General features: G+C 38.9%; 58 protein-coding genes and 5 tRNA genes (1 of these 63 running past the window's edge). 42 read left to right on the top strand and 21 right to left on the bottom strand.

The window, feature by feature from the left end; translation table 11 throughout:
• Position 1: 1 nt before the first annotated feature.
• From H561_RS0114605 to H561_RS0114615, 3 genes are all read right to left on the bottom strand, one after another.
• A tRNA-Arg gene (locus H561_RS0114605) sits at positions 2-75 on the bottom strand.
• A 32-nt stretch (positions 76-107) separates the two neighbouring features.
• Positions 108-182 (bottom strand) — tRNA-Pro (locus H561_RS0114610).
• Positions 183-205: 23 nt separating this feature from the next.
• Positions 206-290 (bottom strand) — tRNA-Ser (locus tag H561_RS0114615).
• A gap of 135 nt (positions 291-425) precedes the next feature.
• Here H561_RS0114615 and H561_RS0114620 point away from each other — a divergent pair.
• The 4 genes from H561_RS0114620 (at position 426) to H561_RS0114635 (ending at position 5,025) form a co-directional block, all read left to right on the top strand.
• The gene (locus tag H561_RS0114620; protein WP_027387693.1) at positions 426-1,451 is read left to right on the top strand and encodes an N-acetylmuramoyl-L-alanine amidase; all 1,026 of its coding nucleotides are present in this window, start codon (positions 426-428) and stop codon (positions 1,449-1,451) included.
• Positions 1,452-1,557: 106 nt separating this feature from the next.
• Entirely contained in the window at positions 1,558-2,958 is a 1,401-nt protein-coding gene (gene aspA, locus H561_RS0114625) for an aspartate ammonia-lyase (protein ID WP_027387694.1), read from the top strand.
• A gap of 90 nt (positions 2,959-3,048) precedes the next feature.
• Positions 3,049-3,903 carry a glycosyltransferase gene (locus H561_RS0114630; protein WP_027387695.1) on the top strand — a complete coding sequence of 285 codons (855 nt, stop codon included), beginning with the start codon at positions 3,049-3,051 and terminating at the stop codon, positions 3,901-3,903.
• A 75-nt stretch (positions 3,904-3,978) separates the two neighbouring features.
• Positions 3,979-5,025 carry a hypothetical protein gene (locus H561_RS0114635; protein ID WP_027387696.1) on the top strand — a complete coding sequence of 349 codons (1,047 nt, stop codon included), beginning with the start codon at positions 3,979-3,981 and terminating at the stop codon, positions 5,023-5,025.
• Here the strand turns inward: H561_RS0114635 and H561_RS0114640 are convergent.
• The 3 genes from H561_RS0114640 to H561_RS0114650 all read right to left on the bottom strand — a co-directional run bounded on the left by H561_RS0114640 (position 5,018) and on the right by H561_RS0114650 (position 8,094).
• The gene (locus H561_RS0114640) at positions 5,018-6,496 is read right to left on the bottom strand and encodes a lipopolysaccharide biosynthesis protein (RefSeq protein ID WP_027387697.1); all 1,479 of its coding nucleotides are present in this window, start codon (positions 6,494-6,496) and stop codon (positions 5,018-5,020) included. The genes H561_RS0114635 and H561_RS0114640 overlap by 8 nt on opposite strands.
• A 4-nt stretch (positions 6,497-6,500) precedes the next feature.
• Positions 6,501-7,295, bottom strand: coding sequence for an FkbM family methyltransferase (locus H561_RS0114645; protein ID WP_027387698.1), 795 nt, complete (start codon positions 7,293-7,295; stop codon positions 6,501-6,503).
• A gap of 127 nt (positions 7,296-7,422) precedes the next feature.
• Positions 7,423-8,094 (bottom strand): DUF2461 domain-containing protein, encoded by a 672-nt coding sequence (locus H561_RS0114650; RefSeq protein ID WP_027387699.1) that lies wholly within the window; start codon positions 8,092-8,094, stop codon positions 7,423-7,425.
• A gap of 254 nt (positions 8,095-8,348) precedes the next feature.
• On the opposite strand from H561_RS0114650, the gene H561_RS0114655 reads away from it, so the two are divergent.
• The 7 genes from H561_RS0114655 (at position 8,349) to H561_RS0114685 (ending at position 15,383) form a co-directional block, all read left to right on the top strand.
• A complete protein-coding gene (locus H561_RS0114655) occupies positions 8,349-10,055 on the top strand; it encodes a DEAD/DEAH box helicase (protein ID WP_027387700.1) in 1,707 nt (568 codons plus the stop codon).
• Between the two features lie 149 nt (positions 10,056-10,204).
• Positions 10,205-10,843 carry a DUF47 domain-containing protein gene (locus H561_RS0114660; protein WP_027387701.1) on the top strand — a complete coding sequence of 213 codons (639 nt, stop codon included), beginning with the start codon at positions 10,205-10,207 and terminating at the stop codon, positions 10,841-10,843.
• Between the two features lie 20 nt (positions 10,844-10,863).
• A complete protein-coding gene (locus H561_RS0114665; RefSeq protein WP_027387702.1) occupies positions 10,864-12,006 on the top strand; it encodes an inorganic phosphate transporter in 1,143 nt (380 codons plus the stop codon).
• A 101-nt stretch (positions 12,007-12,107) separates the two neighbouring features.
• The gene (locus tag H561_RS0114670) at positions 12,108-13,079 is read left to right on the top strand and encodes a polyprenyl synthetase family protein (RefSeq protein ID WP_027387703.1); all 972 of its coding nucleotides are present in this window, start codon (positions 12,108-12,110) and stop codon (positions 13,077-13,079) included.
• A 70-nt stretch (positions 13,080-13,149) separates the two neighbouring features.
• Positions 13,150-14,109, top strand: coding sequence for a GSCFA domain-containing protein (locus H561_RS0114675; protein ID WP_027387704.1), 960 nt, complete (start codon positions 13,150-13,152; stop codon positions 14,107-14,109).
• Entirely contained in the window at positions 14,102-14,617 is a 516-nt protein-coding gene (locus H561_RS0114680; protein WP_027387705.1) for a DUF4269 domain-containing protein, read from the top strand. The genes H561_RS0114675 and H561_RS0114680 overlap by 8 nt, the downstream gene beginning before the upstream one ends.
• A gap of 4 nt (positions 14,618-14,621) precedes the next feature.
• Complete coding sequence (locus H561_RS0114685; RefSeq protein WP_027387706.1) at positions 14,622-15,383, top strand: TatD family hydrolase; 762 nt, start codon at positions 14,622-14,624, stop codon at positions 15,381-15,383.
• Positions 15,384-15,423: 40 nt separating this feature from the next.
• On the opposite strand, the gene H561_RS0114690 is transcribed toward H561_RS0114685, so the two are convergent.
• Both H561_RS0114690 and H561_RS0114695 read right to left on the bottom strand, forming a co-directional pair.
• Positions 15,424-16,680 (bottom strand): DEAD/DEAH box helicase, encoded by a 1,257-nt coding sequence (locus tag H561_RS0114690; RefSeq protein WP_027387707.1) that lies wholly within the window; start codon positions 16,678-16,680, stop codon positions 15,424-15,426.
• A 162-nt stretch (positions 16,681-16,842) separates the two neighbouring features.
• Positions 16,843-17,331 (bottom strand): DUF6438 domain-containing protein, encoded by a 489-nt coding sequence (locus H561_RS0114695; RefSeq protein WP_027387708.1) that lies wholly within the window; start codon positions 17,329-17,331, stop codon positions 16,843-16,845.
• A gap of 141 nt (positions 17,332-17,472) precedes the next feature.
• On the opposite strand from H561_RS0114695, the gene H561_RS0114705 reads away from it, so the two are divergent.
• Positions 17,473-18,204 (top strand): class I SAM-dependent methyltransferase, encoded by a 732-nt coding sequence (locus H561_RS0114705; RefSeq protein WP_027387709.1) that lies wholly within the window; start codon positions 17,473-17,475, stop codon positions 18,202-18,204.
• Between the two features lie 115 nt (positions 18,205-18,319).
• Here H561_RS0114705 and H561_RS0114710 read toward each other — a convergent pair whose 3' ends face one another.
• The 4 genes from H561_RS0114710 to hpt form a co-directional block, all read right to left on the bottom strand.
• Positions 18,320-18,976 carry a porin family protein gene (locus H561_RS0114710; RefSeq protein WP_027387710.1) on the bottom strand — a complete coding sequence of 219 codons (657 nt, stop codon included), beginning with the start codon at positions 18,974-18,976 and terminating at the stop codon, positions 18,320-18,322.
• A 96-nt stretch (positions 18,977-19,072) separates the two neighbouring features.
• A complete protein-coding gene (gene obgE / locus H561_RS0114715; protein ID WP_027387711.1) occupies positions 19,073-20,056 on the bottom strand; it encodes a GTPase ObgE in 984 nt (327 codons plus the stop codon).
• An 81-nt stretch (positions 20,057-20,137) separates the two neighbouring features.
• Positions 20,138-20,716 (bottom strand): adenylate kinase, encoded by a 579-nt coding sequence (locus tag H561_RS0114720; protein ID WP_027387712.1) that lies wholly within the window; start codon positions 20,714-20,716, stop codon positions 20,138-20,140.
• A 128-nt stretch (positions 20,717-20,844) separates the two neighbouring features.
• On the bottom strand, positions 20,845-21,399 hold the full coding sequence (hpt, locus tag H561_RS0114725; protein WP_027387713.1) for a hypoxanthine phosphoribosyltransferase: 555 nt from the start codon (positions 21,397-21,399) through the stop codon (positions 20,845-20,847).
• Positions 21,400-21,983: 584 nt separating this feature from the next.
• Between hpt and H561_RS0114735 the strand changes: the two genes are divergently transcribed.
• Positions 21,984-23,576 (top strand): ABC-F family ATP-binding cassette domain-containing protein, encoded by a 1,593-nt coding sequence (locus tag H561_RS0114735; RefSeq protein ID WP_027387714.1) that lies wholly within the window; start codon positions 21,984-21,986, stop codon positions 23,574-23,576.
• Between the two features lie 169 nt (positions 23,577-23,745).
• Here H561_RS0114735 and H561_RS0114740 read toward each other — a convergent pair whose 3' ends face one another.
• Both H561_RS0114740 and H561_RS0114745 read right to left on the bottom strand, forming a co-directional pair.
• A complete protein-coding gene (locus H561_RS0114740) occupies positions 23,746-24,039 on the bottom strand; it encodes a hypothetical protein (protein ID WP_027387715.1) in 294 nt (97 codons plus the stop codon).
• Complete coding sequence (locus tag H561_RS0114745) at positions 24,008-24,430, bottom strand: SMI1/KNR4 family protein (protein ID WP_027387716.1); 423 nt, start codon at positions 24,428-24,430, stop codon at positions 24,008-24,010. The genes H561_RS0114740 and H561_RS0114745 overlap by 32 nt, the downstream gene beginning before the upstream one ends.
• Before the next feature lie 521 nt (positions 24,431-24,951).
• Between H561_RS0114745 and H561_RS0114755 the strand changes: the two genes are divergently transcribed.
• From H561_RS0114755 to H561_RS0114850, 20 genes are all read left to right on the top strand, one after another.
• On the top strand, positions 24,952-26,238 hold the full coding sequence (locus H561_RS0114755) for an adenylosuccinate synthase (protein WP_027387717.1): 1,287 nt from the start codon (positions 24,952-24,954) through the stop codon (positions 26,236-26,238).
• 308 nt (positions 26,239-26,546) lie between these two features.
• Positions 26,547-27,380 (top strand): energy transducer TonB, encoded by an 834-nt coding sequence (locus tag H561_RS0114760; RefSeq protein WP_027387718.1) that lies wholly within the window; start codon positions 26,547-26,549, stop codon positions 27,378-27,380.
• A gap of 161 nt (positions 27,381-27,541) precedes the next feature.
• Positions 27,542-28,315 carry a ParA family protein gene (locus H561_RS0114765; protein WP_027387719.1) on the top strand — a complete coding sequence of 258 codons (774 nt, stop codon included), beginning with the start codon at positions 27,542-27,544 and terminating at the stop codon, positions 28,313-28,315.
• 35 nt (positions 28,316-28,350) lie between these two features.
• On the top strand, positions 28,351-29,241 hold the full coding sequence (locus H561_RS0114770; RefSeq protein WP_027387720.1) for a ParB/RepB/Spo0J family partition protein: 891 nt from the start codon (positions 28,351-28,353) through the stop codon (positions 29,239-29,241).
• A complete protein-coding gene (locus tag H561_RS0114775; RefSeq protein WP_027387721.1) occupies positions 29,242-29,883 on the top strand; it encodes a DUF5683 domain-containing protein in 642 nt (213 codons plus the stop codon).
• Between the two features lie 42 nt (positions 29,884-29,925).
• On the top strand, positions 29,926-30,654 hold the full coding sequence (gene dapB / locus H561_RS0114780; RefSeq protein ID WP_081411668.1) for a 4-hydroxy-tetrahydrodipicolinate reductase: 729 nt from the start codon (positions 29,926-29,928) through the stop codon (positions 30,652-30,654).
• A gap of 110 nt (positions 30,655-30,764) precedes the next feature.
• On the top strand, positions 30,765-32,420 hold the full coding sequence (gene lepB, locus H561_RS0114785) for a signal peptidase I (RefSeq protein ID WP_027387723.1): 1,656 nt from the start codon (positions 30,765-30,767) through the stop codon (positions 32,418-32,420).
• 6 nt (positions 32,421-32,426) lie between these two features.
• On the top strand, positions 32,427-33,104 hold the full coding sequence (gene lepB, locus H561_RS0114790) for a signal peptidase I (RefSeq protein WP_027387724.1): 678 nt from the start codon (positions 32,427-32,429) through the stop codon (positions 33,102-33,104).
• A gap of 7 nt (positions 33,105-33,111) precedes the next feature.
• Positions 33,112-33,729 (top strand): WbqC family protein, encoded by a 618-nt coding sequence (locus H561_RS0114795; protein WP_027387725.1) that lies wholly within the window; start codon positions 33,112-33,114, stop codon positions 33,727-33,729.
• Positions 33,730-33,810: 81 nt separating this feature from the next.
• Positions 33,811-35,487 (top strand): S8 family serine peptidase, encoded by a 1,677-nt coding sequence (locus H561_RS0114800; protein WP_027387726.1) that lies wholly within the window; start codon positions 33,811-33,813, stop codon positions 35,485-35,487.
• Positions 35,488-35,608: 121 nt separating this feature from the next.
• Positions 35,609-36,103 carry a lipocalin family protein gene (locus H561_RS0114805; RefSeq protein WP_027387727.1) on the top strand — a complete coding sequence of 165 codons (495 nt, stop codon included), beginning with the start codon at positions 35,609-35,611 and terminating at the stop codon, positions 36,101-36,103.
• A 21-nt stretch (positions 36,104-36,124) separates the two neighbouring features.
• Complete coding sequence (locus tag H561_RS0114810) at positions 36,125-36,814, top strand: OmpA family protein (protein WP_027387728.1); 690 nt, start codon at positions 36,125-36,127, stop codon at positions 36,812-36,814.
• Between the two features lie 106 nt (positions 36,815-36,920).
• Entirely contained in the window at positions 36,921-37,808 is an 888-nt protein-coding gene (locus tag H561_RS0114815; protein ID WP_027387729.1) for a decaprenyl-phosphate phosphoribosyltransferase, read from the top strand.
• Entirely contained in the window at positions 37,805-39,121 is a 1,317-nt protein-coding gene (locus H561_RS0114820) for an FAD-binding oxidoreductase (RefSeq protein ID WP_027387730.1), read from the top strand. The genes H561_RS0114815 and H561_RS0114820 overlap by 4 nt, the downstream gene beginning before the upstream one ends.
• 5 nt (positions 39,122-39,126) lie before the next feature.
• Entirely contained in the window at positions 39,127-39,852 is a 726-nt protein-coding gene (locus H561_RS0114825) for an SDR family NAD(P)-dependent oxidoreductase (protein WP_027387731.1), read from the top strand.
• 116 nt (positions 39,853-39,968) lie between these two features.
• Complete coding sequence (locus H561_RS0114830; protein ID WP_027387732.1) at positions 39,969-40,556, top strand: HAD family hydrolase; 588 nt, start codon at positions 39,969-39,971, stop codon at positions 40,554-40,556.
• A 105-nt stretch (positions 40,557-40,661) separates the two neighbouring features.
• Positions 40,662-41,837 (top strand): cysteine desulfurase family protein, encoded by a 1,176-nt coding sequence (locus H561_RS0114835; RefSeq protein ID WP_027387733.1) that lies wholly within the window; start codon positions 40,662-40,664, stop codon positions 41,835-41,837.
• A gap of 80 nt (positions 41,838-41,917) precedes the next feature.
• Positions 41,918-42,235: a thioredoxin gene (gene trxA, locus H561_RS0114840; RefSeq protein ID WP_027387734.1), complete on the top strand. Its 318-nt coding sequence runs from the start codon at positions 41,918-41,920 to the stop codon at positions 42,233-42,235.
• 145 nt (positions 42,236-42,380) lie between these two features.
• Positions 42,381-42,454: transfer RNA gene (locus H561_RS0114845), tRNA-Asp, on the top strand.
• Positions 42,455-42,484: 30 nt separating this feature from the next.
• Positions 42,485-42,558: transfer RNA gene (locus tag H561_RS0114850), tRNA-Asp, on the top strand.
• A 414-nt stretch (positions 42,559-42,972) separates the two neighbouring features.
• Here the strand turns inward: H561_RS0114850 and H561_RS0114855 are convergent.
• Together H561_RS0114855 and H561_RS0114860 are read right to left on the bottom strand one after the other, a co-directional pair.
• Positions 42,973-43,386, bottom strand: a complete 414-nt coding sequence (locus H561_RS0114855; RefSeq protein WP_027387735.1) for a hypothetical protein — start codon at positions 43,384-43,386, stop codon at positions 42,973-42,975.
• Positions 43,373-43,918, bottom strand: coding sequence for an RNA polymerase sigma factor (locus H561_RS0114860; protein WP_027387736.1), 546 nt, complete (start codon positions 43,916-43,918; stop codon positions 43,373-43,375). Before H561_RS0114860 ends, H561_RS0114855 begins: the two co-directional genes overlap by 14 nt.
• Positions 43,919-44,022: 104 nt before the next feature.
• Between H561_RS0114860 and H561_RS0114865 the strand changes: the two genes are divergently transcribed.
• The 5 genes from H561_RS0114865 (at position 44,023) to H561_RS22570 (ending at position 50,279) form a co-directional block, all read left to right on the top strand.
• Positions 44,023-44,355 carry a DUF6249 domain-containing protein gene (locus H561_RS0114865; protein WP_034762381.1) on the top strand — a complete coding sequence of 111 codons (333 nt, stop codon included), beginning with the start codon at positions 44,023-44,025 and terminating at the stop codon, positions 44,353-44,355.
• 95 nt (positions 44,356-44,450) lie between these two features.
• Positions 44,451-46,595, top strand: coding sequence for an outer membrane beta-barrel family protein (locus H561_RS22565; protein WP_051349400.1), 2,145 nt, complete (start codon positions 44,451-44,453; stop codon positions 46,593-46,595).
• Between the two features lie 249 nt (positions 46,596-46,844).
• Entirely contained in the window at positions 46,845-47,774 is a 930-nt protein-coding gene (locus H561_RS0114875; RefSeq protein WP_027387738.1) for a LytR/AlgR family response regulator transcription factor, read from the top strand.
• Positions 47,775-47,849: 75 nt separating this feature from the next.
• Positions 47,850-49,001, top strand: coding sequence for an acyltransferase family protein (locus H561_RS0114885; protein ID WP_027387739.1), 1,152 nt, complete (start codon positions 47,850-47,852; stop codon positions 48,999-49,001).
• Positions 49,002-49,250: 249 nt separating this feature from the next.
• On the top strand, positions 49,251-50,279 hold the full coding sequence (locus H561_RS22570) for a L,D-transpeptidase (protein ID WP_034762382.1): 1,029 nt from the start codon (positions 49,251-49,253) through the stop codon (positions 50,277-50,279).
• Here the strand turns inward: H561_RS22570 and H561_RS0114895 are convergent, their stop codons facing one another.
• The 3 genes from H561_RS0114895 to H561_RS0114905 all read right to left on the bottom strand — a co-directional run bounded on the left by H561_RS0114895 (position 50,280) and on the right by H561_RS0114905 (position 52,920).
• Positions 50,280-50,804: a hypothetical protein gene (locus H561_RS0114895; protein ID WP_027387740.1), complete on the bottom strand. Its 525-nt coding sequence runs from the start codon at positions 50,802-50,804 to the stop codon at positions 50,280-50,282.
• Positions 50,805-50,810: 6 nt separating this feature from the next.
• Complete coding sequence (locus H561_RS0114900) at positions 50,811-52,136, bottom strand: PDZ domain-containing protein (protein ID WP_027387741.1); 1,326 nt, start codon at positions 52,134-52,136, stop codon at positions 50,811-50,813.
• 145 nt (positions 52,137-52,281) lie between these two features.
• Positions 52,282-52,920, bottom strand: a complete 639-nt coding sequence (locus H561_RS0114905; RefSeq protein WP_027387742.1) for an alpha/beta hydrolase — start codon at positions 52,918-52,920, stop codon at positions 52,282-52,284.
• A 232-nt stretch (positions 52,921-53,152) separates the two neighbouring features.
• Here H561_RS0114905 and H561_RS0114910 point away from each other — a divergent pair, with 232 nt between their 5' ends.
• Entirely contained in the window at positions 53,153-53,608 is a 456-nt protein-coding gene (locus H561_RS0114910) for a hypothetical protein (RefSeq protein ID WP_027387743.1), read from the top strand.
• Positions 53,609-53,719: 111 nt separating this feature from the next.
• Here H561_RS0114910 and tyrS read toward each other — a convergent pair whose 3' ends face one another.
• On the bottom strand, positions 53,720-55,015 hold the full coding sequence (tyrS, locus tag H561_RS0114915) for a tyrosine--tRNA ligase (RefSeq protein ID WP_027387744.1): 1,296 nt from the start codon (positions 55,013-55,015) through the stop codon (positions 53,720-53,722).
• A gap of 113 nt (positions 55,016-55,128) precedes the next feature.
• On the opposite strand from tyrS, the gene H561_RS0114920 reads away from it, so the two are divergent.
• Positions 55,129-55,689: an RNA polymerase sigma factor gene (locus H561_RS0114920; protein WP_027387745.1), complete on the top strand. Its 561-nt coding sequence runs from the start codon at positions 55,129-55,131 to the stop codon at positions 55,687-55,689.
• 87 nt (positions 55,690-55,776) lie between these two features.
• On the opposite strand, the gene H561_RS0114925 is transcribed toward H561_RS0114920, so the two are convergent.
• The gene (locus H561_RS0114925) at positions 55,777-56,409 is read right to left on the bottom strand and encodes a hypothetical protein (protein ID WP_027387746.1); all 633 of its coding nucleotides are present in this window, start codon (positions 56,407-56,409) and stop codon (positions 55,777-55,779) included.
• Positions 56,410-56,516: 107 nt separating this feature from the next.
• Between H561_RS0114925 and lipA the strand changes: the two genes are divergently transcribed.
• Positions 56,517-57,383, top strand: a complete 867-nt coding sequence (gene lipA, locus H561_RS0114930) for a lipoyl synthase (protein ID WP_027387747.1) — start codon at positions 56,517-56,519, stop codon at positions 57,381-57,383.
• Positions 57,384-57,556: 173 nt separating this feature from the next.
• On the top strand, positions 57,557-57,671 hold the 5' portion of the coding sequence (locus H561_RS0114935) for an MFS transporter (RefSeq protein ID WP_027387748.1). 1,079 nt of this gene lie beyond the right edge of the window; 115 of the gene's 1,194 nt are visible here — the first part of the coding sequence; the start codon lies at positions 57,557-57,559; its stop codon lies off the right edge, out of view.

Below are 57,671 nucleotides of genomic sequence, written 5' to 3' on the forward strand. Positions count from 1 at the left end.
GTGAGCGCGAAAGGATTCGAACCTTTGACCGTCTGCTTAGAAGGCAGATGCTCTATCCAGCTGAGCTACGCACCCATTAAATAATTTTGAGAAAACTATTAAAACAGTCGGGGCGGCAGGATTCGAACCTGCGACCTCCTGGTCCCAAACCAGGCGCGATGACCGGACTACGCTACGCCCCGAATATGTTGTAAGAAAAAGAATGCGGAGGGTAAGGGATTCGAACCCTTGCGACACTTTCGCGTCGACAGTTTAGCAAACTGCTCCATTAACCACTCTGGCAACCCTCCTTTATCTTTAATTTTTAATGATCGTTGTTCCGTTATTGCGAGTGCAAATATAGAATAGATTTCGTTATATACCAAATATTTTTCAAGAAAAATTTGCGTATTTTTGAGGTGATAAACGACCAGAAAAATAAACAAATGCGTAAAACATTATATATCATCGGATTAAGTACCTTTGTTTTTTCGTGTACTTCCCAGCAGAGTGCCCGTAAAAAACAATACATTCCCAGAACCCCTTCGGTACAGCCAAAAACGGCGGTGAAAACCCCGGCCGAAAAGCCGAAACCTAAGGTTACGACGGAACACGGAGTAGAATTTTTCACGACCAATATTGCAGATATTGCAAAGAATGACAATACGGCCAGTTATGGTTCCATTGTTTCTGCAAAGCCTGCCGGCTATAAAGTCGTGAAAACCTATTTTCCTGCCGTTGCGCAGAACTTCAGGCAGCGGTATCTTATTCTGCATTACACGGCATTGCCGGACGATAAATCAATTACTGTTCTTTCACAGCAGGCGGTAAGTGCCCATTATCTGGTTAACAATACCGGAGATAATGAGATTTACCAGCTGGTGGATGAAAATAAAAGGGCTTATCATGCCGGAGTCAGTGCCTGGAGGGCTGATAAAAACCTTAATGATACCTCCATAGGAATTGAAATTGTAAATATGGGTTATACCGCTGACGCTTCTGGGAAAAAGATTTTTGTTCCTTTTGATGAGGCCCAGGTAATAAAAGTAGCCGCTTTGGTAAAAGATATTGCCACACGGTACCAGATCCCGGCCACCAATATCCTGGCCCATTCAGATATTGCCCCGACCAGGAAACAGGATCCGGGTCCTTTGTTCCCGTGGAAAAAACTGTATGATGAATACCAGATCGGGATGTGGTATGATGAATCCATCAGACAAGGGTATTATGATCTGGCGACCTCCACGGATTTCCAGGCGAAATATATTGATCCTGCCTTTATCTTCAGTGTTCAGACGCAGCTTCAGAAATTCGGATACGCGCTGGACCTGAGCGGAAAATGGGATGATGCGACCAAGAAAACCATTGAAGCATTCCAATATCATTTCCGTCCGCAAAACTATGACGGGATTATGGATGCCGAAACATTGTCCATATTACAGGCTTTAATACAAAAATACCCGGTAAAATAAAATGGAATTATTTAGCAATCTGTCATTGTAACAATCTATGAATAGCTATACGATTTTATTGTTAAATTGCTGCGTTGTTAAATGGGAACATTAATTTAAATAAATTATGGAAAATTTCAGAAAAGAGAGTGATTTATTGGGCGTACTGGACGTTCCTGTAAATGCTTATTATGGAGTACAGACACAAAGAGCAATCAATAATTTTAAAATATCAGGGCAGCTTTTATCCTCTTATCCTCAGTTTATCAGAGGGCTGGCCTATGTTAAAAAAGCCGCTGCCAAGACCAACTATGAGCTGGGCCTTCTTGATGAGAAACTGTATTACAGCATTACTGAAACCTGTGATGAATTAATCAATGGCGAACTTCACGAACAGTTTCCGGTAGATATGATTCAGGGCGGGGCAGGAACCTCGATCAATATGAACGCCAATGAAGTGATTGCCAACAGGGTACTGGAGAAATTAGGAAAAGATAAAGGGCAGTATGAGTTTTGTTCACCCAATGATCATATCAACCTTTCCCAGTCTACCAATGATGCTTATCCTACGGCAATAAAAATGGGATTGTTGCAGATGAATGCTACACTGGTTGAAAAACTGGATAAAATTGTTCAGGCGTTCAGGGCAAAAGGGCAGGAGTTTCAAGATGTAATCAAAATGGGCAGAACGCAGCTCCAGGATGCCGTTCCGATGACTTTGGGACAGGAGTTTGAGGCATTTGCAGCGACTCTGGAAGAAGATATCTCCAGGCTTAACAACAACGCTGATCTTTTCGTGGAGGTGAATATGGGGGCAACGGCCATTGGGACCGGAATAAATGCTCCCGTAGGATATGCGGTTCTTTGTGCTAAAAACTTAGCCCAGATTACCGGTTTTCCTGTCGTTTCCGCACCTAATCTGGTAGAAGCCACACCTGATACAGGTTCTTATGTGATTTATTCTTCAGCCATGAAGCGCCTTGCCGTGAAGCTGTCCAAAATCTGTAATGACTTAAGGTTGCTTTCATCAGGGCCGAGAGCCGGGCTTTTTGAAATTAATCTTCCGCCTATGCAGCCGGGATCTTCCATCATGCCGGGAAAAGTGAATCCTGTTATTCCGGAAGTGGTCAACCAGGTATGTTTTAAAGTATTCGGAAACGATCTTACCGTAACTTTTGCTGCGGAAGCGGGACAGCTGCAGCTGAATGTGATGGAGCCGGTGCTTTCCCATGCTATTATGGAGAATATCCATTTCCTTTGCAATGCTCTGGATACACTGCGTGAAAAATGTGTTACCGGAATCACGGCAAACCGTGAAGTCTGCCTGAATATGGTAAAGCACAGCATTGGGATTGTAACGGCACTCAACCCTTATATCGGCTACAAATATTCTACGGAAATTGCCAAAGAATCGCTGGAAACAGGGAAAAGCGTTTACAATCTGGTGTTGGAGAAAGGAATTCTGTCTCAGGAAAAACTGGATGAAATCCTTGATCCCAGAAACATGCTGAAACCGCACAACAAATAAAATTAATGATAAGTGATGATGGGTAAGCTCTCTGAAGATCATTCATCACTTATCATTCATCATGTATAAACCATCAATTATTTATCTGCTTTGAAATTTCTGATCATCATTCCTGCCCATAATGAAGAAATGCATCTTCCATTGACCCTGGATTCCTTACAGCAGCAGACGTACAGTGATTTTAAGGTAGTGGCTGTCAATGACGGGTCAACCGATAAAACGGCTGATATAATCAAAAAATATACCGATCAGGATTCCCGTTTTGGAACGGTTAATCTTCAGAAATCAGCACATCAGCCGGGATCAAAAGTGGTCAGTGCCTTTAAAAACGGACTGAATACTCAGAATATGGATGAATTTGATATCATCTGTAAATTTGATGCTGATATTATTCTCCCCGGAAATTACCTCAATACCATAGCGGAAGCCTTTAAAAGCCATCCCGATTACGGCCTGGTAGGCGGGCTTTTATATGTTGAAAAAGACGGAAGCTGGATATACGAGGGCAATTCCAATAAATATCACGTCCGCGGACCGTTAAAAGCATACCGGAGAGAAAGTTATATCCGGATGGAGGGAATCCGTGAAACTTTGGGTTGGGATAATATTGACTCTATTTTACTGCAGAACCTTGGCTGGAAGGAGGTGGTCCTGCCTGAGCTGCATGTAAAGCTGATTAAAGTAAAAGGTGCCGACTATACCATAAAACCGGCAAAATATTATGGAAAGTATTTTTATTTCCTGGGATTAAATAGGTTTTTAGCCTACATCGCATCCTTCAAAGAAGCCACAAAAAGCAGGTCTGCCAAATTCTTCTTTTCGATCATCAGAGCTTATGAACACTGTCGTTCTCAGCGGCTGGAATTAAAAATTTCCAGAGATGAACAAAAAGCCGTTAACCGCCAGCGCTGGAATATGCTGAAAAAAAAGTGGCTGAAAATGTAATTTATAAAGAGAATAAATAAATAACCTTACTTTTCTTTAAAAGGATGATCTTCGCATGACTAAACTCAACAGAATTTGAAAAAAATAGCTTACATAGAAATCGATACGCATGCTGAAGTGGCCCGGGATTTTATGGAAATCATGCGGGATTCCGATGTATTTCAGGTGGATTATTATTTTTCAGAAAAAATTAAAGGTCAGATCAGAGATTCAGGGCAGGACATCTTTTTGTCTGACAGTTCGATGATTTTGGATCAGCTCAGGCAGAAAAAATATGACCTTGTCGTCATCGGAACGGTTCATCGTTATTTCAGTACCTTTCTTGCAATTGTAAAGAAATACAATTCGGCAGTTATTGTTCACAATATTAATTTTATGAACAGTTCTCGGCTGGGCTTGATAAAAAACATTTATAAGGAAGATATGCTGTACAGGATCAAGCTTTTCTGGAAAGAAGGTCTGTCCGATGCGCCTAAAGTGTATCAACAGGCAAAAAATCTGTTGGTACTCGATGAAAACCTATCTTCCGGCCGGTTGAAGTTCCTGCCTGTTTTTTACACAAGGAAAATTGAAAATCATCCGAAGAAGGATTCGGTTATTGTGATTCCGGGCGGGGTATCACAAATGAGAAGGAATTACAGCCATATTTTTAAAACCATTGAAAACCTGACCACTGATGAGCCTTTCAATTTTGTATTTCTCGGAAAAGCAAAAGGTACAGAGCTTGAACATCTGAAAAAATTATCATTAAACCTGCCTCAAAATATCAGCATCACCTGGTTTTCAGAAAGGGTGGGGCAAGAGGATTTTGAAAGATGGATGCAGCAGGCCGATGTACTGTGGTGTCCCATTCAGCCGGAAACAGAATTTTTCAGCCGGAAAGAAGTATACGGCAAGACAAAAATGACAGGGAATTCAGGAGACGCCATTAAATATGGTAAACCCGCTGTTTTTCCTCTGAATTACCCATCTGTATCGGATTTTATTATTTCCGAGCATGAAGATATTCTGGAGCAATTTAAAACGCTTAAAAACACTTCATTTGATTTTCAGAAAATGTATGCTAAAGAAATTGTTCAGGAACGAATTGAAAAAGTCCTGCAAGCACTGACGGCTATTTGAACTTAAAAATGCTTTTGATGAAGTTTTTATTTAAATAATCCTCCAAAGGAAAGACTTTGGTGAAATAATTCCCGATAAAAATCAATAACAGAACAACTGCGGGTTTGTAAATCAGGTTAATGAAATTATTATTGAAGTTCGGTAAAACAATGGCTACCGTAATTGCCAGCGTACAGATAATCGATACGAAAATCATTTCAATGGTCAGCGGAGAAACTTTAAATACGAAATAATTGAACACTACTTTGACAACGTTGTAAGTGGTTAATGAAATTGCTGTGGATAAAGCAATCCCAATAAGCTGAAGGTCGGTATTTTTAATAAAGTAAAGATTCAGTCCGATGGTTAATCCGGCCAGCAAAAGCATCACCAGGATATTGAACCTATAGTGTTTTGAAAGTGAAATGATATTGCCGTTGAATCCTGTAGCCAGGTCAATCAGGACCGCAGAACCCCAGATCCAGATCACAGGCTCATATTCCCTGAGCAGCACTCCGTTTTTAGGCATGAATTGAGTCAGAAAAGGAAATCCAACCATGATGCATGAAAATAAAACGGCTCCTAAAAAATAGAGGGTTAAAGAGGTTTTTTTATGAAACCGGTCCAGTCCTTCCATATCGCCGTCGGCCAGGTTTTTACTGATAATCGGTGCTGAAATATTGAAGAGCCCCAGCTGCGGGATAGAAATCAGGGAAATCAGAGCATACAGGACAGAATAAATTCCGTTTTCTTCCATTCCCATAAACTCTCCGATCATAAAGCTGTTGATGGCTAAATAATTCCCGAAAGTTCCCAGGAACCCGAAGAAACTGTAATTGAGGAACTCTTTCCAGAATCCGTCTTTTTTAAAGTAACCGGTACTGAAATCTAAACTGACTCTGTCTAATTTGTTGGTATAGTAGATATATCCGAACAGCATCAGTGCAAACATTCCGAAGAAAAAGGCCAGCGCAATTTTTTGGGATAGGGCAAAATAGAAGAACAGGCAGAAAGCTCCCAGATTGGCTATTTTAGGGAAAAGATTATCAAAAATATTAGAGACGACGATGCGTTTGTAATTGGAAGTGTATTTATTGAAGATGGCGCATAAAGACAAAACCAGAATCAACGGCAGAATAATCCCTTTAATGGCCCAGGCCTGGGTCTGAAGAAACTTAGGATAAAAATAAGGGATTACAAAAAATACACCGCAAAAGATAATAAAATTAATGAAAATAGCAAGCAGGGACAGCGAAAGCATATTCTGGTTCTTGCCGTCCTGCTGTACGCTGTGAAAAAATTTAACATTTGCGTATGATATTCCGAAAACAACAAAAGGAACGAGCATTTCTGCCGTCTGCATGCTGTACCGCAATTTCCCGTAAAACTCAAAATCATTGGGGAAGATAAAAATCGCAGAGACCGTACCAAGCAAAAACCCTACATAGCCGATGATGGAATATTTAAATCCCTGCCTTGCCACTACACTCATATTTCTATTGGCTTTTAGGGATGAAAATAATATTGTTGATGTATTCCGTTTTATTTTTTTCGTCACCGGTATTTTTCAGCAGAATTTCTTCTGTTAATTTTTCAAGTTCGAAAGTATGCCGGTTCAGGTAATGGGCATTGTATTGCCAGGATTCTACTTCTGAGATTTCTTTCCAGATCGGCATTTCATGATGCCGCTGTTCCATTTCCACCATAAGGGTGGGAGAGAACCGACGGATGATTTCCTTTGCTCCCAAAAGTGTTTTCATTTCATTGCCCTCTACATCGATTTTAATAAAATCCAGCTGTTGAAAATGCTCAATGGCTTCCCATTCATCAAGCTTCACTACCTCTACCTTTTCAGTATAGCTTTTTTCCTCACCCTTCTCTTTATAGTCAATATTAAGCTTTCCTCTGGAAGCAACAGCTTTGCCGTTGATGACGGGGACTTTAAATTCTGCAGTGGTATTTTCATCAGACAGCGCAAGGGGGAAGATCTTCATGGCCGGGAACAGTCTTTTCAGTCGTCTGTACAGCTTTTTATTCGGTTCAAAGGCATAAATGTGCTCATGGTCCAGAGTATTTTCCAGGTGATACAGAAAGGTACCCACATTGGCTCCGATATCAAGAATCACGGCATTTTCAGGTAAAAATTCTTTAATCCATACCAGTTCCGGCTCTACGTTTCTTGCAGAAAAATTTTCTTTATTAAGATGGTTTAAGCTTTTAAAAAATCTTTTCTTATAAAAACTCGGACTGATGTACTGCAGTTTTTCAGCAATTCTTTGATACAGGGACATTGTTACACTTTTGACAGGCGGCAAATATACGTAAAAATGTTAAATTGCTGTTAAAATAATCGTTATTTAAACAATTGTATGTCAATACATTATATTTATTTACTATTTCAAAATAACTGAGATAAAACTATGATTGTGACAGGGGAGCATTCAGGAAATCATTCAGCGGCTTCATGAGCGTAAAAATTTCCGTTAAGTTTTTTACAGCATTTTTATGTGTTACTTCTTCGTCTTTCAGGTGATAAACGACAATAAAGCTTTTCAGTTTAAGGTATTCTGCCATCGGGTCTTCTTTTTCAAAGCCCTGAGGTATTTTTTTAAGCTTGTCGTCCTGATCCAGTTCCGCGAAATGTTTTTTGAAGTTTTTATCGTTTAAAATGGTAAGAAAATCTTTTCCGTACAGTGAGATTTCCTTTCTCAATTCCTTTAGAACGAAAGCTTCAGGCATATAAATCCCTCCGGCAATAAAAGATTTTCCGGGTTCCAGGTGAAGGTAATATCCGCCTTTGCTGCTGCCTTTTCCCATTCCCAAAGAAGCCCCGAAATTGGTTTTGTAAGGGATTTTATCTTTTGAGAACCGCGTATCGCGATAAATCCTGAACAAAGATTTCTTAGCATCAATTTTTGCCAGTTCCGGATCGAATTCAGACATTGCATTAATCAGGTCTTCCAAGAATACAATAATGTTTTCCCTTGCTTCAGTATAGAGATGCTTGTTTTCAGCAAACCATTCACGGTTGTTATGTACAGTGAGTTTTTTAAGAAAATCAAAAACATGAGGAGAGATCAAAGCCGGCATATTGATATTTTATTCCAAATATAATTAAAACTGATGATAATATGGCCTGCTGTAATCTGAAATCCCCGTTTTTATGTCACTAAAACCAAGATTAAAAAAGATATTAATTAAATAAAAATTAAAAAAAACATCCTTTTAATGCAAAAATTATAAAAGAATAATAGTATTTGAACGTTAAATTATTATATCTGTAACAAAAGTTAAAACATAATTCAAATAATAGTTGTATCTTTGCAAAAATTTTAAAATATTTAATGAATTTATTTACGGAGTCCAATTTAAGTCCTGACATTCTTAAGGCCATTGGCGAACTGGGTTTTGAAAGCCCGACAGAAATCCAAAAACAGACTATCCCTTTCATTCTTTCAGATATTCGCGATTTGATCGCACTTGCGCAGACAGGGACAGGCAAAACAGCAGCGTTTTCGCTTCCGATTTTGGATATGATTGACGATACGAGTCGCAAAATCCAATTTTTGGTGCTTTGTCCGACACGGGAATTATGTCTTCAGATTACGAAAGACATTAAAAATTATTCCAAATACATGAAAGACATCAAGACTACAGCAGTGTATGGTGGAAGCAGTATTATGGATCAGATGAGATCTCTGAAGGACAAGCCGCAGATCATTGTGGGGACTCCGGGAAGGGTGATCGACCTTATCAACAGAAAAGCACTTGATTTTTCAGCCATTCACTGGTTGGTTCTGGATGAAGCTGACGAAATGCTTTCCATGGGGTTCAAAGACGAACTGGAAACCATTTTAAGTGAAACGCCTGAAACAAAGCAGACATTCTTATTCTCTGCCACGATGAGTAAGGAGGTGGAAAAAATCACCAAAAACTATCTGACTAAGCCGCACAGAATTTCTGTAGGTTCTATTAACGAAGTTAAGAAGAACATTAAGCATGAATATTATGTGGCAGGATACCGTCAGAAAAAAGAAGCATTAAAGCGTCTTATCGATGCCAACCCTAATCAGTATTCAATCATTTTCTGCAGAACCAGGATGGAAACTCAGGAAGTTGCTGATTTCTTAATGCAGAACGGCTACGCGGCAGATGCACTTCACGGTGATCTTTCCCAGGCCCAGAGAGATACGGTAATGAAGAAATTCAGACTGAAAAATATTGATATTTTGGTGGCAACAGACGTTGCAGCCAGAGGACTGGATGTAGATTCACTGACGCACGTTGTGCATTATTCCTTACCTGATGATCCTGAAGTATTCGTTCACAGAAGCGGAAGAACAGGTAGAGCAGGGAAAGACGGTATTTCAATTTCTTTGATTAAGCCGGAAGAAAGCAGAAAGCTGAAGCAGATCAAGGCGGTGACTAAAATCGAAATCGCCGAAGGAAGAATTCCTACGGGAGACGAGATTATAAAGGCTCAGGTAGGCGGCGTTTTTGAAAGCCTTTTCGAAATACACGAAGATTTCTTTGAATTTGATGATGCTTTGATTCCTGATTTATCAGCATTTACCAAAGAAGAGCTGGCCCACAAGCTTCTTCAGTTCCAGTTAAAAGATCTTGCGCTGTATTATAAAGACAGACATGATGTTATAGAACAGAAGCTGAGCAGCAGAGATGAAGCAGGAAGAGGAGACCGTAGCAGCAGAGACCGTGACAGAGGCAGGGACCGCGAAAGAGGTGAAAGAACCGAAAGAAGCGGAGACCGAAGGGAGCGTGGAGGAAAGCCTAAGAAAAGTAACGAGAATATGGTAAGGTTCTTCTTTAATCTTGGTAAAAAAGACCAGTTGAAGAAACTTGATGTTCTTGATATTATCAACAAAGCAACTTCAACGGCGAAAAGCAAAAAGAGAGCTGAAATCGGGGATATCGAAATTTTAGAGAAATTTTCTTTCTTTGAAATTGAAAAATCGTTCAAAGGAGATCTTTTAAGCAACATTTCTTCAATGAAATTCAGAGGAAAAGATATGAGGGCTGAAGAGGCTAACTAAACTCATTTTCAATGATATAAACCGGCTTAAAGGCCGGTTTTTTTATGCCCTCAATTGTGGTATCTTCAATGTTAACAAAACTTAACGTTATATGCTTTTTGTTAAGGGGGTTTTTTAAGAAATTTGCACAAAATTATAAATACTTAAAAATGGGAATTGGTAATATTTTCCACGCTTTTCAACCCAAAGATAAAATCTTCTTTGTGCTTTTTGAAAAAGTAACTGAAAACCTGGTTGCAATGTCTGAAGAGTTTAACACTGGAATCAAAGACTTCGATCTGAATGACGATTCCATGTTAAAGAAGATGAGCGACTATGAGCACAAAAATGATGAGCTGACACACGAAATCTTTGTAGAGCTTGGTAAAAACTTCATTACGCCTTTTGACCGGGAAGATATTCATACCCTGGCAACAGGATTGGATGATATTGCTGATTATATCTACGCTTCCACAAAATATATTTTCCTGTATAAATCGCCTGAAATGAAGGCATATTCAGACTTTTCCCTGTTGATTCACAAAGCATGTCTTGAAATCCAGAATGCCATGAAGAACCTGAAAGGGTTTAAAAATATGGAACAGGTAAAAGAAGCGTGTATCAAAGTGAATTCTATTGAAAATATTGCAGATGATCTGCTTTCCAACTCAATGGTCGAACTGTTTGAAACCAATGACGCCATCAATATTATCAAAGTTTCATCCGTACTTAATTATCTTGAAGTAGTTACTGACAAAGCGGAAGATGTGGCCAATACGATTGAGAACATCATGATCAAATACGCTTAATTAATCATTATAATTAAACAATGGAATTTCCTATTTTACTTATAGTTATTATTGCGCTGGCTTTGATCTTCGATTACATCAATGGATTCCATGATGCGGCCAATTCAATTGCGACTATTGTTTCCACAAAAGTATTAACTCCGTTCCAGGCTGTACTGTGGGCAGCGCTCTGGAACTTTGCAGCCTTCTTTATTGCGGCCTATATCATTGGAGAATTTAAAATCGGTAACACGATTGCCAAAACCGTTAACGAGAATTTTATTACCCTTGAAGTTATATTTTCAGGATTGGTTGCGGCCATTGCCTGGAATCTTTTAACCTGGTGGTTTGGGATCCCTTCTTCTTCATCCCATACGCTGATCGGCGGATTTTTGGGTGCGGCCCTGATGCATGCCTTCATGATGGATTACCATGATGTTGTTGCTGCCCAACCCGGATTAGGATTCTGGGAGACCTCTAAAGAAGCTTTCAGCCAGGTTACCCAGCAGAGCGTTGTGAAATTTGATAAGGTCATTCCTATTTTCCTGTTCATTTTCATGGCTCCGATCATCGGGATGATCATTTCGATTATCATTACATTAATTATTGTTCATCTGTATAAAAGATCAAACCCTCACAAAGCGGATAAATCTTTTAAAAGATTACAGCTGGGATCTTCGGCTTTATTCAGTTTGGGACACGGTCTGAATGATGCTCAGAAAGTTATGGGGATTATCGGTGCCGCTTTAATCTATTACCATGTGGTGATACTTAAAGATCCTGTATATCTGGATATTCCTGCGGCAGGGCGTTTCGACTATTTTGCCCAGCATTATATCTGGGTGCCTCTGGTTTCTTTCGTGGCTATTGCCCTGGGAACCATGAGCGGTGGCTGGAAAATCATCAAAACCATGGGAACGAAAATTACAAAAGTAACTTCCCTGGAAGGCGTCAGTGCTGAAACCGCAGGAGCCATTACGTTGTTCATTACAGACCATTTCGGTATCCCCGTATCTACAACGCATACCATAACCGGTTCTATCATTGGAGTAGGATTGACAAAAAGGATTTCTGCCGTACGATGGGGAATTACCGTGAGCCTTCTCTGGGCGTGGGTATTAACCATTCCTATTTCAGCAATTGTGGCCGCGCTTATGTATCTCGTGGTTACTTTTTTATCTTAAAATTAATTTTAAATAATAATGTAAACTTTGCTCAATTGGGCAAAGTTTTTTGTTTTACGGACCCTTTAAAAGTCGTATTTTTGTTCAAACGATTAAATTTTATGGAATTTTTAGACCGATACCAACAGATTGTTGCGGATGCCATTACCAAATATACTTTTAAGGACAAGCCGGCCGAACTGTATGAACCGATGAATTACATTATTTCCCATGGTGGAAAACGCCTTCGTCCGATCATGGTGTTGATGGCCTGTGATTTGTTTGGCGGTGACATGAAAGAGGCTATCAAACCTGCCTTGGCCATCGAGTTTTTCCATAATTTTACGCTGATCCATGATGATATTATGGATGAAGCCCCGTTGAGAAGAAACAAGCCTACCATCCATACCCTGCATGGGATCAATGTGGGAATCCTTTCCGGCGATGGGTTGATGTTAAAAGCCTATAAGTTTTTTGAAGATCTGGAACCTGAAACTTTCAAGGCTTGCATCAGAATTTTTACCCATACAGGGTTGCTTTTATGTGAAGGTCAGCAGTATGATATTAATTTTGAAAGTCAGGAAAATGTGACTTTTGATGATTACATCAGAATGATTACCTATAAGACAGGAGTTCTGAGTGCCTGTTCATTTGAAATCGGAGCCATGATTGCAAAGGCCAACTTTAAAGATGCCAAATCCATTTTCAACTTCGGGAAACATATCGGGATTGCTTTTCAGATTATGGATGATTACCTGGATGTGTTCGGAGATCAGGCACAGTTCGGCAAGAAGCATGCTGGGGATATCTATGAGAATAAAAAAACGGTGCTTTACCTGATGGCCAAGGAGCATGCAACAGAAGAAGAAAGAAAAGAACTGGATTACTGGTATTCTAAAAAAACCGACAACATTGATAAAGTATACGGAGTCGAAAAGATTTTCAGAAGGACAAAAGTAGACGAAAAAGCCTTGAGATTGATTGAAAAGCATAACGAAATCGGGCAGAGCTACCTTGATAAAATCGATATTCCTGACGAAAAGAAGAAGCCGTTTACAGAACTGGCCAATTATTTGTTGAGAAGAGAAAGCTAGGTGAATCGATTTTACGCCGGAAGAGTATGGATCTGTAATCGTATAGCCATAACCTTATCCCTATAAGATGATGAAGTTCAGGACTGAAGTAGAGATTAAAGAATCCCGGAAGAAGATTCAGGTTGAAGATAAAATATTTTCAATAGGTTCTTGTTTTGCCTCTGAAATGTCGGATCTGTTTCAGCTTGGGCAGCTGCAGACCATTAATAATCCTTTCGGAACGATCTTTAATCCTTTTTCAATCAACAATGCGGTAAAAAGGCTTCATGATGCTGAGTTTTATACCGAAGACGAACTTATCAGTTTTGATGAAGAATTTATATCCCTGGATCATCACACCGGCTTTGACACGCGGTATATTCATCAGAGCCTGAAAAAGATCAATGCCGGAATCGAAGAAGGCAATTCTTTTCTTCAGGATGCAGGCTGGGTAATCATCACCTATGGGACTTCATTTATTTATGAATTCATTCCCAAAAACAAACTGGTGGCCAACTGTCATAAAATCCCTCAGAAATTCTTTAAAAAAAGGTTGCTGACCCATCAGGAAATTACGGATTCCATTTATAATACGGTTTTAAACCTGGATGATATCTGTAAAGATGACGTTCAGATTTTATTCTCTGTTTCGCCTGTCCGGCATACCAAAGACGGGATGGTTGAAAACCAGCTCAGTAAAGCAAAGTTAATTACTGCAATTCATGAGATCCTTCCGCAGTTTGAAAACTGTCATTATCTTCCGGTGTATGAAATTCTGATGGATGACCTGCGGGATTACCGTTTTTATAACGAAGATATGATCCATCCTAACAGTCAGGCGGTCAATTATATTTTTGATCAGTTCGGAAATGCTTATTTTTCAGAGGAAACGAAGGAATTTATTAAAGAAAACTTTAAAATTAACAAGGCTTTGCAGCACAGGACGAATGATGAAAAAGACCCTAAATATATTGAATTTAGGGAGAAACTCAACCGGAGAATCGAAATCCAGCGACAAAAAGTAAGATACAAAATATTTCCGGATGACTGATTTTACCACCATTGATTATCTGAAAGCGGGAAATCAGAAACAAAAAAGGGCTTATGACATCCTGGGGAAATATCGGATTTTCGAAATTCTTAAAGATTATTACCCTGTTCTGGCCGGAACGATTCCTATTGAGATCGATATTGAAGGAAGTGATCTGGACATCATTTGTCAGTTTAAAGATGAAGATGATTTTACTGAACTTTTACGTCGGTACTTTAAGGAATATAAGGGTTTCAGCTTAGAAAAGATAACCGCTAACGGTGAAAATTCAGTGGTTTCAAATTTCATGCTGGAAGAATTTCCTATTGAGATTTTCGGACAAAATAAACCTACAACGAACCAGAATGCTTATCTCCACATGGTCGCCGAATACACAATATTACAGGAAAAAGGAGAAGAATTTAAACAGAAAATAATAGAATTAAAGAAAAAAGGAATCAAGACGGAACCTGCTTTCGGCATGGTGCTCAATCTTGAAAATCCTTATAAAGATCTATTGAAATTTTAATGAAATGATTGATACGCATACCCATTTATACGCGGAAGAATTTGATGAAGACAGAGCAGACGCTATTCAGAGAGCTTTAGACAAAGGCATCACAGAATTTTACCTTCCGGCCATCGATTCGGAATCACATAAAAAAATGCTGCAGCTGGAAAAAGAATATCCCGGGCAGATTTTCTCGATGATGGGTCTTCATCCCTGTTATGTGAAGCCAGAAAGCTGGGAAAAAGAACTGGAAATTGTAAAGAACTACCTAAACGAAAGAAGTTTCCCCGCCATTGGAGAGATCGGGATTGATCTTTATTGGGATAAAACAACACTGGATATTCAGGTAAAAGCCTTTGAGCAGCAAATCGATTGGGCTATTGAAAAAGACCTGCCGATTGTGATCCACACCAGAGAGAGCTTCGATGAAACCTTTGAAGTTCTTGAAAGAAAAAAGCACCCGAAATTACGCGGGATTTTCCATTGTTTTTCAGGAAACCTCGAACAGGCCAGACATGCGGTAGATTTAAATTTCATCTTAGGAATCGGCGGCGTAGTAACATTCAAGAATGGTAAGATCGACCAATTCTTACACGAAATCCCGTTAGATAAAATCGTTCTGGAAACCGATTCCCCTTACCTGGCTCCGGTTCCTTATCGGGGGAAAAGAAATGAAAGTTCTTACCTGGATCTGGTAGCGGGCAAGCTGGTAGATATTTATAAAAAAGATTTCTCAGAGATTGACAGGATTACGACCGACAATGCAAAGAAATTGTTTGTGTGATATAAAATATAAAGCCTTCCAAATTTTGGAAGGCTTTACTTTATTTTTTCCTGAAAAAACTACTCTTATTTTTCGGTTTTTTGCTGTGGTCAGATTTTTGCTGACCTGCAGGTTTGGGTCTGGGAGTAAAAGGTTTGTTGTTTGAATCTCTTTTTTCCACCACGAGATTTTCCGTATGGAAAGGATGATTTTTCTCAACAGGAATTTTCATTCCGATTAATTTTTCAGTGTCTTTCAAATTCAGTAAATCTAATCCGTCAACAAATGAAATGGAAGATCCTTCCGCTCCTGCACGGCCTGTTCTTCCGATTCTGTGAACGTATGTTTCGGCAACGTCTGAAAGTTCATAATTGACAACATATTTCAGTTCGTCAATATCAATGCCTCTCGCTGCAATATCGGTAGCCACCAGAATACGCGTCCTGCCGGATTTAAAATTATTTAATGCATTCTGTCTGGCGTTCTGGGATTTGTTCCCGTGGATGGCTTCGGCAGAAATATTACTCGACTGCAGTTTTCTGGCAATTTTGTCGGCACCGTGTTTTGTCCTGGAAAATACCAACACGGAATCTGAAATGTCATTCTGTAAAATATGCGTCAGAAGGTCAAGCTTATTTTCCTTATCGACAAAATAAACCGCCTGTTTAATGGTTTCTGCGGTAGAAGAAATCGGGGTAACCGATACTTTTATCGGATTATTTAAAATAGAATCAGCAAGTTTCTGAATCTCTGTCGGCATCGTGGCAGAGAAGAAAAGCGTTTGCCTTTTCGGCAGAAGCTTAATGATCCGTTTTACGTCATGCACAAAGCCCATATCCAGCATTCTGTCGGCTTCATCGAGTACGAAAATCTCAAGATTTTTCAGGCTGATAATTCCCTGAGCAATAAAATCCAGCAGTCTTCCCGGAGTGGCTACAAGAATGTCAACGCCTTTTCTTAATGCAGTTTCCTGGCTTCCCTGTTTTACGCCGCCAAAAACTACCAGTTTTTTCAAAGGCAGGTTTTTACCGTATGCGTTGAAGCTTTCTTCAATCTGAATCGCCAGCTCTCTGGTTGGCGTAAGAATAAGTGCTTTGATATGATTGCTTTTCGGCCCTTTTCTTTCCATAAGGTTCTGCAGGATAGGAATAGCAAAAGCTGCCGTCTTACCGGTTCCAGTCTGAGCAGTGCCTAATACATCTCTGTGTTCTAAAATAGAAGGAATGGATTGTTCCTGAATAGGGGTAGGTTTTTCGTAACCTTGTTTTTGAAGCGCATCTAAAATGGGCTTAATAATGTTTAAGTCTGTAAATAACAAAATTTAAATTGTATATTAAAATAATGCGGTTGAAGCAGTATACTTCATCATTTTTAGCAGATCTGCTAATTTTTTAACAGAATTTTAAGTAAAATACTTTACCATCTGGCTGAGAATGCCGCGAAATATACTGCAAAGATAGTTTAAATTATTTTAAAGCAGTTATTTAACTTTTGTCCACTGCTGATTCTTTCTCAGGTTTTCAAAAAACGTATATAATTCCGAGAGTTTTTCACTTCCGTGTTTACCGTAATCTTCAACATGTTTTGTTGTTCCGTCAGCAAAGCTGATTCTCAAATGGGATGAAGGAAGATCCGAAACGTTTTTTTTACCGTAGTAGTCATTAAGGCTTTTCACGTTTAAACCGTCCAGTAAAGCAATTAATTTGTTGTAATCAGCTTCCTTGATGGTGCCTTTGAAAGTTCCTTCACGGGGATTAGAAAGATCATCTTTTGAAGGCTGGTCGCTGAAATTGAAATGTTCCGCTTCAAAGACAGCGGTCCTGTCCGGATTGATGGTCATTTTAAAAACAGGACAAAATCCGAAACACGGAGTTGCTTCATATTCGATAGCCGAATATTTTGATGTTCCTTTCTGGGCTGTGCAGGAAAAAAGAAGAATAAATGCACATAGGCCGAATAAATATTTCATAATGTAAATTTGCAATGATGGTCTCAAAAATTGTTCCAAGAGCAAATAACCTTTCAATATTAAAATTATTTAATGAAAGGACCGGTGCCGGCCGGAATCTTATTAAATTTTTGTTATTTTGAGGATTGTAAAAATTACTTCATGTATAACTTGCTGAAAACAGTTGTTAAAAATATCATTCCTCAACATATCCTTATAAAAAATGAAGATCACTTTAGAAGGCTGTTAAAACCTTTTTACCAGGGCGGCAACAATGCCTGTAATATTTGCGGTACAAAATTGAAGGGATTTGTTCAATTACAGAACGGCCAGCTTATCTGCCCTGTTTGCGGAAGCCTTCCGAGGGCAAGGAGGCTGTATAGCATCTTACAGGAAGAATTTTTGAAGCCGGAGATGTCATTCCTCGATTTTTCCCCTTCCAGAATGCTCTATAAAAAATGGAAAAGCAGGAAAGATATTTCATATTTCCCAACTGATTTTGAAAACGAATTTCTCTCGGATTATCATTACAATATTACCCGGATTAATGCGGAAGAAGGAAAGTTTGATTTGATCGTCTGTTATCATATTTTAGAACATATTATTGATGACAGAAAAGCAATGGCTGAACTGTACAGAGTGCTTAAAAAAAACGGGAAAGCCCTGATTCAGACTCCTTTTAAACAAGGGGAAATATATGAGGATTATTCTGTTACTTCAGCGGAAGGGCGATTAGAGCATTTCGGACAGGATGATCACGTAAGGATTTATTCTGTAAGCGGACTTGAAAGAAGATTGGAAGATGCCGGTTTTAAAGTTGAATCAAGAATTTTTCCGGAAGATCGTTTCTATGGACTTGTATCCGATGAAAGAGTATTAGTCTGTACAAAATAAATGGATAATTTACTGAAGACAGGAAAACTGCAGGGAAATTAATTCAATAATAAAAAACAATACTGTTTAATGGTGAAAAAGGGAGGGATATTTTGTATTCCTCCCTTTTATTTTATTATTTAAACCGGTACCCTACACCGGCCTGTAAAAAACTGATTTTGGTAGGCAAGCCGCATTTATTGACTTCAATAAAATTAAAATGATATCTTGCATCAGCAAAAAAATGATCGTTAATTTTGTATTCCGCACCTAAGAAAGGGAATAAGTTCAGCGACTTAATATCTTCATAGTTTCTGGATGTTGCTCCGTTGACCATCTGTTCTGTTTTTACCTTTTCAGAAATATTAAATCCGAAATTCATCCCGGCCGAAGCCGATAAATCTGGAATGATATAATACTTGACAGATATCGGAATCTGAATTTGTGTCAGTTGATAATCAAACAGTATGCTTCCCCTCTCTATAACACCGGAATCTGTAAAATCAACTACCGGGAAATCCTGCTTTCCGCCAAGCTGGGTGTAAAGTGCCTCCGCCTGGATGCTTACTTTTGACGATACAGGCTGTTCGGCAACGATTCCTACATAGAAGTAAGATTTAGAATCTAATTTGTTGTCGAAAAATTTCATGCTGGATAAGGAGTATCCGCCTTTCACACCGAAGCTCATTTCTGAATCAGCATTTGAATCTGCTTTTGTATTTTGCTGTATATCCTGTGCCTGTACAATGGTTAAAATTGCTGATAAGGCAATAAATAAAAAGTTTTTTTTCATGGTTTTAATTTGATGGTTTAATTTTTAGGCTAATAAAAAAGTACACGGATGAATGGTGTACTTAGTATGTTTTAATAATCGTTAAAGCTTTTTATCTTATCCATGCAGCTGCTTCCAAATGGCATCCTTAAGTTCCACAAGGCCTTCTCCGGTAACGCCCGAGAAAAACAGCGGTTGCTTATGTTCCGGGAATTCTGCGGCGATTTCCTTTTTCAGCTCCTCGTCCAGTAAATCGGATTTTGAAACGGAAACAATGAAATCTTTATCCAGCAGTTCCGGGTTATATTCCTTCAGTTCGTTCTCAAGAATTTTAAATTCCTGGAAATGATGCTCAGAATCGGCCGGAATCAGGAATAATAAGATAGAATTCCTCTCAATATGTCTTAAAAACCGGTGTCCCAGTCCTTTCCCTTCGGCAGCACCTTCAATAATCCCGGGGATGTCGGCCATTACAAAAGATTTGTAGTTCCGGTAATCCACGATTCCCAGGTTCGGGGTTAAAGTCGTAAATGCATAATCTGCAATTTTAGGCTTGGCAGCAGAAACGGCAGATAAAAGGGTGGATTTTCCGGCATTCGGGAACCCGACAAGTCCTACATCCGCCAAAATCTTAAGCTCAAAAACCACATAGCCTTCCTGTCCGTCCATTCCCGGCTGTGCAAACCTGGGCGTCTGGTTGGTAGAAGATTTGAAATATTCATTCCCTTTTCCTCCTTGTCCCCCTTCCATCAGGATGATCTCCTGGCCGTCTTCCATAATTTCGCCAATGATTTCCCCTTCCTCATTTTTAGCAATGGTCCCGATCGGGACTTCAATATATACATCAGCTCCGTACGCGCCCGTTAACTGGTTTTTCCCGCCGCCTTCACCACGGTCAGCTTTTACGTGACGCGTATAACGTAGGGGAAGCAGTGTCCATTCCTGGGCATTTCCTTTCATGATCACATGGCCGCCGCGTCCGCCGTCACCACCATCAGGACCGCCTTTCGGGATATATTTTTCTCGGCGGAGATGTGCAGAACCTGCACCGCCATGGCCGCTTTTACAATGAATTTTAACGTAATCTACAAAATTTGACATTTCTTATAATTAGGAGTTATGAGTTATGAAGCATGAGGTATGAATTGTAAGAAAGTATAACTCATCACCCATAACTTTTAACTATTTTACTTTTTCTACTTCAGCAAACAGCTTTTCGGAAATCTCGTTGATATCCCCGACACCGTTGATCTCAACATATTTTCCCTGTTGTTTGTACAGTTCGGCTACTTCTGCTGTTTTTGCGTAGTATTCTTTTATTCTGTTTTCGATAATCTCTACATTGCCGTCATCTGATCTTCCGCTAATTTCGCCTCTTTTCAGCAATCTTTCCACTAAAATGCGGTCTTCAACCACTAAAGAAAGACAAACGTCGATCTCATCATTGAGTTCTTCCTTTACGATTTTCTCCAGCGCTTCCGTCTGTACTGCGGTTCTTGGATATCCGTCAAAAATAAATCCTGCCGCATCACTTGGTTTTCTGATCTCGTCGATCAGCATATCCGTGGTTACCTGATCCGGTACCAGTTCTCCTTTATCAATGTACGATTTTGCCAGTTTTCCAAGTTCAGTGTCATTTTTCATGTTGAATCTGAAAAGGTCGCCCGTTGAGATCTGCTTTAAATTAAATTTCTCAATCAGATTTTGTGCTTGTGTACCTTTCCCGCTTCCCGGAGGGCCGAACAGAACAATGTTTATCATAATGTTAGTGATGCTATAAGCTTTATGCAGTACGTTGCAGGCTTTTTAGCTTTTTCAGTTAATATTTCTTTTTTACTTAGATCTAATTTTTAGAAGCCCATAGCCTAAGCTAAAAGCTCAGCACCGTTTTAATGGTTGATTTGCCCGTCAGACAGTTGATATAAATTCGGTAAATTTCTTCCCAATTCATCGTAATCCAGTCCGTAGCCTAAAACGAACTTGTTCGGAATCTCTTTTCCGATATAATCCAGTTTGAAATCTTTCTTGTACACTTCAGGTTTCAGAAGGAATGAAGCTATTTTTACAGATTTAGGGCGCTGGGTCTCGTTAAAATACTTAAAGAGGCTTTCCACCGTATTCCCTGTATCAACAATATCTTCTACAAGAATGATGTGGCGGTCTTTCACGTCTTTCGTCAGTTCCATTTTCTGGTAAACGATCCCTGTGGATTCCGTGCCTGCATAAGAGCTCATCTGTATAAAAGCGATCTCACAATGCCCTGGATAATGCTTCAAAAGGTCTGAGAAGAACATGATCACTCCGTTCAGCACTCCAATGAAAACAGGAATTTCATCCTTGTAGTCTTCATGAATTTTTAAAGCGGTTGCTTTTACAATTTCCTGAATTTCGGCATCCTCTAAATAGGGAACAAAAGTTTTGTCGTGAACTTTAATACTTTCCATAAAATTTTTAGTAGGCGGCAAAGTTACGGATTTTTGACGGAAATATTTTCGTGTTTATTTTCAGATTCATAAAATAAGGTATATTAAGCGTATTCTTTTTTATCTGACGTAATTTTCAGGGAATATTTTTTACAGATACCGTAATTCCTGTTCTTCCCAAAAGACACTGTTTTTAATGATGATGTCTGTAATCTGCAGCGGGAATAGTTTACAGACTCTACTCTTAAAAAGATATCAGCCGGTAATGGTTTACTTAATTTTACTTGTAGTCATTATCACACTGTGAATTCCCCTTCTCTAGCCCGGATTGCAGCGGCATCCTTTTTCTAAATGGCTTTGAAAAAAAGCACTGGCGAAAAAGATAAGCGGAAAACCGGAAACAGCTCCTGAAAATGAATGATACGTAATGATTGTAAATTCTTTCAAGATGCCAAAACAATTTGATTTAAAGCGAAAAAAAGAATTTTATTATCTTTGTAGCCCACAACCCAAAACAAAAGCAATGTAGAATACAGTTTCTTTCAGATATAATACAACAGTAACAAACTGGTTATTGAAGTCTAACCCTAATTAAGAAAGAAATTATGCTTTTTCTACACAATATATCCTTTGGGTTTCCCGCGGGGAACCTGCTCTTTAATTCTGTCAACTTAACGATACCGACTTACACCAAATCAGCTTTGGTTGGAAGCAACGGCACGGGAAAATCTACCTTGCTGAAACTGATGGCAAATGAAATCAAGCCATTGGAAGGAACTGTCAATATCCGGGGCACTCTCTACTCTGTTCCGCAGATGTTCGGGAATTTTAATCATCTGACAGTGGCAGAATGTTTACAAATCAATAAAAAATTAGAAGCCCTTCAAAAAATCACGAATGGGGAAGTGGATGAAATGTACTTTGAAACATTGAATGACGACTGGGACATTGAAGAACGCTGCCACATTGCTTTACAACACTGGAAACTTGAAGATTTGGATTTAAGCCAAATGTTGGAAAGTCTGAGTGGCGGACAGAAAACAAAAGTTTTCCTTGCTGGAATCCAGGTTCATCAGCCGGATATTATTTTGCTTGACGAGCCGACGAATCATCTTGATCTGGATGGCCGGAAGCTGCTGTATGATTTTATTGAAAAAACTAATTCTACCGTTTTGATGGTCAGTCATGACCGTGTTTTGCTGAATCTGGTGGATACCATTTTTGAATTAAGCAATCAGGGAATTTCAGCATACGGCGGAAATTATGATTTTTATGCCGGACAGAAAGAAATCGAAAATGAGGCGCTGCAAAACGATATCCATTCTAAAGAACGCGCTTTGAAGAAGGCAAAAGAAAAGGAACGCGAAACTCTGGAACGGAAACAGAAACTCGATTCACGGGGAAAAGGAAAGCAGGAAAAATCCGGTGTGGCGAGAATTATGATGAATACGCTGCGGAATAATGCAGAGAAAAATTCATCTCAGCTGAAAAGTATTCATGCGGAGAAAATCAATGATATTTCGGGTGATTTGCGGGATCTGCGTTCGTCTGTGAAGACTGCGGACCGGATGAAAGTGAATTTTAATGATCCGGATCTGCATTTCGGGAAAATCCTGATTACTGCGAAGGAGATTAATTACAACTACCATAAAGAATATCTCTGGAAGGAACATCTCAACTTAGAAATCCGGAGCGGTGATAGGATTTCGGTTAAAGGCGCAAACGGGTCTGGAAAAACAACGTTGATTAGAATGTTGTTAGGAAGTTTATCACCTTCTGTCGGGAAGATTTCGAGAACGGATTTTCAGACGATTTATATTGACCAGGAATATTCTTTGATTGACAGAAATGCGACGGTTTATGATTTTGTCCAACAGTTCAACAACAATGCGTTGCCGGAATCTGAAGTGAAAACCTTGTTGTCAAGATTTTTATTCGGAAAGGAAACCTGGGATAAAAAATGCGATGTACTGAGTGGCGGAGAACGGCTGCGGCTTTTGCTGTGCGGACTGTCCATCAGCCAAAAAGCACCCGATATGATCATTCTGGATGAACCGACGAATAATTTAGACCTTCAGAATGTGGAAATTCTTACGAATTCTATTAAAGATTATCATGGGACTTTGGTGGTGATTTCGCATGACGAGGTTTTTTTGAGGGAGATTGGGGTAGTGAGTGCGGTTGTTTTGACAGAGTAATTAAGAGATCCTAAACCTAACGGGTTTTAAAAACCCGTTAGGTTTAATAATGGTTGGAACCTTAGTGATGATCTCTCACAATGAAATTTTTTGAAGGAGATTGGTGTGATGTGAAAGTTTTGTTGGAATAACTTTATTATAGTAAATCTTAAATCAATTTGAAAAATTACTACTGAAAAAATTGTTTAATTTTTTCAAAAATAGATAGAACCTCATTTGAAGTTCTAGACTTAGCCTTGAAATCTAATTCCATTTTTTTATATTGTTGATTTACTTGCAATTTTTCTTCCTGAAGTTGTTTTTGTGTAAATTCTTCTGATTGTTTTTTCTGAGAAATCATTAAATTTATTTCTTTGATTATCCACTCATGAAAACGGAGTCTATTTTTTTGTGCGTTTTTTTCAGGACTGACTTCGGAGTTTGAAGCACAGTTATCTACCCAAGTATTTCCATATTCTTCCATTGACAACGATAAATGAATAGCAGCCACAGCCATATTCGGCTAATTGAATAGTTCCGTTAATGAAATCTTCATATTTATCAGTTTTGAAATTGGATTCATTATTTAGTTTGAAAGGTAACGAAGGATTGTGCTCAACTTCTTCATAATAATAATCTGAAAAATTAATTCTGTCAGTCAGATTAAAATTATGCTGATCAGTATTTATGATTCCATTTGCAATATTCAATAAGAACCATCTAAAGTCATCAGGGATTTTAACGGAAAACCTGTTCTCAAAATTTTCTATTGACTTTGGATTAGCTGCAGGTAAAAATTTATAGTCATTTTTAAAATGTTCTTTAAATTTTTCGATATGTATTTCAATTTCTGAGATTATATCTGGACTGATCATAATGTAATTTTTTATTCATTTAATTGCTACGAAATATCCATTTGCTGATGAAGAAGTATTATGATTTCTATTTCTTCATTTTCAATATTGACTTTATAAAATACAAAATGCGATTTATCCTTGAACAGAAATAGCCTTTTCTTACTTCACTATAATCTTTTCCGGATTTTGGATTTTCAGATAAATATTCAATTTCATTCATCAATAAATTGAAATAGTGATCTATCTGTTTTCAAACCAGGTTTTAAAAGTATAGTGCTAGATTTTTTCTAAATTATTGGATGCTTTCTTACTGATTTTATATTTCATTTAATCAGCAGAATATTTTTGGTAAGATTTTTTAAGAATTCTTTACGATCAAAATTCTCAACAAATCCGGATTTATTTCAAAGATATAGAAAATTATGTTTTTAACTCTTAAACCACATAATTTCCACCCATCCAAAAATAAAATCCCCCTCAAATTTGCCCACCCAATTTTTTAAAAGTAATTTTGCATGAATCTAAAATAAAAGTAAAATATGTCAACTTACGTAGTTGTAGGTCTTCAGTACGGAGATGAAGGGAAAGGAAAAATCACGGATGTTTTATCGGCAAAATCGGATTATGTGGTGCGCTTCCAGGGTGGAGACAACGCGGGTCATACAGTATATGTAGGTGAAGAGAAATTCGTGTTGCACCTTCTTCCGTCGGGAGTTCTTCAGTGCAAAGGGAAATGTATCATTGCAAACGGAGTGGTGGTCAATCCTAAATCTTTCATTAAGGAGGTGAGTCAGATCGAAAGCAAAGGCTTGAGAACGGATCACATTTTTATCAGCAGAAGAGCGCATGTTATCATGCCTTACCACATTCTTTTGGATACCTACCGTGAAGAAGAGCACGGAGGAACGCAGATCGGAACCACCAAAAAAGGGATCGGGCCATGCTACGAAGATAAGATTGCCAGAATCGGGATCCGGATGGTAGACCTTTTAAATCCTGAAATTCTAAGAGACAAAATCGAAAAAAACCTGAAGGTTAAAAATTCTCTTTTCGAAAAATACTACGGAAAACCGACTTTGGATGTTGAAGAAATTTACAATGAATTTTTAGAAATCGGAAAACAGCTTCAGGACAGGATTGTAGATACAGAACTGGAACTGAACGAAGCCATCAGAGACGGTAAAAACGTTTTGTTTGAAGGGGCGCAGGCATTGATGCTCGATATCGACTTCGGAACCTATCCTTACGTAACGTCATCTTCACCTTCTACAGGCGGAGTCTGTACGGGAGCGGGCGTTCCGCCGACATCCCTTCAGAACTTAATCGGTGTTGCCAAAGCTTATTGTACCAGAGTAGGAAACGGGCCTTTCCCATCTGAACTGGACAATGAACTGGGTGAAAGCATCAGACAGATCGGTGGTGAATTCGGAGCAACCACAGGAAGGCCGAGAAGAACAGGTTGGTTAGACCTCGTTTCTTTAAAGCATGCCTGCATGATCAACGGGATCAATAACCTGGTGATTACCAAGTTAGACGTTCTTACGGGAATCGAAAACTTAAAGATCGTAACCCATTATAAAACGGAAGACGGAAAAATCATCGATTATTTCACTTCGTCGACGGAAAAATTATACAACTATGAGCCGATCTACCAGGATCTGCCGGGCTGGAACGAAGACCTGACGAAAGTGAGAAGCTACGACGAATTGCCGGATACGGCCCAGAAATATATCGAGTTTATCGAAAAGTACCTGGGAATCAATGTTTACCTGGTATCTGTAGGGCCGGAAAGAAGCCAGAATATCATCAGAAAAGAATTATTCTAGGATAATAAATTAAAATATAATAAAGAGACTGTCAGTTTGATAGTCTCTTTTTTTTGTTATAGCAGGTTGCAGGCGTAACTCAAACAGATATTAAAAGATCTCATTCCCAATCTGATAAGGTTTTATATTTATAGTTTGAATAGCATATCTTGTTATTTACAGCATAGTTAAAGTTTGGCATTTATATGTAATTTTGATAAATGATGGTGATTTGATAAATTTATGGCAGATGTTTTGATATTAAATTATTATTTATCAGCAAAGGGTAATAAACTAATAATCTTAATTAATGCTTAAAAATCAAAAGGATGAAACACATGCATCAGAATCAGGAATTTCGTTTTAACGAAATTCTTTTCGAGCGCCGCAACAAAGAATACGGTGCTTATGTCTTAAGAAACGAATCAGATAAAATTTTAACAAAAGCGCTTTTCATAGGAGTGGGATTGTTGGCCGCAATTTCCTTAACGCCGCTGGCGGTTAAGGCATTTAAAGGTGATACTGTAAAGGAGCGAGTAGGTGTAATCGTTGATCTTATAGATCCTGTAATACCACCAGACGTTTTAGTTCCTACAGTAACTGTTCCACTTAAGCAGACTAAAGTTCCGGATGTAAAAACCGTTGACGACAGGTTGCCTGAACCGAAAGCTAATGTAACCAATGAAAAGGTGGTGGAAAAAATTGAAGGTGCTGTTTCAGGGGTCAAGAACAATGCGAATGGAGAAACTGCTCCGGAAAATACCTATGTTCCACAAGCACCGACTATCCATACAGGACCTGTTTCTGTATCTCCGCCCCTTAAGGTAGAACCTAAATATGAGGATCCTAATGGCATTTCAAGAGTTGTAGATGTTGAAGCAAGTTTTATGGGTGGTATTGATGCGTTCAGAAATAAAGTGATGAATAATTTTGACGGTTCCGGTATGGAATCTGACGGTGTGGTGAAAACAACCGTTACGTTCATTGTAGAAAAAGACGGGACTATTTCCGGACTTAAAGCGGATGGGAAAAATGCTGATTTCAACAGTGAAGCCCTGAGAACGGTTAAGTCGATTAAAGGAAGATGGGTTCCTGCCAAAGTTAAAGGCCAGCCCGTAAGAAGTTATTTCAAGTTTCCGATAACAATGAAGTTTGAAGGATAACTCCACTAACATAATAAACACTTATCCACAAAGAATTTTTTTTGTGGATAATTTTTTTTATCGTTAAATTGCTCATTAACAATATTTTAACTCAATTTTCATTTTATTCATTCATTCAGAGCAAGGAAAAATGTGTATTTTTGAGCCTTAAAGTTCGAATAATGGGAAAAATCATAGGTATCGCTAATCAGAAAGGGGGAGTCGGAAAAACAACAACAGCTGTTAATTTAGCCGCGGCATTAGGGGTATTGGAAAAAAAGATCCTGATCATTGATGCTGATCCTCAGGCCAACGCCACTTCAGGGCTTGGTGTGGAAGAGGTTAAGTATTCTACATATAATCTACTGGAACACAGTGTTGAAACCAGAACGTGTATCAAACGGACGGCAACACCTAATCTTGATATTGTTCCTTCCCATATCGACCTCGTAGCGGCAGAGATTGAACTGGTGGATAAAGAAGACCGTGAGTATATGCTGAAAAAAGCATTGCAGGAGGTAAAGGATGATTATGACTACATTATCATCGATTGTGCGCCGAGTTTAGGACTGATTACCGTTAATGCGCTTACTGCAGCAGATTCTGTGATCATCCCGATCCAGTGTGAATATTTTGCTCTGGAAGGTCTTGGTAAATTATTGAATACCATTAAAAACGTTCAGAAAATCCATAACAAAGACCTAGATATTGAAGGACTGCTTCTTACGATGTATGACAGCCGTTTGAGACTGTCTAATCAGGTGGTGGAAGAAGTGAATGCCCATTTTCCGGAAATGGTCTTTGAAACCATCATCAGCAGGAATGTAAGGCTCAGCGAAGCTCCGAGTTTCGGGGAAAGCATCCTGAATTATGATGCCGAAAGCAAAGGTGCGATCCAGTACATCCAGCTGGCGGAAGAAGTTTTATTGAAAAATGAAAAATTAGTAAAGAATTAAAAAGCGTATAGCAGGAGCTAAAGCTGAAAGCAGATATGAAAGACAAAAAAAGAGCGATGGGACGTGGTTTAGGCGCCATTCTGAGTGCCGAATCCAAAGCAACGATCAATTCCGCGACAGACGAAGGAGCGGATAAGTTTGTAGGGAATATCGTGGAAATTGCCATTGAAGATATTTATCCCAACCCGACGCAACCAAGAACTTATTTTGACGAAAAATCACTAAACGAACTTGCCCAGTCCATTACAAACTTAGGTGTTATCCAGCCGATTACCTTAAGAAAAGAAGGGGAAAGATTTGAGATCATCTCCGGGGAACGGCGTTACAGAGCCAGTAAGCTGGCGGGTCTGGATTCGATTCCAGCTTATATCCGCCTGGTAAACGATCAGGAGCTTCTTGAAATGGCCCTTGTGGAAAATATCCAGAGGGAAGATCTTGATGCTATTGAAATCGCGCTGACCTATCAGAGGCTGATGGATGAAATCGGGCTTACCCAGGAAAATTTAAGCCAGAGGGTAGGGAAGGACAGGAGTACCATCACCAATTCGATCCGGTTGTTAAGACTGAATCCTGACATCCAGAATGCCATCAGAAGCGGGGAGATTTCTGCAGGGCACGGCAGGGCGATCGTCAGTCTGGAAAATGAAGAGCACCAGCAGATTTTATTTGACCTGATTATTAAAGAAAAACTAAATGTACGCCAGGCTGAACAGGCAGCTACAGCACTGAAGAATCCAAAATCGGCAGCGGCAAAAAAAGCAAAAGTTGAACTGAACAACAATTACAAAAGAGCCCAGAAGGCCATTGCTGATATACTGGATGTAAAAGTTGAAATAAAAACCACCGGAAACGGTAAAAAAGGTAAAATTGTCCTGGACTTCAAAAATGAAGACGAACTGGAATATATTTTATCCCATATTAAATAAATGAAGAAAATATTTCTTATATTTTTTCTGTGCCTGTTTGCGGTTGCCTATTCGCAGGTGAATCCTAATGACACCATCCGGGTAGAATACCTTCCGAAAGACAGTGTGTCTGTAGAAAAAAACAATACCAGAACCGAAGCAAAAGTGGTTTCAGATCTTGAAAAAGCAAACGGACCGACCGGGAAAACCTTAAAACTGAATCCTACCAAAGCAGGGTTATATTCTGCTGTTTTGCCGGGATTGGGGCAGTTTTACAATAAAAAATACTGGAAAATCCCAATCGTATGGGGCGCCGTAGGTGCTGGAGTAGGTATTGCAGTGTGGAATGACAATCAGTACAGGAAATATCGTGAATATTATATTGCCAAGCTCAACGGGACCCCGAATGAATTTGTAGATACCCATCCGTGGCTGGATAAGGTGGCATTGGGAAATGCCCAGGACCGTGCAAAAAGACAGAGGGATTATGCCATTGCCATTTCAGGACTGATCTATATCCTGAATATTGTGGATGCTGTGGTGGATGCCCACTTATATGAAAGCCGCCATGATCCGGATCTGTCATTCAATCCGGCTGTTATTCAGGATCAATATGGATTGGCCCCTCCTAAAACAGGAGTAAGTTTAAGTTACAGGTTTTAATCATTTAATTAATAGATAAACTGTTCTGATGAAGCTCTTTGCATTAAAAGAACAGATAAAGAAGAAAATATGAGAATAGCATTAGTTGGATATGGTAAAATGGGTAAAATCATCGATGAGATTGCTTCGAAAAGAGGCCATGAAGTTGTTGCCCGCCTGAAAGAAACCCCAACTGCTGAAAACCTGAATCATCCGGATGTTGTCATTGAATTTTCTTTACCTGAAGTGGCTTACGAAAACATTAAAACCTGTCTTGAGAACAAAATTCCGGTGATCTGCGGAACCACGGGATGGGTGGAAAGAAAGCCCGAAATTGAAAAACTGGCTGTTGAAAACGGCACTGCCTTTTTATACGGCTCCAACTTCAGCCTGGGCGTAAACCTGTTTTTTGCGCTTAACGAAAAGTTGGCTGACCTGATGAAAAATGTCGATGAATATTCCTGTCAACTGGAAGAAATCCATCATGTCCATAAAAAAGATGCGCCGAGCGGAACTGCAATTTCCATTGCGGAAGGGATTTTTAAGAACAATCCTAAATTTGATGCGTGGAAGCTGGAAGAAACCCAGGGAAATCAATTGGGCATTTTTGCCATCCGTGAAGATGAGGTTCCCGGAACCCATAGTGTATTCTACAGAAGCGAAGTGGATGAAATTGAAATTAAGCACACCGCTTTCAACAGGAATGGTTTTGCACTGGGCGCTGTGGTTGCTGCAGAATGGATCAGGGATAAAAAAGGGAATTTTGAGATGAAGGATGTTTTAGGACTTTAATTTTGTAACAAAATCCCTACATTGCGGACTTATTGGATATAATAATCAAAGATACCGTTATTCCTTGTTTATTATCCGTTATTTATAGTATAGATTAGGCACAAAAATTTATGAATTATTTTTTAACTTATGCAGTATATGTTCTCATTTTATCTGTATTGATGGGAATTTCCACCTGGAAGCTGTTCAAAAAAATGGGGTATAATCCATTATTTTCCTTTATACCTTTTTACAATTACTTTATTATTTTAAAAGAAACAAAGCACCCGACGTGGTGGGCTGTTTTATCATATCTGCCGATTGTCGGACCGATCATGATGTCTGTTTTTCATCTGTACCTGATGAAAAAATTCGGGAAGAGTCTCTTCAAAGATCAGCTGCTTACCGTTATTCTCCCGTTCATCTACATGGCGACAGTGAATTACAGTAAAGATGTAGAGATTGAAGATGAAAATGATCTGTTCCTGACTGATGAAGAAAAGAATGCAAAGAAGAAAGATTCTTTTTTAGGGTCTATTACTTTTGCCGTAGTATTTGCTACCATCATCCACGTTTTTGTCACGCAGCCTTTCGGAATTCCGACAGGATCCATGGAAAGGACTTTGCTGGTAGGTGACTTTCTTTTCGTAAACAAGTGGAGTTACGGTTACCGCCTTCCGATGCGTCCGGTTGCCATACCTTTCTTACAGGGAACCATGTTTGATTCCGGTGAAAAAGGAAATCCTAAAGACGATCCGAAATCTTATGTTGACGGCATAAAATTACCATACGAAAGAATTTTGCAGTTCAATAAGCCTCAGCGTAATGACGTGGTGGTTTTTAATTATCCGCAGGATTCAGTGCACACCGCTATCGACAGAAAAGACCCTTATGTAAAAAGATGCGTTGCTGCTGCTGGTGATACTTTCGAAATGAGAGCCGGAAGGCTTTTCGTGAACGGGAAACCGGAAACTGTTTTGGGAGATCAGGATGTTCAGCATGCCTATACCGTTGAAACGGGAACTCAGCTTGATATTCCCGGGATGTACAATACCTACGGATTTCTGCCTGTAAGAGAAATGCAGAGTGATAAGGGCGGATTTACCTATATGTTCCAGGGCCTTACCGACAAGACGGCTAAAGAAATCAAAGCTTTACCCAATGTCATCAGCATGGAGGAAAATATTTACCCTAAAGATTCCGCTACGATTTCTCATAAATTAAATGCTGACAAAACAGCGTATACAAAAAGTATTGATACCACTCAGTCTATTTTCCCGATCAATAAGCCCTGGAATCAGGACTGGTACGGTCCTCTGAAAATTCCTAAAAAAGGTGACATAGTAACCATTAATGAGGAAACACTGCCGGAATACCAATGGATTATTAAGAAGTACGAACACAATACCTTAGAAAACAAAAACGGGAAAGTTTTCATTAACGGGAAAGAAACCAATCAGTATACTATCCAGCAGGATTATTATATGATGGTCGGAGATAACCGGGATGCGTCATTGGATGCCAGGTTCTTTGGTTTCGTTCCGGAAGAGAATATTGTAGGGAAACCGATGTTTACCTGGATGAGCCTTCAGGGAGCTTTCAAGGATGCCAGTTCTTCTTATCAGGCGCCGTTCAAAGTCCGCTGGGACAGAATGTTCAAAGCCACCAATACCGGCGAAGCAAATAAAACCTCTTACTGGTGGATCGCAGCCATGATTCTTATTCTGTTCTTCGGATGGGAATATTTTATGAAGCTGTTCAGAAAGAAGAAAACAGAAGATGATTAATTTTGAATGTTCAAAAATAAAACTTTTAATAGAGTACTTCTTACAGGAAGCTTTATTGTAACCCTTTTAATTATTGCAAAACTCTTTGGGGTTTTGCAATATGCTTATGTACCCCAAGCTGGAGGTGAACCAAATATTAAACGAAAGTCATTTGTAATTATTACCAATATTCTTCCTTATGAAAAATTTAAATTATTGACTTACAATCAAGATACTAAAGAATTTGGTAAAGGAGTTTATGTTCAAAGACTTGTAGGTGTAACAGGGGATAGGGTTCAAATTAAAAATGGTGACTTATATGTAAATAATAAATTGGTAGATGCGGATCTAAATCTTAAACATTCCTATAAAATAGATAGAGCTTTTGTCAATGATCTAATGATGAGAGGGGTTTCGGAAAATGAATTCTTTCAAATGAATGCTGATTATTTTGTTACTCAGCTAAGTAAAAATGAACTTAATGATAATTTTTCTTATGAAAGATTTATAAATCCCAATCCAGATTCTGAAATTATAAAAGTTTATCATAAAAACTGGAATGCGGATAATTTTGGTCCTATTACCATTCCACCAGGAAAAGTTTTCTTTCTGGGAGATAATCGTAATGCAAGTTTGGATTCAAGATATATTGGATTTGTTGATGAAGAAGAAATTACAGGAAGAATTGTTTATCCTAAAAATTAAAAAGAATATGCAAAATGTATTATTACCGGTATTTTATCTGCCGCCTGTTTCATGGTTCTCAGTATTTTTAAATCCTGAAAATGAAATTGTTTTTGAGCAGTTTGAAAATTTCCCCAAGCAGACCTACAGGAACAGAACCAATATTTACGGAGCCAACGGAAAATTATCATTAATCATCCCGATTGCCCATAATGGCAAAAGAGAACTGAAAGATATAGAGATTTCCTACCGTGAAGACTGGAAAGGCCTTCACTGGAAGTCGATTAAAACAGCTTACCAGAGTTCCCCGTATTTCGAGTTTTATGAAGATAAATTCAGGAAAATATTTGATGTACAGGAAAAATACCTGGTGGATTTTAACCTGAAAGCACTGGAAATTATCCAACAGATCATGAAAACAGAAAAGGCACACTCTTTGAATGTAGAATACATCAAAAATCCGGAAGAACTAAGTTTCAGGGAAAAATTTTCAGCAAAATCTCCTTCGGAATTTGAGATGGATGAATATTATCAGACCTTCTCAGATAAGCTGGGATTTATAAAAGATTTATCAATTTTAGACCTGATCTGTAACAAAGGGCCGGAATCCATGACTTATATTAAAAATATTAAACAATCATATTAATATGAAGCTGCCTGAAGAAATTTTAAGTGAACGCTTGAAACCGGACAGTTTCGTATGGATTTAAATAAATTATATATACATATGAAAAAGGTATTATTAGCTGCTGTTTTTTTAGCAGGATTCAGCTTTTCCTATGCTCAGGAAGCAAAGACAGGTGTTGATCCGAAAGAAGATAAAGATCTTATGACTTGGTATCACAAAGATTTTGCGGCAACAAAAGTATACGGGATTAATACAGAAAACGCATATAAATTTTTAGAGTCCAAAGGCCTTAAACCGAAAATGGTCACAGTAGGGGTTTTGGACAGCGGGGTTCAGGTAGATCATCCTGGATTGATTAAAAATGTATGGTCAAACCCTAATGAAGTTCCGGGCAACGGAAAAGATGATGACGGCAACGGTTACATTGATGATATCCATGGGTGGAATTTCATCGGCGGTAAAAATGCCGATATCGACATCGACAATATGGAAGTAACCCGCGTGGTTAAAAAATACAAACCTGTTTTTGAAGGCGATGATTCTGCAAAAAACAAAGCCAATCAGGCTAAAATGCCCGAAGACTTTGCCATGTACATGAAGGCCAAAGAGCTGTTTACCAAAAAAAGCGTTGAAGCGAGACAGAGCATCCAGATGTATACCATGATCAATGATGCCATTCCTACGATGGTAAGATTGTTAAACGGAAAACCTGTTACCCCTGAAAATGTGGCGGCCATAAAACCTGCGGAACAAAAAGAAGCAATGGCTGCTCAGGTTCTGACACAGGTTTCTCAAAGCCCTGAATTCAAAGGTAAATCTTCCGCTGAATTTGAAAAAGCAATGAAGGCACAAATGAAGGAAGCGATGGATTATTTCGGCCCTCAGGCAAAACAGTATGACCTGGATTACGATCCGAGAAAAGAAATCGTAGGAGACAATTATGATGATTATTCTGAAAAATCATATGGTAACAATCATTACGAAGGTCCGGATGCAGAGCACGGAACCCACGTAGCGGGAATCATTGCAGGCCTTCCGAACGGAAAGGAAATTCAGTACGGGGTTGCTTCAAAAGTAGCTAAGATCATGTCCGTAAGAACCGTTCCGAACGGTGACGAAAGAGATAAAGATGTGGCCAATGCGATCAGATATGCTGTGGACAACGGTGCCAAGGTTTTAAATATGAGTTTCGGTAAACCGGTTTCTCCGGGTAAAAGCGTGGTTTGGGATGCTTTTAAATATGCTCAGGATAAAGGCGTTCTGTTGGTAAAAGCAGCAGGAAATGAAAACGAAGATGTTGCCGAGCACCTCGCTTATCCTACTAATTTCAAGAATGTAGCCGATGAAAAACCGTTTGTAAACAATGTTCTGGTAGTAGGGGCAAGTACCAATGATAACAATGCTCTGAGGGCAAGCTTCTCCAACTTCAACAAAAAAATGGTGAATGTCTTTGCACCCGGACAGGAAATTTATTCCACAGTTCCTCATAATGAGTACAAATATTTACAGGGGACATCCATGGCTTCTCCTGTGGTAGCAGGAGCTGCTGCGGTTTTGTTAGCTTATATGCCTAATCTGACACCGGCTCAGATCATCGAATCTTTGGTAAAATCCAGCAATGCAAGCACGGCCAGTCAGTTTGGAGACTTTTCTCAGGCCGGAGGGGTGATTGATTTGAAAAAAGCTGCTGAATACGCCTATGCTAATTTTTACAACGGAAAAGCAGGCTCAGTAAAAAAGACTGAAAAATCCGCAAAAAAGGCTGTTAAAAAGTAAGATCTCTTCCTGTCTATAAGGTTGAATCATATAAAGTCCGGAATTTCCGGGCTTTTTTTATTTATATATTTCAATTTTGGCACGGTTTTTTGTGATTTGTATGTAAATAATAAACAACAAAATGAAAAAGTTACTATTTGCAGGGATGTTGGGAACATCACTCTTTGCAGTGTCTTGTTCCGGAGTCAAAAATGCACAGACCGCCCAAAATCAGAGATCAGAATTTCTTAAAATGAAAGGTGACTGGCAGATCGTCAGCATTAACTACGATAAACAATTTAAAATCAAGCCTTTTGATGATGGGGTTGATGCCCAGTGTTTCGTTGGAAGCCACTGGAGGCTGATTCCTAATAACTGGACGGGAGCTTATACCTTGAACGGGGGCGGAGCATGCGGAGCCGGATTTACACAGCCGATTAAGCTTGACGTAGTAAGCGGGAACACTTTTAGTTTTAAAAAAATCGCTGACGGAACAAAGGCGAAACAAAATACGGCAGGTTATACTTTAACATTAACAAGTCAGTCGACAGATCAGTTCTCTCTTGAACAAAATGTTCCTTTCGGCGGAGAAAATGTAAGGGTTACTTACAATTTCGAAAGAACAGGAATGAAATAATTAATATAAATAATAAACAAAATGAAATTTTCAAAAACATACATAGGAGCACTTTTCTTATCATCAACTTTATTGCTTACCAGTTGTGAGGCCGTACAGAATTCTAACCATCAGCAGAGAGGAACTGCAGTAGGCGTTGCTTCCGGTGCTGTATTAGGTGGTATTCTAGGGAATAATGTAGGAAGAGGAGGAAACGGAGCCATCGGTGCTGTACTGGGTGGAATTGTCGGTGGAGTAGCCGGGAATGTCATAGGTAATAAAATGGATAAGCAGGCAAAAGAGATTAAAGAAACATTGCCTGGTGCCGAGGTGGAAAGAGTAGGAGACGGTATTAAAATTACGCTGAACGAAAGTATTGTGAATTTTGATTTTAATTCTTCTGCACTGACCAGCACTGCCAAGACAAACCTGGATAAACTGGCTCAGGTATTAACCAATAATCCGGATACCAATATTAATATCTACGGTCATACGGACAGCAAGGGTACAGATTCATACAATATGAGCCTTTCAGAAAGAAGAGCAGATGCTGTAAGGTCATATTTATCAGGAAAAGGGATTGCATCGAACCGATTGTTTGCAAAAGGTGAAGGGGAAGCGATGCCGGTTGCTACTAACGACACAGAAGAAGGGAGAGCAAAAAACAGACGAGTGGAGTTTGCGATTACCGCTAATGAAAAAATGATTAACGAAGCTAAGCAGGGACAATAATTATCCCAGATATAAATATTTTCACAGATAACCGCTTTTGCGGTTATTTTTGTATTTTTATGCTGCTATTTTTTAAACCCCTATTTTTGCATTTGAACTCAGATAAATGAAGAAATATTTAAAGCTGCTCCGTGTAGAGCAATGGGTGAAGAACCTGTTTGTTTTTGTTCCTCTATTCTTTTCGGGCAGCATCAAAAACCTCGATTTATTAACCAAAAGTATATTTGCTTTTATTATTTTTTCTTTGGCGGCCAGTGCCGTTTATATTTTAAATGACTATAATGATATTGAGGCAGACAGGAAGCATCCGGAAAAAAGAAGAAGGCCGTTAGCCAGCGGAGCTGTTTCCAAATCAAAAGCTATAATCATTTTTGCAGCTCTTCTTGTTGCAGACACTGGGTTGTTTTTTTTTGCCCAGGCTTACTTTCAGGAGAGTTTATGGAAATTTGCGGTAATTGTAGGCTCTTATTTTGTAATGAATATTGCCTATACCTTTAAATTAAAGCATGTCCCGATTATTGATATTTCAATTATAGCTCTCGGATTTGTCCTTAGAGTACTGGCAGGCGGATATATGACAGAGATCAGTATCTCGCAGTGGGCTATTCTGCTTACTTTTGTTCTGGCATTGGTATTGGCGATAGGCAAGCGCAGAGGTGAATTGATCAATGCGCAGGTTTCCGGAAAAACAAGGCGGTCACTGGATGGATACAACGTACAGTTTGCTGATATTACGCTGTCCATTTCCGTAACACTGGCCATTATTTGTTATCTGATGTTTACGCTGTCGCCGGAAGTGCAGGCGAAATTCCATTCCAGGGTTTTTTATACCGTAATTTTTGTCGTTTTTGCCTTTTTAAGATACCTGCAGCAGACTTTGGTATATAACAGAACGGAATCTCCCACTAAAATTGTTTACCGAGACCGATACATCCAGGTCACTTTATTATTGTGGATTGCTGCATTTTTAATCCAAATTTATTTTAAAAAATGAAGCCGAATTTTATACAGAAAGTCTCCAATTGGGGTAACTATCCCGTAGTGGAAAAGGAAATGAGGTCTGATGACAGCTTCCGGAAAATAAAACAGTTTATACTTGACCATAATGAAGTGATTGCAAGAGGAAACGGAAGATGCTATGGTGATGCTTCATTGGCCGAACATATATTTTCAACAAAAAAATTAAATAAATTCATCAGTTTTGACCGGTTGAACGGGATTATAGAATGTGAATCCGGGGTCCTGCTTTCGGACGTGCTTGACATTGCCGTTCCGCAGGGCTACTTTTTATATGTGACTCCGGGAACAAAATTCGTTTCCGTAGGCGGAGCCATTGCCTCTGATGTGCACGGAAAAAATCACCATGCCGAAGGATGTTTCTCAGAATATGTTATTGAGTTCAAACTGATGATTGAGAACGGTGAAATCATCACCTGTTCAAGAGAGCAGAATACAGACCGGTTCTGGGCTACCGTCGGGGGAATGGGGCTTACAGGAATTATCCTGACCGCTAAGTTCAAGCTTAAAAATATTGAATCTGCCTTCATCCGTCAGGAAAGCATCAAAGCAGATAACCTGGATGAAATTTTCAGACTGTTTGAAGAAAGTGAAAGTTGGACCTACACCGTTGCATGGATCGACTGCCTGCAGAAAGGAAAAAATGTAGGAAGGAGTATTTTGATGAGGGGGGAACACGCTTTTCAGCATGAGCTTCCTCAGAATTTAAGAGATAAACCGCTGCGGCTGAAGAAAAAATTTGAGCCGACGGTCCCTTTTTATTTTCCGAGGTTCGTATTGAATGCTCTGACGGCAAAGCTTTTCAATCTGCTGTATTTTAATAAACAGAGAAAAAAAGAAATTAAAAATTTCATCGACTACGAAACCTTTTTTTATCCTTTGGATGCAGTTCATGAATGGAACAGAATATACGGGAAATCAGGTTTTATTCAGTACCAGATGGTAATTCCCAAAGAAAGGGGTAAAGAAGGCATGACGAAAATTCTGGAGGCCATTGCCAATAGTGGGAACGGCTCGTTTTTAGCCATTCTCAAGCTGTTTGGAAAGCACAATCCGGAAGCCTACAATTCTTTCCCTGTGGAAGGCTATACCCTCGCCCTTGATTTTAAGGTGAATTCTAAACTGAAAAAAATGGTCGAGCAGCTGGACCGGATTGTGGAAGAATTCGGAGGCAGGATTTACCTTACCAAAGACAGCATGAGCAGATCATCGCTGACGAATTACCTTAAAAATACGCAGAGCTCAAAATTTGTGTCTTTGCAGCACAAAAGAATTATAAATAATAAGTAAGCCAAATGATCGTTTTAGGAAGTACATCGGAAGTGGCACAGGCTTTTGTAGAAGAAGCCCTCAATCAAGGGGAGAGATTTGAAAAAATCTATCTGCTGACCTCCAATAAAGAAACGGCCGAAAGATTTGCCCGGCATATTGATGTGAAGTTTCTTCAGCAGGCAGAAGTCATCGAATTGGATCTGATGAAGAAAATCGACTATATGCGGTTTGAAAAGATCAGCTCGAACCTCCTGTTCTGTGCAACGGGATATTTGGGTGAAGGGACCGAGGAAGGTTTATATGACAATAAGAATACGGAAATGATCATTGATGTCAATTACTCAAAATTAGTTCCCGTGATGAACTATTTTGCCCACAAATTCGAAAGCAGGAGATCGGGAACAATTATAGGATTGTCATCTGTGGCCGGAGACCGCGGCAGGCAGAGTAATTTTATTTACGGAAGTGCCAAAGCAGCTTTTACCGCGTATCTGAGCGGATTGAGGAATTATCTTTTTGATAAAAAAGTCCACGTCATGACCGTAAAACCGGGGTTTATGGCGACAAAGATGACCGAGGGTCTCCCGTTAAACCCGGCACTGACAGCAACTCCGAAACAGGCCGCCGCTTCTATTTTTAAGGCCTATAAGCATCAGAAGAATGTTGCCTATGTTCTGCCGGTGTGGGGAATCATTATGATCATCATCAGGAATATCCCTGAATTTATATTTAAGAAATTGAAACTTTAAATTTGCCTGCTGCTGAAAACAGAAGATTACGGGATGGTGAAATATTTTACCGTTTAAAAATATGAGATTTAAAATATCTCTGTCATCTTCACCTTTAATACATTAGATAATTGACAATGAAAAAACTGTATTGCTTTGATTTTGATGGTACTCTGACGTATGGGGATACAATGTTTATGTATCTGAAATTTTACGATCCCACAAAATTCCGGCTGCAGTTTTTGAAGCATGTTCCGCTTTTTATTTTATTGAAATTAAAGCTTGCGGAAACTGAAAAAGTGAAAAAAAGTTTTATCGGCTCTATCCTCAAAGGACAGACACAGGAAAAAATTGAAAAAAAATCCCGTCAGTTTTTTGAAGAACACTATCCTAAAATTGTGCGGGAAAATGCACTAGACTTTATTCAGAATATTGACCGTAATCATACCCAGAGCTTATTGGTTACCGCATCGCTTGATATATGGGCCAAGCCTTTTGCAGAAGCCTTTCAGATGCAGCTGGTTTCTACGAAAGCCGAGTTTAAAAACGGGATTTTCACAGGGAATTTTATCGGTAAAAACTGTAACGGAAAAGAGAAGCTGGCAAGAATCCAATCGGAAATCAGTGATAATAAATACGACAAAATTATTGCATTCGGAGACACTTCCGGAGATAAACCGATGCTGGCCTGGGCAAATGAGGGACATTATCAATTTTTTCACTAATTTTGGGCGGTGAAATTAGATTAATAAGGATTTACGCAAACCGTTGATTTTTCCTTATTGTCAGAGCAATTACATATTCGGTCAAATTAAATATTCAAAGTAAGAATGAATAAAATATACTTAGATAACGCTGCTACGACTCCTCTTTCGGAAGAAGTTATCGATGCAATGGTGGGTACCATGAGAATGAATTTCGGAAACCCGTCTTCTACGCACAGCTTCGGACAGGAAGCGAAAATCCTTATTGAAAATGTAAGGCGGCAGGTGGCAGACTATCTTCATGTAACCCCGGCTGAGATTATTTTCACCTCCTGCGGTACAGAATCCAACAACATGATCATCAAATCCAGTGTTGAACATCTTGGGGTGCAGAGAATCATCAGTTCTCCTTTGGAGCACAAATGCGTATCTGAAAGCATCCTGGATATGAAAAGCAGAAAAGGGGTAGAAGTAAACTATATCCGTCCCAACCAGAAAGGCGATATTGATCTTCATAAGCTGGAAGAACTGTTAATGGCTTCTGATAAGAAAACACTGGTAAGTTTAATGCACGCCAATAATGAGATCGGAAACCTGACGGATATTAAAAAAGTTGCGGAACTATGCAAAATTCACGGCGCTCTTTTCCATTCGGATACCGTACAGACCATGGCTCATATGAATCTGGACTTTTCCGATATACCGGTTGATTTTGCATCCTGCAGTGCCCATAAGTTTCACGGGCCTAAAGGAATAGGTTTCGCCTTTATCAGAAGATCAAGCGGATTGAAAGGGATTATTACCGGCGGGCCTCAGGAAAGAAGTTTAAGAGCAGGAACTGAAAATGTGGCAGGAATTGTCGGGTTGGGAAAAGCACTAGAATTGTCTCTTGCCCATCTGGAAGATTATACAGTCCACATGCAGGAAATAAAAAGGTATGCTGCAGAAAGACTTACCGCAGAAATTTCGGGAATCAAATTCAACGGAAGGAGTGATGAGATGGAAAATAGCTTGTACACGGTTTTAAGTGCTTTGCTACCGTATAAAAACCCGTTGATCGGGCTTCAGTTAGATATGAAGGGAATTGCCATTTCGCAGGGCAGCGCATGCTCATCAGGAGCTTCAAAACCTTCAATGGTAATGATGATGGTGCTGTCTGAAGATGAAATGGATCACTGTACGCCTTTGCGGATCTCATTCAGCCACATGACTACAAAAGAGGATATTGATTCGCTAGCTGATGCGCTGAAGGAAATTTCAGGTGCTTTTGTTATAGAAAATACAAATGTTGAGCATAGATAGCAATATACTCCAAATGGCGTAATTTTGGTGTCTGATTAAGAACAGGAAAAGATATAATATTAATTAAATAAAAAAATAAAATGGCTTTAGAAATTACGGACAGCTCATTTCAGGACACGGTTTTAAAATCAGATAAACCGGTATTGGTAGACTTTTGGGCAGTATGGTGCGGACCTTGCAGAACATTAGGACCGATTATTGAAGAAGTAGCAACAGATTTTGAAGGGAAAGCGGTAGTAGGAAAAGTAGATGTTGACAACAATCAGGAGATTTCTATGAAGTACGGTATCAGAAATATCCCTACGGTTCTTATTTTCAAGAACGGTGAAGTGGTAGATAAATTGGTAGGAGTAGCTCCTAAAGAAGTGATCGCTGAAAAACTGAGCGCACACTTATAAAAATAATAAGTTTGATAATGAATGCCTTCCGTTACTGGGAGGTATTTTTTTTATAAATAGTTTGCATATCACGAAAAAAGTTGTACTTTTGCCATCACAAAAAAGAAACGAAGTTCTTTAAAAAGAAACAACAGTTAAGAAATTTGATCCGGTAGTTCAGCTGGTTAGAATGCCGCCCTGTCACGGCGGAGGTCGCGGGTTCGAGTCCCGTCCGGATCGCAAAAGTTTTCTCAATTTCTTAAAAAAATTGATCCGGTAGTTCAGCTGGTTAGAATGCCGCCCTGTCACGGCGGAGGTCGCGGGTTCGAGTCCCGTCCGGATCGCAATCCTGTAAATAATTTTACAGGATTTTTTTTGTTTATATATTACGTTCCCTGGGCAAAATGTTTATTATAAAGGGTTTTCTGAAAATGTCGGCAAGCGTCTTACGTATCATCTTACCTCAAAGGGCAAATATACTTCCGGGACGGAGGATTGGAAAATTGTATAGGTTCAGAAATTTGCATCCAAGTCCCTTGCTCTGATCGAAGAGAGGAGGCTGAAAAAGCTGAACCGTGCTTCCATTGAAAGACTTATAAAGGAATGGGATGGCGGCCTGTCATCTGGTCCTTAGACAAGACGGTTCGAGTCCCTTCGTGTTCGCTTGATGATTTCATACTTCATCAAAAACCCCTTAAAAAATATGTTTTAAGGGGTTTTATTTTTCTTACTCTATTCGGGATTACTATAAAGTTGTATTATTTCTTCTGATATTCTCCCCGATGTAAATCTTTCTTGGAAATAATCAGTTTTTCGCCCAATTGAATTAAAATCACAGCCAGGATCAAGAATATAAAGGTAAATTTATGTTTTGAAACTGCTGACGCCAGCATTAGAATAAAATCTGTACTCAGAAAACTGACAAACATCGGAATGGTTATTACCAATAGAATTGAGATTAGGATACAGATCTTCATATTGAAGCGGCGCTGCTGTTTTGCTTCAACTTTCCGGATAATGTTTTTTGAAAATCCCGAAGAGAAACTGTTAGTACTTTCTTTTTCAAGATTACGATCCAGAAAATTATAAAATTCATCATCAGATTCGATAATTTCCTGATTGCTGTTGTTTTCTTTCAGGCCTTCGGCCATTTTTTTTCTAGGGGTATCCATCGGTCTGTAATTTTTCTTTTAATAATTTCCTGGCCCGGAGAAGATATACTTTTATGGTTCCTTCTGGAAATTTTGTAATTTTCTGAACCTCCTGAATATTCAGTTCGTCCAAATGATATAGCGTGATCACCGTTTTGTATTGCAACGGAAGCTCACGGATCAATCGGTTCAGATATGCATCAAATTCTTTCCCGATCAGCTTTGATTCCGGGGTCTCTGAAGAAAACTGAAAATCAATACTGTCATCCAGATTATCATATTTCTTCTTAACTTCCTTCTTCAGATAATTAACAGCAATATTATAGGTAATCTTTGCAATCCATGTGGATAATTTAGATTCCTTCTTAAATGATTTCAGGTTTTCAAAAACTTTGATGAACACTTCCTGGCCGACATCTTCGATATCCTCATCATTGCTCAGCATCCTGTTCAGAATGGAGTAGACCAGATTCTGATATTGCTTTACGACGATCTGAAATGCATTCAGGTTACCTTTTATAATATCAGAAATGACTTTCTCTTCATCGAACATATTCTATTAGACACCATTTTTTACAATCGGTTACAATTTTCTAATATATTCAATATTTTGTAACCTGAAATACATTTCTTTGTCTATTGGTTAAATCCTCTACAATGAAACAACTTGCACCCTTTATAGTAATGATCGCAATCTTAATTGCAGTCTGCGTTGTAATCGTAGTTCTGACGAATTATGACCTGAAAAAGAAGATACTGAATAAAGAAAATATCGATGATAAAATGTTCATCATTCTTAATAATCTTACCGATTTAGGTTCGGAAATGCTGAAATGGGGAATTATTCTGCTTTTTGGCGGGACCGGGTTGATCGTTCTGGAATTTATTCCGTACAATGAAAATTCCCCGCTGCCGTATGGTGTAATGACAATTTTTGTCTCGCTCGGTTTCCTCAGCTATTATTTCCTGATCAGGAACCGGAAGAAATAGCCTTTCTCTTTAAATAATCAATACTAACATACCCTTTTTTAAGAACAAAAATCTTGTTCTCAGGATTCTTATGTCCTTAATTTAAAACGATAATTATGAAAATAAAAATAATTTCTGTAGTGTCTTTAATCTTATTATTCAGTAACGTAAAGGCTCAGGAACAGGTAAAAGATTCTGCTTCATCCCAACAGGAGACTTCGATTCAGGAAGTGGTTATCAGCAGGAAAAAGCCGTTGATCAAAACAAAAATCGATGGGTTGATATACAATGTTCAGTCGGATCCTGAAAGCAAGTCCAAAAACCTTCTGGAAATGATGAAAAAAATGCCTTATCTCTCGTTGGACAGCAATGAAAACATTCTGTTCAAGGGAAATACCAATTTTAAAATTTTGATCAACGGAAAGGAGACCCAGCTTCTCACTACTAATCCTAAAGAGGTATTGAAAAGTATTCCGGCAAGTACCATCCAGAATATCGAGATCATTACCAATCCGTCCTCCAAATATGATGCTGAAGGGGCTTCCGGTATTATCAACATTATTATGGCAAAAAAAATGAATGATGGTTACAACGCTTCCGTAAATCTTGGATCAAGGTTTCCAAAACAGGAGCAGAATGCCGGTTTTTCTTTGAATGTCCAACAGGAAAAATTAGGCATTTCGGTGTACGGTGGCGGTTATCTCAAAAGAAATCCTGAAATCAGTTATCAGAATAATCAACAGGCTCTGTCAAATCATCTGATTCAGGATGGAAGAACTTCAGGAAAAGGCAACGGCGGGTATTTCAATGTTAATGCCAGCTACGAAATTGATAGTCTGAACCTTTTAAATATTCAGTTGGGTTCAAATTTTGCCGACAATACATCCAAAGATTTTCTTGATTCTAATTTTTCCCGACACAATATACTTACTGAGAATAATCGTTCAAGCAATAATTCTGACAGCCATGGAAAAGGTTTTGAGGCTTCTGCCAATTACCAGGTCGGTTTCAGAAATGATAAAAGCCAGCTGCTGACCTTTTCTTACCGGTTCAATAACTACAATTATACTGTCAACAGCTTAACGGATTTTCAAAACAGACTGACCGACTCTGTGAGTAATATCAGTCAGGACAATGACAGTGAGAACAGCGAAAATACCTTCCAGATTGATTTTGTGAAAAATATCAAGAAAGTCTATCTTGAAACAGGTCTAAAAGCCATACTCAGAAAAAACAGCAGCCAATACACATCAATTCCGGAAAGCCTTTTGAATTCGGATGAATTTTTAAACCGGCAGAATATGTATGGTGCTTATGTTTCAACAAAATTCAGTTTATTCGGATGGAATTTCCAGATGGGTTTGAGACTAGAGACTACCGATACAAATGTGAATTTTACTTCTACCGATACAGACGTCAGGCAGAATTATTTTAATCTGATTCCGAATATCTCCATCGGTAAGAACTGGAAAGAACACCACGGTATCAACTTCGGTTTTTCCCAACGGATCAAGAGACCAGGGATTATCCGTTTGAATCCATTCGTTAACCAATCAAACCCTTATTTTCAAATCAGCGGGAATCCGTATCTGAAACCGGTTATCAACAATGATTTAATGGCTAACTATTCTTATAATAAAAAAATAAATCTGAATCTTGGCCTCGGGTATTCCTTTTCAAATAAAATTGACCTTAAAGTTTCGACGTATGATCCGGCGACCAACATTACGAGAACTACTTTTGAAAACTCAAGCAGTGTCAGCCGGTTGGGTTTAGATTATAACCTGAATTATCCCGTTACAAATAAACTCACTTTAGGAATTAATGGAAATGCAGCTTATTTCCTTATTAATGGGGAAGTCAACGATATTCGGGTTAAAAATAATCTTTTCACCTACTATATTTACTTCTCGGCCAATTATCAGTTTGAAAATAACTGGAACATCAATTCAAATATTGAATTCAACAGTAAAATGCCTGCCGGTCTGCAAAGTACGACCAATGCTTTTACGGGTTCTTCATTCAGCTTCAGCAAAAGTATTCTGGATAACCGGTTTTCTTTTTCAGCGTATATCAACAATCCTTTTAACCAATTCAGGAAAGCCGTTACGGAGACTCAGGGAACAGATTTCTATCAGAATAATTATGTAAAGGATTACTTCAGGTCATTTGGTTTTACGATCACCTATAAATTTGGAAAGCTTAAAGACGAAGTAAAAAGTACCAGAAGAAAAATTGAGAATAACGATCTGGCAAATTAGAAAGTATTCCTGTCTTTTTCTCACTGATTAACAGAACTCAGTTAAAGTACAGAAGTCTATATTTATAGTAAAGAACTAGCCTGTGTGAATACCACCAAAGTTTAACCATATTGTACAGCATTTACAATAGGCTGAATTTAAAGGATACACGGCCCTGAGGCTATATGTATTACATTACTTTTTGTCAAAATAATCATGCACGGAAATTCAGGTATTTTTTTCTATTTTTGAGCCGGACAATTTTTAAGTATGAAATTTTACATTAACACAGAACATTTGGTTACGGCTATTGACTATCCAAAAAGATTCAGGTCTGAAAATTTAATGAAAAGTTCAACTATTGTCTTCCTTATTATCCTGATGTTTCTTTTGTTATTCAAACCGTTCGGGGTTTATGATCCGGAACTCAGGATGCACTACCTGTTCATTTGTTTTTTTCATGCTTTGGCTCCGGCTTTTATTCTATTCGTTTATTTTACGGTGCTGAATTATTTCAGAAAAGAGAAAAATCATATTCAGTGGAATTTGCTCATTGAATATTTTCATATAGCCATCATGTTGCTTATGATAGGTACGGCCAGTTTCCTGATGAGGGATTTAATTTACAACAATCCGTACAACTGGTCCTGGAACTATCTTTTTGAAGAAATCAGGAATTGTTTTGTAGCAGGTATCTTTTTCTATTTTTTTCTGAGGTTGTCCGGTTTTTATTTTGAATCTAAAAAAGGGTCTCCGCTTGTCCTGCAGTTTACTCCGCTTGTAATAGAACCGCAAAAACAAGTTCCGAGACAGGATATTTTTATCAATACACAGGTAAAACAGGACGATTTCCAACTGGATACTGATCATTTACTCTTTGCCAAAGCAGACGGGAATTATATAGAACTGACAAAATCAGACGGTACTCAAATGACTACAGAAGTTAAGAGAATTTCGTTAACCCAATTTGAAAATCAAATAGCAGCATATCCTCATTTTTTCAGATGCCACAGGGCTTATTTGGTCAATATGTTTAAGATCGAAAAAGTATCAGGCAATTCTCAGGGTTATCTATTGTCTTTTAATGAAACTGAAATGAAAGTTCCTGTTTCAAGAAAGCAGACCGAGCGCTTTAATATATGTTATCAGGAACTTCGGAGTGGGTTGGAACCTGAGGTTGTCGTCCGTCACAAAAGCTAGTTATCCGTAACATGCATCATGGTCGCTGGTTTTTCTTGTTGTAGGTTTGCCATCGATAACATTAAACCACTGGTCATGACAAATACAAAAACTGCCTTAAAATATAATTCCGAAGTCTTAGACAAATTAGTATATATAGACCATATTAAATTGCTGCTAACCCTGCTTGTGGTCCTTCATCACACTTTCATTGCGTACAGTTCTCCTGAAGGATGGTATTATAATGAGCCAACTGCTTATAGAGGAGCGCGGCTTCCCATGATGATGTTCGTAAGTGTCAACCAGTCATTTTTTATGGGATATTTCTTTCTGCTGGCAGCATATTTTACAGGCTCATCATATACTAAGAAGGGAGCATTCAAATTTATCAAAGACCGGTTGGTCAGATTAGGAATTCCATTGTTATTTTATTCCTTTATTCTTACCCCGTTCATTTGCTATCTGGTTTATTATTTTACAAAACGACCTATTGGCTATATTGAATATTTAAACAGATATGACAGCTGGATCGATTTAGGCGTAACATGGTTTATCGCGGCATTACTCCTTTTCACGCTGGTATACGCAATTTTTAGAATACTATTTAAGACTGGTTATAATAAACCGCTGGCAGTACCGAGCCTGAGGATCATATTGTGGTTCGCAGTAGCCCTTGGAATTATCAGTTTTCTGGTGAGAATTGTATTTCCGGTCGGATGGGTCCTTAAGCCGGTTGGATTTCAGTTAGGACATTTTCCGCAATATATCGCCTTATTCGTTGTCGGACTATTGGCTTCCAAAAATAATTGGTTCAGTCAGCTTTCAGATAGAACAGGCAGACAGCTTAAAAGATCAGCATGGCTGTGCCTGCTGGTTTTTCCTGTATTTTTTTTCATTGCATTAAAACTGAATACTCCTCCGGCTTGGTTTTCTGGTGGCTTTCATTGGCAGGCCTTAGTCTATGACGTCTGGGAGCAGTGGATTGGTATTTCGATACTGACGGCATTGCTGGTTAAAGGAAAAAGAAGCTGGAATATTTCTTCAAAACGGCTTACCGGTTGGTCACGCAGCAGCTTTGCGGTTTATATTTTTCATACGTTAGTCATTGTGGCCATTACATTAGCCCTGAGAAACTGGAATGTTGATCCTGCCATAAAGCTTTTTTTAGCGGCACCATTAATAATACTGGGAAGTTTCACACTGGGCTCACTTGTTCTTTTAATCCCGGGAGTCAGGAAAATTATTTAGTGAACAAAGTTTATTTGAAAAAAAAGGATAATCCTACAGGTCTGGTTTGAAATTACGGATCAAGCTATTTCTTATATTTTACTACTTTGTTTTTACTTTATTATTTTTAGGTTCATGAAAAGTTTCAGGTAGATTTTATATTAATGATGAATTACCGGTTTGTTCTATGAAAGATTTATGAATACTCGTTATAATCGATGTTTAGGTCTGATATTTGCATAAATAGCAAAATAAAGATCAAGTGTATCCATGAAAAAAATATCTGTAAAAAAATCATTTTTATTCACATTATGTATTGCTCTAATGCTTGTTTCCTGTAAAAAGGAAATCGATAAAATCAATGATACGGGTTCTTCTGTTACTGAAACCTCCGATGATAAAAAAGACTCGGTAACGGTAAAAAGAGACTCTGTAGTACAAAAGGAATCTTTACCGCCGGCCATGCAGGAAGACGGGTTCTACAATGCTTTCATCTTTCCGAAAGATAAAAAAATGAAAGATTCTTTATTTTCCGTTTTTAATAAAAAATATTCTGAGCAGGAGCGGTATGCGATTCTGGCTTTGAACAGATTGGATTCAAAGAATAAGCGCAATGCCGATACCTTGGTTGTGCCTGCGAAAATAGATACGACGCTGATGGAATATTCCCCTTTCCCGATGCAGATCGATGTGTTGAGTCCGGTGAAAAAATTTGTGGTTTTTTCCTATCCTATTCAGGCCTATGGCGTATATTCAAACGGGACTCTTGTAAAATGGGGACCTACCAGTATGGGTAAGAAAACAGCCAAGACCAGAACCGGTTTAACGTTTGCCAACTGGAAAAAGCAACTGGCCATCTCTACCGTAAGCAGCGAATGGAAACTGCCTTATAATTTTAATATTTTCAACCTTGACGGGATCGGATGGCATCAGTATGAGCTGCCGGGATATCCTGCTTCCCACTCGTGTCTGCGTCTTTTGATGAAAGATGCCAAATGGCTGTATGGGTACGCCGATACCTGGGTGTTAAATCCCGGCGGCGCTACGACAAAAGCAAAGGGAACCCCTGTCCTTGTATACGGAGATTACAAATGGGGTGGGAGAAAACCCTGGAGAAAACTGTTGAATGATCCTAATGCCAACAGTATTTCAGTAGAAGCAATGACCAAAATGATCGAGCCGAATATTGAAAAAATCCTGAAAGAACAGAATAACCGGGAGCGTGTGGTGGATTCTATCCGGGCGGCAAAAGCCGTGGTGGAGCAGATGCCGCAGGATCCGAAAACTGAAGCTCCTTAATTAATCAATCTTTTCATGGTGTAAAGTAGATTCCTCGGCAAACCTTCTCAGCTTTAGCATTTCATCTTTGCCTTTGTGCTGTCCGAATCTTGCAGCAGCGTAAGTAAGGGCGATACAGAACAGCATAACAAAAGATGCAGAGAGCGCCCAGGGAAAGTCGTGGCTGTTAATCTGCTTTTCAACGTAATACATTGAAAAAAAGACCATCCAGAGGATTGAAAAAGAGAAATATAAAAACATAAAAAATGTCCAGACCGCAGAACTGGGGCCAAATACGCCCAGGACTGCGGTTTTTTCATCTTCGGTTTCTATTCTTAGTGCCAGTCTCGGTTTCCAGTAATGATCACTTGGGGTCTCTACACAGATGGTCGCGATTTCCTTATTGACATTGCCTGAGAACTCGTCTTTGTGTTCTGCAAGGTATTTCTTAAGATTTTCGGCATATTCCTCTTTTGTCAAATTCGTGAACATCTTAAATCTGGGCCGGGTCCTGATTTTATCCAGTGTGGTTTCTTCTGTATTCATAGTATATTATTCCTGATAGGGGATGGGGTCTTCTAACGTAAAACTTAGAGTCATCGGTTTGTTTCTTCTTTCAATAACCATCTCTATTGTTTTTCCTTCTGCTGATTTCATCATCTCCATAATCTTCTGTAAAGTCATATCTGCAGTTTTCCTGCCATTAATGCTGATCAGCCGGTCATCTTTCAATAATCCTGCTCTGGCACCGGGTGAATCTTTGCGTACCCCTGCAATGGAAAAAACAGGTTTTAATATAAAATGATAAGGCAAACCGTTGTTAATGACCTCAATACCTCCGTTGAGATGGTCTTCGCTTTTTGCCGAAAGGTTCACCAGGTCTTTGGTCCATTCCATTCCGTCCTGTCTGAAATCCAGTCCGCTCATATTAAAATGGAAAGGATCATCAAAATTCCGGTTTTTCTTCAGGTATATTTTCTGGTGGGCATAATCAAAAGCTACTGTAAAACGCTTCATGATCTCTCCGCCGACAGAACCTTTCCTGTTTTTAACCCAATTCACATGCTGTACGGAATATTCATCCGGCATTGCGGTCAGTGGTTTTTCAAACTTAAATTTACCTAAATAAAAGTTATGGATCCGGCTCCTTTTTCCGTAAACATCACCGTTGAAGCCTCTTCCTAAAAAGTCATCAATATACGGCTGCTTATAGACGAAACCAGGAATTACAATGGGGAAGAGCCATATCGCGTCGCTGTTTCCAAGATCAATCAGTAATTTTGAGTTTTGTTTTTCGTCCGTTACTTCTACATCAGCATAAAGATAAGGTTTGTTTTTCTCAATACTGATGCTGAACTCTTCATAACTTTTTATTTTTTTCTTAAAAAGAAGCTCATCGTTGTAAACCGTTATCTTTTTTGATACATAATCAATGACAACCGGATGGTTTTTAAAAAAATGATAGCCGATAATACCGTTGACAGGAATTCCTACATGAGAAGAAATATTAAAATCCTGATCGACGATAATAAAAAGTGTCATAGAGTCATTCACATAATTTTTACCGGACCTGCCGGTATTATGATCTGAACGGAATCCGTCAATACTGGTATTTCCGCCTAATCCGGAAAACTTTATTTTTTCAAGGCTGGCCAGTTTCAGTTCCTCATTTTCGAGACTGAAAACAGAGGTCTCCGCCACACCGGTATCCAATAGAAAAGTAAGATCTGCACCGTTGATATTAATCGGGATGAAAATTAAATTATTAATGAGCTTAAAAGGAATAACTGTTTTTTTGGCATGCCGAACTTCAAACGAATTCTGGGCATTGACCAGAATGCCTAAGAAAAATATCCAGAAATACCGCTTCAATTTCATCTATTGAATGTACTGAATTTATCCTTACCCGAATAAAAAACATTCCCATAAGTGAGAATGTTTATATATTTTATAATAAAGCAGGATAAATATTGATATTTCCTTAGAAAAACTTCGAATCAATTACATTAGATTTTTATAATAATTATTTTGAAAAGAAATCCATCAGGTCCATATAATTTTTCTGGTTGACGCCATGTCCACTCATATACTCCCTGAATGTAAAATAGCAGCTGAGGTCATAAAGCAGATCGGCTGCTTTTCTTCCCCATTCCAAAGGGATCACCGCATCATCCGTTCCGTGGGAAACGAAAAAGCGGAGTTTTTCCAGTTTTTTCTTGTCTTTTACGATAGCGGTCAATAATTTTTCTTCAGGGTAACTGCTGAGGCATGCAACAAGATTGAACATTTCCGGATACTGCAGGGCCAGAGCATAACATAAAATTCCGCCCTGGCTGAAACCGCAGAGGTGGGTTTTACCCTGTGTAATTCCGTAATGGTTGATGATTTTTAAAATACTTTCCAGAACACTGTTCAGTGATTCCATTGCTTGGGGAACATCAATAAACTCATCCGGATTGTTAAAATTGATGTCATACCAGGAATATCCTTCAAACTGCGTTGATCCCGGTGCCCTGAAGCTCACAATGATCCAGTCTTCCGGAAGGGTTTCCCGAAAGCTGAAGAGGTCCTGTTCATTGCTTCCGTAGCCGTGAAGCATAAAAAGGACAGAAGTGTCAGGCGTAATATGTTCAGGTTCTCTTACGATGTAATCTAAATTCATGGTGCAAAGATAAATAATAAAAGACTAAATGTAACAGGATCAGGAATTCAAAATATACTTTGAAAGGTAAGTCTGGCTGGGTTTAAATGTAATGTTATCTCAGAAGCATACCCGTTAAAATATTTTATTGATTTGATATTATTTAGAATTTTTTGTTGGAAAATTTTCATAAAAGGTATTTTTATATTGATAAAAAACCTATATTTGAACCATTAAAAATCTATTTGGAGAAATGAAGCAATTTTACAAATCAAAAAGTTTATTCAGACTTTCTTTATTATTCGCCGTATTATTTTCTGTAATTTCAGTGGTTAATTCCTGTAAAGATGACGATGATGATGAAGAATTCACAGATCATATTGTGATGTTCGAAGCAAAAATAAATACCAAAGGTCCTCAGCCTGCACCCACACCTCCGGTAAACGGTACTTTCAAAACGGTGGTTACGCAGATAGGAACAGCACCGAATACGACTTTCAACCCAACCGGAACAACCTGGACATCCGGTGAGCAGTTTGTAAACTCCAGCCAGTCCCAATTGAATTTTGCAGCGAATGCTGTACTTCCGTATTCGGATTCAGAATTAATTATTAATATCTGGGTAGACGGAGAGATTGCCAAAACAAAGAAAGTAGTAGGAGTAGGAGAGAAGAATGCATCTGTTTTCTATAGCTTCTTGGAATTATAAGAATTACATACAAAAGACTGTCGTTAGGCAGTCTTTTTTTATTACAGTATAATAAATACGGGCGCGAAATTTTAATTCCGCGCCCGTATTTATTTTATGTTCAATCAAAAATTAAATAACCTTTACAATAAAATAGCTTTTCTTGCCTTTCTGAAGCAGTAAAAATGCACCGTCAATAAGATCACTTTCATTGGCCATAAAAGTATCATTAACTTTCTGCTTGTTTACAGAAATGGCATTTCCTTTAATCTCTCTTGATGCTTCACTTTTAGATTTCAGGAATCCTGATTTTTCAGAAAGGAGATCAACAACAGGGATGCCCAATACCTCAGACTTGGCCAGTTCTTTCTGCGGAACCCCTTCAAATACTTCAAGAAAAGTTTCCTCATCAAGGCTTACCAGGTCTTCCGCTGTTGAGCGCCCGAAAAGAATTTCCGAAGCTTTCAGTGCTTTCTCATATTCTTCTCTTCCATGGACCCAAACCGTCACTTCTTCAGCTAGCTTCTTCTGAAGACTTCTTTCGTGGGGAGCCGTTTTATGCGCTTCAATTAAGGCTTCGGTTTCCTCTCTGCTTAGGAATGTGTAGAATTTGATGAACCTCTCGGCATCATCATCTGTTGCATTGAGCCAGAACTGGTAAAATTTATAGGGTGAGGTTTTCTTTTTGTCCAGCCAGTAGTTTTCTCCGCTTTCGGATTTCCCGAATTTGGAGCCGTCGGCTTTGGTAATCAAAGGAACGGTTAATGCAAATGCTTCTCCTTTTGCTTTTCTGCGGATCAGTTCCGTGCCGGTCGTGATATTTCCCCACTGGTCAGATCCGCCCATCTGAAGTTTCACATTATGGTTTTGGTATAAATGAAGAAAATCATAGCCCTGGATCAGCTGGTAGGTGAATTCCGTAAAGCTCATTCCTTCAACGCCTGCATCTCCGGAAAGTCTTTTCTTCACAGAATCTTTCGCCATCATATAGTTCACGGTAATATTTTTCCCGATGTTTTTAGCAAAATCAAGGAAAGAAATATTCTTCATCCAGTCATAGTTATTTACCAGCTCTGCTTTATTAGGACCGTTCCCTGAGAAATCCAGGAATTTTGAAAGCTGGTTTTTCAGGCAGTCTACATAATGAAGGAGTGTTTCTTCATCCAGAAGATTTCTCTCCGCAGACTTTCCGGACGGGTCACCGATCATCCCGGTAGCACCTCCGACCAAAGCGATTGGCTTATGGCCGTGCTGCTGGAAATGAGCCAGGATCTTGATCTGAATAAGGCTTCCGATATGCAAAGAATCAGCAGTAGGATCAAATCCGATATACGCAGTAGTTACCTCTTTATTCAGTTGTTCATCGGTTCCGGGCATCATATCGGCAAAAAGACCACGCCATTTCAGTTCTTCTATAAAGGAATTCATTGATATTTTCTTTAAATTATACCGTGCAAAGATAATAAATTCAGTGGGATGTAGAGAAGTTCACAGTCTTTAGTCTTTGCGGATTTCAATCAAATCCGTTATATTTGTTTATCATGAACGACGAACAATTATTCCTGCTCATCGGTAAGGCGAAGGCAAAAGACCAGAAAGCCCAGACCAAGCTCATCAATATTTTTTGGGTGGATGTCTTTTCTTTTGTCATGAAGAAAGTTCATGATGAAAACGATGCCGATGAAATCACGGTGAATGTTTTTTCAAAAGTCCTCTCGAAGCTGGATATGTATGACCCTCATTTTCAGTTTAAAACCTGGGTGTTAACCATTTCCCAGAATACCATCATCGATTTCTGGAGGAGAAAGAGCCGGGAAACCCAGGATCCTACCGAGAATCTGGAAGACGTTAAAAACCAGTATGCCAAATCTCCTGAGGAGCTTATGATTTCTGCCGAAGAACAGAAGAAAATCATTAAAACCATTGAGTCGCTTGATGCCAATTACCAGGATATCATTAAATTAAGGTTTTTCGAGGAAAAAAGCATCAAAGAAATTGCAGAAGAACTGGGGATTTCCGTTGCCAATACCAAAGTCAGGGTAATGCGGGCAAAAAAAGTCCTGGCGGAATTATTGAAGAATAATGAGTTTGAAGATAATTGATTGCTTTGTCCAGTTATGTAAGCGTACAGTTTAACTTTATTAAAGATTTAAATAAAGCTGTTTAGAGACAGTGTATATATTTTCAGATTAAAAATAAACATCTTCCTTTGTTTTTGGAAGTGTGATTTTTCTTTGCTCTTTCTGGTTTCTATTCTGAAGATTAATTTTCAACCCTTTTTTAATGTAGGTTTCCTTTTTATTTTTTCCATACTCTGCAGTATTTTCCACTTCTTTTTCAAAAATAAGCTGTCCCGTGGAAAGATTAAAATCTACGCTTGAAAAATATTCTTCCGGTTTTCCGTAAGTAGAGTCATAACCGATTAATTCAAAACGGCCGTTCTGAAAACGGTATTTATCAGTATAGCCCCATTTCCAGCTACTTCCTCCGGCTTGGGTAATCATCAGGATTTCATTTTTGATTTCGGTATCCTGATAGGGGTCACCCATCATACCGCCTCCTCTGCTTTCTAAAACTGCATTTCTTGATTTTTCCAGGATTTTCCATTTTCCGTTGGCTTTTTTCAGGATCTGAATTTCACGGATATTCCCTAAATCGGTGGTGTCTGTTGTATTATAAATAATTACTTTTTCAGGAATTTTATCGCCGTCAAGGTCACCGTCAACAGTTTGAATGATATCGGAACCCTTCGGCTGAAATTCTTTTTGGGCAAAACAAAATGTATTGAACATGGCGAACAGGAAGCAAAATGTGGTTTTCATAAAAATAATTTAAGTTTAAAAGTACAAAATTATATGTTTCATCAATCTTCCTCTTTGATTGTTTCGATAAAAAAATCACTAACTTTGAACCTCAATTTGAGAAATAAATGGAGAATCTAGTTCAGGATACCACTGTTCAGAAACCAAAATGGATTCGTGTAAAACTGCCTACTGGGAAGAATTACAGGGAGTTAAGAACTTTGGTTGACAAATATAAATTAAATACTATCTGCCAGAGCGGAAGCTGCCCGAATATGGGGGAATGCTGGGGAGAAGGTACGGCAACGTTCATGATTTTAGGGAACATCTGCACAAGGAGTTGTGGGTTTTGCGGGGTAAAGACCGGGAAGCCGCTAGATGTTAACTGGGATGAGCCTGAAAAAGTAGCCCGTTCCATTAAATTAATGAAAATCAAACATGCAGTTCTAACATCAGTAGACCGAGATGATTTAAAAGATATGGGTTCCATTTTATGGGGTGAAACGGTGAATGCCGTAAGAAGGATTTCTCCAGGAACCACCATGGAAACACTGATTCCGGATTTTCAGGGGATTACAAAACACATTGACAGGTTGGTTGAAGTGGCACCTGAAGTAATTTCCCATAATATGGAAACCGTGAAACGATTAACGAGAGAAGTAAGGATCCAGGCAAAATATGAAAGGAGCCTGGAGGTTTTGAGATACCTGAAAGAAGCCGGACAGAGAAGAACAAAAACGGGTATGATGCTTGGTCTGGGAGAAAACAAAGATGAGGTATTCCGGACGATCGAAGATATCAGAAATGCCAATGTGGATGTCATTACATTAGGGCAATATCTGCAGCCTACGAAAAAACATCTGCCGGTAAAAAGATTCATTACACCTGAAGAGTTTGATGAATTCGGGGATTTCGCAAGGAACTTGGGATTCCGCTATGTGGAAAGCTCGCCCCTCGTAAGAAGTTCTTACCACGCAGAAAAACACATTCATTAAAATACAGATCGCTTCATTCGGAGCGATTTTTTAATGCTGCTCCAAAGCGGCTGGAAGTTAATATAGTATCGCTTTATATCATTCCGGTTAAAGTGTATGTGATGATTTCTGCCGAATTTTGCATTCTTAAACAAAGGATCTGCATCCTGTGAAAATAAACAATAAAGAAAATAATGAAGATTGATAAGAGAATTATTCCCTTGGCTATTGGTGGCCTGGGAATCGGAACAACCGAATTTACCATCATGGGGCTACTTCCGGATATCAAAAGAAGCCTGGATGTCAGTA

Source organism: Chryseobacterium gregarium DSM 19109 (assembly GCF_000430845.1).
Lineage (GTDB): Bacteria > Bacteroidota > Bacteroidia > Flavobacteriales > Weeksellaceae > Chryseobacterium > Chryseobacterium gregarium.

Coding starts and splice junctions, on each gene's coding strand:
- H561_RS0114620 (WP_027387693.1), top strand. CDS start 426: ATGCGTAAAACATTATATATCATCGGATTAAGTACCTTTGTTTTTTCG.
- aspA (WP_027387694.1), top strand. CDS start 1,558: ATGGAAAATTTCAGAAAAGAGAGTGATTTATTGGGCGTACTGGACGTT.
- H561_RS0114640 (WP_027387697.1), bottom strand. CDS start 6,496: ATGAGTGTAGTGGCAAGGCAGGGATTTAAATATTCCATCATCGGCTAT.
- H561_RS0114645 (WP_027387698.1), bottom strand. CDS start 7,295: ATGTCCCTGTATCAAAGAATTGCTGAAAAACTGCAGTACATCAGTCCG.
- H561_RS0114650 (WP_027387699.1), bottom strand. CDS start 8,094: ATGCCGGCTTTGATCTCTCCTCATGTTTTTGATTTTCTTAAAAAACTC.
- H561_RS0114655 (WP_027387700.1), top strand. CDS start 8,349: ATGAATTTATTTACGGAGTCCAATTTAAGTCCTGACATTCTTAAGGCC.
- H561_RS0114660 (WP_027387701.1), top strand. CDS start 10,205: ATGGGAATTGGTAATATTTTCCACGCTTTTCAACCCAAAGATAAAATC.
- H561_RS0114665 (WP_027387702.1), top strand. CDS start 10,864: ATGGAATTTCCTATTTTACTTATAGTTATTATTGCGCTGGCTTTGATC.
- H561_RS0114670 (WP_027387703.1), top strand. CDS start 12,108: ATGGAATTTTTAGACCGATACCAACAGATTGTTGCGGATGCCATTACC.
- H561_RS0114675 (WP_027387704.1), top strand. CDS start 13,150: ATGAAGTTCAGGACTGAAGTAGAGATTAAAGAATCCCGGAAGAAGATT.
- H561_RS0114680 (WP_027387705.1), top strand. CDS start 14,102: ATGACTGATTTTACCACCATTGATTATCTGAAAGCGGGAAATCAGAAA.
- H561_RS0114685 (WP_027387706.1), top strand. CDS start 14,622: ATGATTGATACGCATACCCATTTATACGCGGAAGAATTTGATGAAGAC.
- H561_RS0114695 (WP_027387708.1), bottom strand. CDS start 17,331: ATGAAATATTTATTCGGCCTATGTGCATTTATTCTTCTTTTTTCCTGC.
- H561_RS0114705 (WP_027387709.1), top strand. CDS start 17,473: ATGTATAACTTGCTGAAAACAGTTGTTAAAAATATCATTCCTCAACAT.
- H561_RS0114710 (WP_027387710.1), bottom strand. CDS start 18,976: ATGAAAAAAAACTTTTTATTTATTGCCTTATCAGCAATTTTAACCATT.
- obgE (WP_027387711.1), bottom strand. CDS start 20,056: ATGTCAAATTTTGTAGATTACGTTAAAATTCATTGTAAAAGCGGCCAT.
- H561_RS0114720 (WP_027387712.1), bottom strand. CDS start 20,716: ATGATAAACATTGTTCTGTTCGGCCCTCCGGGAAGCGGGAAAGGTACA.
- hpt (WP_027387713.1), bottom strand. CDS start 21,399: ATGGAAAGTATTAAAGTTCACGACAAAACTTTTGTTCCCTATTTAGAG.
- H561_RS0114735 (WP_027387714.1), top strand. CDS start 21,984: ATGCTTTTTCTACACAATATATCCTTTGGGTTTCCCGCGGGGAACCTG.
- H561_RS0114740 (WP_027387715.1), bottom strand. CDS start 24,039: ATGGAAGAATATGGAAATACTTGGGTAGATAACTGTGCTTCAAACTCC.
- H561_RS0114745 (WP_027387716.1), bottom strand. CDS start 24,430: ATGATCAGTCCAGATATAATCTCAGAAATTGAAATACATATCGAAAAA.
- H561_RS0114755 (WP_027387717.1), top strand. CDS start 24,952: ATGTCAACTTACGTAGTTGTAGGTCTTCAGTACGGAGATGAAGGGAAA.
- H561_RS0114760 (WP_027387718.1), top strand. CDS start 26,547: ATGAAACACATGCATCAGAATCAGGAATTTCGTTTTAACGAAATTCTT.
- H561_RS0114765 (WP_027387719.1), top strand. CDS start 27,542: ATGGGAAAAATCATAGGTATCGCTAATCAGAAAGGGGGAGTCGGAAAA.
- H561_RS0114770 (WP_027387720.1), top strand. CDS start 28,351: ATGAAAGACAAAAAAAGAGCGATGGGACGTGGTTTAGGCGCCATTCTG.
- H561_RS0114775 (WP_027387721.1), top strand. CDS start 29,242: ATGAAGAAAATATTTCTTATATTTTTTCTGTGCCTGTTTGCGGTTGCC.
- lepB (WP_027387723.1), top strand. CDS start 30,765: ATGAATTATTTTTTAACTTATGCAGTATATGTTCTCATTTTATCTGTA.
- lepB (WP_027387724.1), top strand. CDS start 32,427: ATGTTCAAAAATAAAACTTTTAATAGAGTACTTCTTACAGGAAGCTTT.
- H561_RS0114795 (WP_027387725.1), top strand. CDS start 33,112: ATGCAAAATGTATTATTACCGGTATTTTATCTGCCGCCTGTTTCATGG.
- H561_RS0114800 (WP_027387726.1), top strand. CDS start 33,811: ATGAAAAAGGTATTATTAGCTGCTGTTTTTTTAGCAGGATTCAGCTTT.
- H561_RS0114805 (WP_027387727.1), top strand. CDS start 35,609: ATGAAAAAGTTACTATTTGCAGGGATGTTGGGAACATCACTCTTTGCA.
- H561_RS0114810 (WP_027387728.1), top strand. CDS start 36,125: ATGAAATTTTCAAAAACATACATAGGAGCACTTTTCTTATCATCAACT.
- H561_RS0114815 (WP_027387729.1), top strand. CDS start 36,921: ATGAAGAAATATTTAAAGCTGCTCCGTGTAGAGCAATGGGTGAAGAAC.
- H561_RS0114820 (WP_027387730.1), top strand. CDS start 37,805: ATGAAGCCGAATTTTATACAGAAAGTCTCCAATTGGGGTAACTATCCC.
- H561_RS0114825 (WP_027387731.1), top strand. CDS start 39,127: ATGATCGTTTTAGGAAGTACATCGGAAGTGGCACAGGCTTTTGTAGAA.
- H561_RS0114830 (WP_027387732.1), top strand. CDS start 39,969: ATGAAAAAACTGTATTGCTTTGATTTTGATGGTACTCTGACGTATGGG.
- H561_RS0114835 (WP_027387733.1), top strand. CDS start 40,662: ATGAATAAAATATACTTAGATAACGCTGCTACGACTCCTCTTTCGGAA.
- trxA (WP_027387734.1), top strand. CDS start 41,918: ATGGCTTTAGAAATTACGGACAGCTCATTTCAGGACACGGTTTTAAAA.
- H561_RS0114855 (WP_027387735.1), bottom strand. CDS start 43,386: ATGGATACCCCTAGAAAAAAAATGGCCGAAGGCCTGAAAGAAAACAAC.
- H561_RS0114860 (WP_027387736.1), bottom strand. CDS start 43,918: ATGTTCGATGAAGAGAAAGTCATTTCTGATATTATAAAAGGTAACCTG.
- H561_RS0114865 (WP_034762381.1), top strand. CDS start 44,023: ATGAAACAACTTGCACCCTTTATAGTAATGATCGCAATCTTAATTGCA.
- H561_RS22565 (WP_051349400.1), top strand. CDS start 44,451: ATGAAAATAAAAATAATTTCTGTAGTGTCTTTAATCTTATTATTCAGT.
- H561_RS0114875 (WP_027387738.1), top strand. CDS start 46,845: ATGAAATTTTACATTAACACAGAACATTTGGTTACGGCTATTGACTAT.
- H561_RS0114885 (WP_027387739.1), top strand. CDS start 47,850: ATGACAAATACAAAAACTGCCTTAAAATATAATTCCGAAGTCTTAGAC.
- H561_RS22570 (WP_034762382.1), top strand. CDS start 49,251: ATGAAAAAAATATCTGTAAAAAAATCATTTTTATTCACATTATGTATT.
- H561_RS0114895 (WP_027387740.1), bottom strand. CDS start 50,804: ATGAATACAGAAGAAACCACACTGGATAAAATCAGGACCCGGCCCAGA.
- H561_RS0114900 (WP_027387741.1), bottom strand. CDS start 52,136: ATGAAATTGAAGCGGTATTTCTGGATATTTTTCTTAGGCATTCTGGTC.
- H561_RS0114905 (WP_027387742.1), bottom strand. CDS start 52,920: ATGAATTTAGATTACATCGTAAGAGAACCTGAACATATTACGCCTGAC.
- H561_RS0114910 (WP_027387743.1), top strand. CDS start 53,153: ATGAAGCAATTTTACAAATCAAAAAGTTTATTCAGACTTTCTTTATTA.
- tyrS (WP_027387744.1), bottom strand. CDS start 55,015: ATGAATTCCTTTATAGAAGAACTGAAATGGCGTGGTCTTTTTGCCGAT.
- H561_RS0114920 (WP_027387745.1), top strand. CDS start 55,129: ATGAACGACGAACAATTATTCCTGCTCATCGGTAAGGCGAAGGCAAAA.
- H561_RS0114925 (WP_027387746.1), bottom strand. CDS start 56,409: ATGAAAACCACATTTTGCTTCCTGTTCGCCATGTTCAATACATTTTGT.
- lipA (WP_027387747.1), top strand. CDS start 56,517: ATGGAGAATCTAGTTCAGGATACCACTGTTCAGAAACCAAAATGGATT.